The organism is Nocardioides baculatus, from assembly GCF_016735675.1.
Classification (GTDB): domain Bacteria; phylum Actinomycetota; class Actinomycetes; order Propionibacteriales; family Nocardioidaceae; genus Nocardioides; species Nocardioides baculatus.
The window spans coordinates 342,473-398,271 of sequence record NZ_JAERSG010000003.1 but is presented as its reverse complement, the minus strand read 5'-3'; the positions used below and the strand labels follow the sequence as shown (position 1 = coordinate 398,271).

57 protein-coding genes, 4 tRNA genes and 1 pseudogene (2 of these 62 running past the window's edge) are annotated in these 55,799 nt (G+C 71.3%); 39 read left to right on the top strand and 23 right to left on the bottom strand.

Translation table 11 applies throughout. The features are described from left to right. Positions 1-581 carry the 3' end of an AMP-binding protein gene (locus JI751_RS11630; protein WP_201936358.1) on the top strand. The gene continues 1,036 nt to the left of window position 1, outside the view, so the window shows 581 of its 1,617 coding nt (coding positions 1,037-1,617); its start codon lies beyond the left edge, outside the window; its stop codon occupies positions 579-581. Between the two features lie 13 nt (positions 582-594). Here the strand turns inward: JI751_RS11630 and JI751_RS11625 are convergent, their stop codons facing one another. Continuing rightward, on the bottom strand, positions 595-1,074 hold the full coding sequence (locus JI751_RS11625; RefSeq protein ID WP_201936357.1) for a GNAT family N-acetyltransferase: 480 nt from the start codon (positions 1,072-1,074) through the stop codon (positions 595-597). Between the two features lie 43 nt (positions 1,075-1,117). Here JI751_RS11625 and JI751_RS11620 point away from each other — a divergent pair, with 43 nt between their 5' ends. The 12 genes from JI751_RS11620 to JI751_RS11565 all read left to right on the top strand — a co-directional run bounded on the left by JI751_RS11620 (position 1,118) and on the right by JI751_RS11565 (position 9,678). Then, a complete protein-coding gene (locus tag JI751_RS11620; protein WP_201936356.1) occupies positions 1,118-1,639 on the top strand; it encodes a DinB family protein in 522 nt (173 codons plus the stop codon). Then, a complete protein-coding gene (locus JI751_RS11615; protein ID WP_201936355.1) occupies positions 1,636-2,259 on the top strand; it encodes a class I SAM-dependent methyltransferase in 624 nt (207 codons plus the stop codon). The genes JI751_RS11620 and JI751_RS11615 overlap by 4 nt, the downstream gene beginning before the upstream one ends. Next, a complete protein-coding gene (locus tag JI751_RS11610; protein ID WP_201936354.1) occupies positions 2,256-2,450 on the top strand; it encodes a DUF3046 domain-containing protein in 195 nt (64 codons plus the stop codon). Before JI751_RS11615 ends, JI751_RS11610 begins: the two co-directional genes overlap by 4 nt. Beyond that, a complete protein-coding gene (locus tag JI751_RS11605) occupies positions 2,447-3,709 on the top strand; it encodes an MFS transporter (RefSeq protein ID WP_201936353.1) in 1,263 nt (420 codons plus the stop codon). Before JI751_RS11610 ends, JI751_RS11605 begins: the two co-directional genes overlap by 4 nt. Before the next feature lie 203 nt (positions 3,710-3,912). Continuing rightward, positions 3,913-4,965 (top strand): recombinase RecA, encoded by a 1,053-nt coding sequence (gene recA, locus JI751_RS11600; protein WP_090970510.1) that lies wholly within the window; start codon positions 3,913-3,915, stop codon positions 4,963-4,965. Next, positions 4,965-5,687: a regulatory protein RecX gene (locus JI751_RS11595; RefSeq protein ID WP_201936352.1), complete on the top strand. Its 723-nt coding sequence runs from the start codon at positions 4,965-4,967 to the stop codon at positions 5,685-5,687. Before recA ends, JI751_RS11595 begins: the two co-directional genes overlap by 1 nt. Positions 5,688-5,732: 45 nt before the next feature. Continuing rightward, complete coding sequence (locus tag JI751_RS11590) at positions 5,733-6,221, top strand: phosphoribosyltransferase (protein WP_201936351.1); 489 nt, start codon at positions 5,733-5,735, stop codon at positions 6,219-6,221. Next, positions 6,205-6,933, top strand: coding sequence for a GNAT family N-acetyltransferase (locus tag JI751_RS11585; RefSeq protein WP_201936350.1), 729 nt, complete (start codon positions 6,205-6,207; stop codon positions 6,931-6,933). Before JI751_RS11590 ends, JI751_RS11585 begins: the two co-directional genes overlap by 17 nt. Positions 6,934-6,964: 31 nt before the next feature. Then, positions 6,965-7,819, top strand: coding sequence for a PPK2 family polyphosphate kinase (locus JI751_RS11580; protein ID WP_201936349.1), 855 nt, complete (start codon positions 6,965-6,967; stop codon positions 7,817-7,819). Then, positions 7,816-8,607, top strand: coding sequence for a HipA family kinase (locus tag JI751_RS11575; RefSeq protein WP_201936348.1), 792 nt, complete (start codon positions 7,816-7,818; stop codon positions 8,605-8,607). Before JI751_RS11580 ends, JI751_RS11575 begins: the two co-directional genes overlap by 4 nt. Then, positions 8,604-8,981, top strand: coding sequence for a DUF3037 domain-containing protein (locus JI751_RS11570; RefSeq protein WP_201936346.1), 378 nt, complete (start codon positions 8,604-8,606; stop codon positions 8,979-8,981). The genes JI751_RS11575 and JI751_RS11570 overlap by 4 nt, the downstream gene beginning before the upstream one ends. 4 nt (positions 8,982-8,985) lie before the next feature. Then, entirely contained in the window at positions 8,986-9,678 is a 693-nt protein-coding gene (locus JI751_RS11565; RefSeq protein WP_201936345.1) for a DNA alkylation repair protein, read from the top strand. A 14-nt stretch (positions 9,679-9,692) separates the two neighbouring features. Here the strand turns inward: JI751_RS11565 and JI751_RS11560 are convergent, their stop codons facing one another. From JI751_RS11560 to JI751_RS22065, 5 genes are all read right to left on the bottom strand, one after another. Then, a complete protein-coding gene (locus tag JI751_RS11560; protein ID WP_201936343.1) occupies positions 9,693-10,436 on the bottom strand; it encodes a sirohydrochlorin chelatase in 744 nt (247 codons plus the stop codon). A 156-nt stretch (positions 10,437-10,592) separates the two neighbouring features. Further along, positions 10,593-11,336 (bottom strand): phosphoadenylyl-sulfate reductase, encoded by a 744-nt coding sequence (locus JI751_RS11555; RefSeq protein ID WP_201936342.1) that lies wholly within the window; start codon positions 11,334-11,336, stop codon positions 10,593-10,595. After that, positions 11,333-11,488 carry a hypothetical protein gene (locus JI751_RS11550; protein ID WP_201936341.1) on the bottom strand — a complete coding sequence of 52 codons (156 nt, stop codon included), beginning with the start codon at positions 11,486-11,488 and terminating at the stop codon, positions 11,333-11,335. Before JI751_RS11550 ends, JI751_RS11555 begins: the two co-directional genes overlap by 4 nt. Continuing rightward, the gene (locus JI751_RS11545; protein ID WP_201936340.1) at positions 11,488-13,200 is read right to left on the bottom strand and encodes a nitrite/sulfite reductase; all 1,713 of its coding nucleotides are present in this window, start codon (positions 13,198-13,200) and stop codon (positions 11,488-11,490) included. Before JI751_RS11545 ends, JI751_RS11550 begins: the two co-directional genes overlap by 1 nt. A 74-nt stretch (positions 13,201-13,274) precedes the next feature. After that, positions 13,275-13,364, bottom strand: a complete 90-nt coding sequence (locus tag JI751_RS22065; RefSeq protein WP_372440565.1) for a putative leader peptide — start codon at positions 13,362-13,364, stop codon at positions 13,275-13,277. A gap of 186 nt (positions 13,365-13,550) precedes the next feature. Here JI751_RS22065 and JI751_RS11540 point away from each other — a divergent pair. Further along, a pseudogene (locus tag JI751_RS11540) lies at positions 13,551-15,038 on the top strand (glycine hydroxymethyltransferase); the annotation flags it as partial. A 91-nt stretch (positions 15,039-15,129) separates the two neighbouring features. Continuing rightward, complete coding sequence (locus JI751_RS11535) at positions 15,130-15,681, top strand: hypothetical protein (protein WP_201936338.1); 552 nt, start codon at positions 15,130-15,132, stop codon at positions 15,679-15,681. A gap of 3 nt (positions 15,682-15,684) precedes the next feature. Here JI751_RS11535 and JI751_RS11530 read toward each other — a convergent pair whose 3' ends face one another. After that, positions 15,685-16,380, bottom strand: a complete 696-nt coding sequence (locus tag JI751_RS11530; RefSeq protein ID WP_201936336.1) for a response regulator — start codon at positions 16,378-16,380, stop codon at positions 15,685-15,687. After that, positions 16,377-17,984 (bottom strand): sensor histidine kinase, encoded by a 1,608-nt coding sequence (locus tag JI751_RS11525; protein ID WP_201936334.1) that lies wholly within the window; start codon positions 17,982-17,984, stop codon positions 16,377-16,379. Before JI751_RS11525 ends, JI751_RS11530 begins: the two co-directional genes overlap by 4 nt. Positions 17,985-18,137: 153 nt before the next feature. Here JI751_RS11525 and JI751_RS11520 point away from each other — a divergent pair, with 153 nt between their 5' ends. Continuing rightward, positions 18,138-19,502: a cation:dicarboxylate symporter family transporter gene (locus JI751_RS11520; protein ID WP_201936333.1), complete on the top strand. Its 1,365-nt coding sequence runs from the start codon at positions 18,138-18,140 to the stop codon at positions 19,500-19,502. Positions 19,503-19,686: 184 nt separating this feature from the next. Here JI751_RS11520 and glgA read toward each other — a convergent pair whose 3' ends face one another. Then, the gene (gene glgA, locus JI751_RS11515; protein WP_201936331.1) at positions 19,687-20,874 is read right to left on the bottom strand and encodes a glycogen synthase; all 1,188 of its coding nucleotides are present in this window, start codon (positions 20,872-20,874) and stop codon (positions 19,687-19,689) included. Between the two features lie 79 nt (positions 20,875-20,953). Here glgA and glgC point away from each other — a divergent pair, with 79 nt between their 5' ends. Continuing rightward, entirely contained in the window at positions 20,954-22,201 is a 1,248-nt protein-coding gene (gene glgC / locus JI751_RS11510) for a glucose-1-phosphate adenylyltransferase (protein WP_372440568.1), read from the top strand. Here glgC and JI751_RS11505 read toward each other — a convergent pair. Genes JI751_RS11505 through JI751_RS11490 form a run of 4 tightly spaced genes read right to left on the bottom strand, consistent with a single transcriptional unit; the run spans position 22,198 to position 24,514 of the window. Next, positions 22,198-23,379, bottom strand: coding sequence for an RNA polymerase sigma factor (locus JI751_RS11505; protein WP_307814129.1), 1,182 nt, complete (start codon positions 23,377-23,379; stop codon positions 22,198-22,200). The genes glgC and JI751_RS11505 overlap by 4 nt on opposite strands. A gap of 47 nt (positions 23,380-23,426) precedes the next feature. Next, positions 23,427-23,783, bottom strand: coding sequence for a YciI family protein (locus JI751_RS11500; protein WP_201936329.1), 357 nt, complete (start codon positions 23,781-23,783; stop codon positions 23,427-23,429). Further along, a complete protein-coding gene (locus JI751_RS11495) occupies positions 23,780-24,151 on the bottom strand; it encodes a YciI family protein (protein WP_201936328.1) in 372 nt (123 codons plus the stop codon). Before JI751_RS11495 ends, JI751_RS11500 begins: the two co-directional genes overlap by 4 nt. 12 nt (positions 24,152-24,163) lie before the next feature. Further along, complete coding sequence (locus JI751_RS11490; RefSeq protein ID WP_201936327.1) at positions 24,164-24,514, bottom strand: YciI family protein; 351 nt, start codon at positions 24,512-24,514, stop codon at positions 24,164-24,166. Between the two features lie 149 nt (positions 24,515-24,663). Between JI751_RS11490 and pgm the strand changes: the two genes are divergently transcribed. Then, positions 24,664-26,307, top strand: a complete 1,644-nt coding sequence (gene pgm / locus JI751_RS11485; RefSeq protein ID WP_201936325.1) for a phosphoglucomutase (alpha-D-glucose-1,6-bisphosphate-dependent) — start codon at positions 24,664-24,666, stop codon at positions 26,305-26,307. Here pgm and JI751_RS11480 read toward each other — a convergent pair. The 3 genes from JI751_RS11480 to JI751_RS11470 all read right to left on the bottom strand — a co-directional run bounded on the left by JI751_RS11480 (position 26,288) and on the right by JI751_RS11470 (position 28,846). Beyond that, entirely contained in the window at positions 26,288-26,638 is a 351-nt protein-coding gene (locus tag JI751_RS11480; RefSeq protein WP_201936324.1) for a hypothetical protein, read from the bottom strand. The genes pgm and JI751_RS11480 overlap by 20 nt on opposite strands. A gap of 163 nt (positions 26,639-26,801) precedes the next feature. Then, the gene (locus JI751_RS11475) at positions 26,802-27,113 is read right to left on the bottom strand and encodes a hypothetical protein (protein WP_201936323.1); all 312 of its coding nucleotides are present in this window, start codon (positions 27,111-27,113) and stop codon (positions 26,802-26,804) included. 83 nt (positions 27,114-27,196) lie between these two features. After that, positions 27,197-28,846: an acyl-CoA dehydrogenase family protein gene (locus JI751_RS11470; protein WP_372440564.1), complete on the bottom strand. Its 1,650-nt coding sequence runs from the start codon at positions 28,844-28,846 to the stop codon at positions 27,197-27,199. A 61-nt stretch (positions 28,847-28,907) separates the two neighbouring features. On the opposite strand from JI751_RS11470, the gene JI751_RS11465 reads away from it, so the two are divergent. From JI751_RS11465 to JI751_RS11450, 4 genes are all read left to right on the top strand, one after another. Continuing rightward, positions 28,908-29,873, top strand: coding sequence for a YihY/virulence factor BrkB family protein (locus JI751_RS11465; RefSeq protein ID WP_201936321.1), 966 nt, complete (start codon positions 28,908-28,910; stop codon positions 29,871-29,873). Between the two features lie 95 nt (positions 29,874-29,968). Further along, the gene (locus JI751_RS11460; protein ID WP_201937120.1) at positions 29,969-30,964 is read left to right on the top strand and encodes a potassium channel family protein; all 996 of its coding nucleotides are present in this window, start codon (positions 29,969-29,971) and stop codon (positions 30,962-30,964) included. A gap of 15 nt (positions 30,965-30,979) precedes the next feature. Further along, positions 30,980-31,603 (top strand): hypothetical protein, encoded by a 624-nt coding sequence (locus JI751_RS11455; RefSeq protein WP_201936320.1) that lies wholly within the window; start codon positions 30,980-30,982, stop codon positions 31,601-31,603. 161 nt (positions 31,604-31,764) lie between these two features. Further along, positions 31,765-32,820, top strand: coding sequence for an SGNH/GDSL hydrolase family protein (locus JI751_RS11450; protein WP_201936319.1), 1,056 nt, complete (start codon positions 31,765-31,767; stop codon positions 32,818-32,820). A gap of 13 nt (positions 32,821-32,833) precedes the next feature. Here the strand turns inward: JI751_RS11450 and JI751_RS11445 are convergent, their stop codons facing one another. Further along, entirely contained in the window at positions 32,834-33,622 is a 789-nt protein-coding gene (locus tag JI751_RS11445) for an IclR family transcriptional regulator (protein WP_201936317.1), read from the bottom strand. Positions 33,623-33,759: 137 nt separating this feature from the next. On the opposite strand from JI751_RS11445, the gene JI751_RS11440 reads away from it, so the two are divergent. Together JI751_RS11440 and JI751_RS11435 are read left to right on the top strand one after the other, a co-directional pair. Further along, positions 33,760-35,127 carry an MFS transporter gene (locus JI751_RS11440; protein WP_201936316.1) on the top strand — a complete coding sequence of 456 codons (1,368 nt, stop codon included), beginning with the start codon at positions 33,760-33,762 and terminating at the stop codon, positions 35,125-35,127. After that, complete coding sequence (locus tag JI751_RS11435) at positions 35,124-36,743, top strand: arylsulfatase (protein WP_201936315.1); 1,620 nt, start codon at positions 35,124-35,126, stop codon at positions 36,741-36,743. The genes JI751_RS11440 and JI751_RS11435 overlap by 4 nt, the downstream gene beginning before the upstream one ends. A 297-nt stretch (positions 36,744-37,040) precedes the next feature. On the opposite strand, the gene JI751_RS11430 is transcribed toward JI751_RS11435, so the two are convergent. After that, complete coding sequence (locus JI751_RS11430) at positions 37,041-37,766, bottom strand: hypothetical protein (protein ID WP_201936314.1); 726 nt, start codon at positions 37,764-37,766, stop codon at positions 37,041-37,043. 68 nt (positions 37,767-37,834) lie between these two features. Between JI751_RS11430 and JI751_RS11425 the strand changes: the two genes are divergently transcribed. After that, positions 37,835-38,323, top strand: coding sequence for a DUF6924 domain-containing protein (locus JI751_RS11425; protein ID WP_201936313.1), 489 nt, complete (start codon positions 37,835-37,837; stop codon positions 38,321-38,323). A gap of 55 nt (positions 38,324-38,378) precedes the next feature. On the opposite strand, the gene JI751_RS11420 is transcribed toward JI751_RS11425, so the two are convergent. From JI751_RS11420 to JI751_RS11410, 3 genes are all read right to left on the bottom strand, one after another. After that, positions 38,379-38,453 (bottom strand) — tRNA-Val (locus JI751_RS11420). Between the two features lie 20 nt (positions 38,454-38,473). Continuing rightward, positions 38,474-38,544: transfer RNA gene (locus JI751_RS11415), tRNA-Cys, on the bottom strand. Positions 38,545-38,580: 36 nt separating this feature from the next. Beyond that, positions 38,581-38,653, bottom strand: a tRNA-Gly gene (locus JI751_RS11410). A gap of 117 nt (positions 38,654-38,770) precedes the next feature. On the opposite strand from JI751_RS11410, the gene JI751_RS11405 reads away from it, so the two are divergent. From JI751_RS11405 to pyk, 12 genes are all read left to right on the top strand, one after another. After that, positions 38,771-39,589 carry an aminotransferase class IV gene (locus JI751_RS11405; RefSeq protein WP_201936312.1) on the top strand — a complete coding sequence of 273 codons (819 nt, stop codon included), beginning with the start codon at positions 38,771-38,773 and terminating at the stop codon, positions 39,587-39,589. 64 nt (positions 39,590-39,653) lie between these two features. Next, positions 39,654-40,004: a phosphoribosyl-AMP cyclohydrolase gene (hisI, locus tag JI751_RS11400; RefSeq protein ID WP_201936311.1), complete on the top strand. Its 351-nt coding sequence runs from the start codon at positions 39,654-39,656 to the stop codon at positions 40,002-40,004. After that, positions 39,997-40,629 (top strand): Trp biosynthesis-associated membrane protein, encoded by a 633-nt coding sequence (locus tag JI751_RS11395; RefSeq protein WP_201936310.1) that lies wholly within the window; start codon positions 39,997-39,999, stop codon positions 40,627-40,629. Before hisI ends, JI751_RS11395 begins: the two co-directional genes overlap by 8 nt. Positions 40,630-40,671: 42 nt before the next feature. Beyond that, entirely contained in the window at positions 40,672-40,872 is a 201-nt protein-coding gene (locus tag JI751_RS11390; protein ID WP_201936309.1) for an HGxxPAAW family protein, read from the top strand. Between the two features lie 101 nt (positions 40,873-40,973). After that, positions 40,974-41,771 carry an indole-3-glycerol phosphate synthase TrpC gene (trpC, locus tag JI751_RS11385; RefSeq protein ID WP_201936308.1) on the top strand — a complete coding sequence of 266 codons (798 nt, stop codon included), beginning with the start codon at positions 40,974-40,976 and terminating at the stop codon, positions 41,769-41,771. Beyond that, the gene (gene trpB, locus JI751_RS11380) at positions 41,768-43,051 is read left to right on the top strand and encodes a tryptophan synthase subunit beta (RefSeq protein WP_201936307.1); all 1,284 of its coding nucleotides are present in this window, start codon (positions 41,768-41,770) and stop codon (positions 43,049-43,051) included. Before trpC ends, trpB begins: the two co-directional genes overlap by 4 nt. After that, on the top strand, positions 43,048-43,854 hold the full coding sequence (gene trpA / locus JI751_RS11375; RefSeq protein WP_201936306.1) for a tryptophan synthase subunit alpha: 807 nt from the start codon (positions 43,048-43,050) through the stop codon (positions 43,852-43,854). The genes trpB and trpA overlap by 4 nt, the downstream gene beginning before the upstream one ends. Continuing rightward, on the top strand, positions 43,841-44,443 hold the full coding sequence (locus JI751_RS11370; protein ID WP_201936305.1) for an SCO family protein: 603 nt from the start codon (positions 43,841-43,843) through the stop codon (positions 44,441-44,443). The genes trpA and JI751_RS11370 overlap by 14 nt, the downstream gene beginning before the upstream one ends. A gap of 8 nt (positions 44,444-44,451) precedes the next feature. Continuing rightward, complete coding sequence (gene lgt, locus JI751_RS11365; protein ID WP_307814125.1) at positions 44,452-45,441, top strand: prolipoprotein diacylglyceryl transferase; 990 nt, start codon at positions 44,452-44,454, stop codon at positions 45,439-45,441. 146 nt (positions 45,442-45,587) lie between these two features. Next, positions 45,588-50,159 carry a glutamate synthase large subunit gene (gene gltB, locus JI751_RS11360; RefSeq protein ID WP_201936303.1) on the top strand — a complete coding sequence of 1,524 codons (4,572 nt, stop codon included), beginning with the start codon at positions 45,588-45,590 and terminating at the stop codon, positions 50,157-50,159. Next, complete coding sequence (locus JI751_RS11355) at positions 50,152-51,612, top strand: glutamate synthase subunit beta (protein ID WP_201936302.1); 1,461 nt, start codon at positions 50,152-50,154, stop codon at positions 51,610-51,612. The genes gltB and JI751_RS11355 overlap by 8 nt, the downstream gene beginning before the upstream one ends. 73 nt (positions 51,613-51,685) lie before the next feature. Continuing rightward, positions 51,686-53,131 carry a pyruvate kinase gene (pyk, locus tag JI751_RS11350; protein ID WP_201936301.1) on the top strand — a complete coding sequence of 482 codons (1,446 nt, stop codon included), beginning with the start codon at positions 51,686-51,688 and terminating at the stop codon, positions 53,129-53,131. A gap of 3 nt (positions 53,132-53,134) precedes the next feature. Here pyk and JI751_RS11345 read toward each other — a convergent pair whose 3' ends face one another. Both JI751_RS11345 and JI751_RS11340 read right to left on the bottom strand, forming a co-directional pair. After that, positions 53,135-53,914 (bottom strand): transcriptional regulator, encoded by a 780-nt coding sequence (locus JI751_RS11345; protein ID WP_201936300.1) that lies wholly within the window; start codon positions 53,912-53,914, stop codon positions 53,135-53,137. Between the two features lie 35 nt (positions 53,915-53,949). Next, positions 53,950-54,032 (bottom strand) — tRNA-Leu (locus tag JI751_RS11340). A 39-nt stretch (positions 54,033-54,071) separates the two neighbouring features. Between JI751_RS11340 and JI751_RS11335 the strand changes: the two genes are divergently transcribed. Further along, positions 54,072-54,719, top strand: coding sequence for an ANTAR domain-containing response regulator (locus JI751_RS11335; RefSeq protein WP_201936298.1), 648 nt, complete (start codon positions 54,072-54,074; stop codon positions 54,717-54,719). 171 nt (positions 54,720-54,890) lie between these two features. Next, on the top strand, positions 54,891-55,799 hold the 5' portion of the coding sequence (locus JI751_RS11330; RefSeq protein WP_201936296.1) for a branched-chain amino acid ABC transporter substrate-binding protein. The gene runs 255 nt beyond the window's last position; 909 of the gene's 1,164 nt are visible here — the first part of the coding sequence; it begins with the start codon at positions 54,891-54,893; its stop codon lies off the right edge, out of view.

The following is a 55,799-nucleotide window of genomic DNA, read 5'->3' as shown; positions in this document are numbered from 1 at the left end:
CGCTCGAGCGCAAGGTCGGCACGGTCGGCCGGGTCGCGCCGCACCTCGAGATCAAGATCATCGACCCGGTCAGCGGCGACACCCTGCCGCGCGGCGAGGCCGGGGAGTTCTGCACCCGCGGCTACTCGGTGATGCTCGGCTACTGGGACGACGAGGAGAAGACCGCCGAGGCGGTCGACGCCGACGGCTGGATGCACACCGGGGACCTCGGTGTGATGGATGACGAGGGCTACGTCCGGATCACCGGCCGGATCAAGGACATGGTGATCCGCGGCGGCGAGAACATCTACCCGCGCGAGATCGAGGAGTTCCTCTACACGCACCCCGACGTCGAGGACGTGCAGGTCGTCGGCGTCCCGGACGCGAAGTACGGCGAGGAGCTGTGCGCGTGGCTGCGGATGCGTCCGGGCACCGAGCCGCTCGACACGGCTGCCGTGCGGGCGTACGCCGACGGCAGGCTCGCGCACTACAAGATCCCGCGCTACGTGATGGTCGTCGAGGAGTTCCCGATGACGGTCACCGGCAAGGTGCGCAAGGTCGAGATGCGCGAGGTCTCGACGCGCGAGCTCGGGCTGGCCTGACCCTCGACCTGGCTCAGTCCAGCACCCGCGAGTACCACGCCAGGTCGATCCACCGGTCGAACTTGCGGCCCACCTGGCGCATCACGCCCACCTGCTCGAAACCGCACGCCTCGTGCAGGCGTTGGCTCGCCGGGTTGGGGAGGGCGACGCCGGCCACGACCGCGTGCACCCCGTCCGAGCGCAGCAACGCCAGCAGGGCGTCGTACATCCGCCGGCCCGCGCCGAGGCCCTGGTGGCCGGGCGCGACGTAGACCGTCGTCTCCCTCGTGTGGCGATAGGCCGGCTTGGGCCGGTAGGGCGCCGAGGAGACCCAGCCGACCACGATCCCCTCGTCCTCGGCGACGAGGAAGTGGTCGTCGCCGGCGAGCTTGTCCTCCCAGAACTCCATCGGGCGCGGCTCGTGGTCGAACGTCGCGTGGCCTTCGCGCGCCTCGCGCCCGTAGATCTCGGCGACCGCGGGCAGGTCGGCGGGAAGAGCGCGGCGGATGTCCATTCCACGCATTGTCCCCGCAGCCGTGACTGGTTGGATGACCGGCATGGGCATCACTCCGGACACCAAGGACTGGACCTGGGTCCTCGAGCGGTCGTGCGGCGAGTGCGGCTTCGACCCGACGGCGCAGGGGCTCGCCGACCTGCCGCGGCTGGTCCACGACACCGCGATGACCTGGTCGCAGGTGCTCGCGCGCCGTGACGTCGGCGAGCGACCGGCGTCGGACGTGTGGTCGCCGCTGGAGTACGGCTGCCACGTCCGCGACGTGCACGTCCTGTTCGCGCAGCGGCTGCGACTGATGCTCGACGAGGACGGGCCGACCTTCGCCAACTGGGACCAGGACGCCACGGCCGTCGAGAGCGACTACGCCGGGCAGGACGCCGCCACCGTCGCCGTCGAGCTGATCGAGGCCGCGGGCACCGTCGCCGGCATCTACGCCACCGTCACCGACGAGACGTCGGACCGGCCGGGCCTCCGCTCCAACGGCGACCGGTTCACCGTCGAGACCCTCGGGAGCTACCACCTCCACGACGTCGTCCACCACCTCCACGACGTGGGCGCCGTATGAGGGACGACGACACCGTCCGCGCCTACGACCTCGACGCGGCGGCGTACGTCGCCAACGGGCCGGTGCTGCCCGACTCGGTCCGCGCCGACATCGAGGCGTTCGTCGACCTCCTCGGCCCGGGTGCACGGGTGCTGGAGATCGGGTCCGGCGGCGGACGGGACGCGCGGCTGATGGAGTCGCTGGGCCTGCGCGTGCGGCGTACGGACGTCACCCCCGGCTTCGTCGAGCTGCTCCGCTCGCAGGGCGAGGCGTGCGACCTCCTCGACCCGCTCGTGGACGACCTGTCCTCGCCGGAGGGTCCGTGCGACGCGGTGTGGGCCAACGCCTCGCTGCTGCACGTGCGGCGCGACGACCTGCCGACCGTCCTGGCCCGGCTGGCCGAGGTGACGCGTCCCGGCGGGGTGCTGCGCGTCTCGCTCAAGGAGGGCGACGGTGAGGGCTGGTCGACCCACGGCTCGATCCGCAACCCGCGGCACTTCACCTACTGGCAGGCGCCGGCGCTGCACACCACGGTGGTCTCCTCGGGGTGGTCGGAGGTGTCCGTGCGGTCGGGGGTCGCGGGCTCGCGCGGGGAGACCTGGCTCGAGCTGTCGGCGGTCCGTGATGGGGTGTCCCCGTGAGGCACACCGAGTTCTGGGCGCGGCTCGACGACGTCCTCGGCCGCAGCTACTCCCGCACGTGGGCCGAGCTGACCGTCGTGCGCGACCTCGACGGCCGGACGACCCGGGAGGCGCTCGACGCCGGCATGCCTCCCAAGGAGGTCTGGGCGGCGGTGCGCCGCCAGCTCGAGCTCCCGGACAGCGAGCGGTGACCGGCCCCGTCACGCTGGCGGCCGACCTCGACCTCGAGGCGGTGCAGCGCCACACCGTCCGCACGCTGCTGGTGTCCCAGGCCGTCGGAGCGGTGGGCGTCACGATCGGGGTGACCACCTCCTCGTTGCTCGCCCGCGACATCTCCGGCAGCGACACACTGGCCGGGCTCGCACAGACCTGCCAGGTGCTCGGCACCGCGGCAGCGGCCTACGGACTGGCGCGGGTGATGCGACGACGCGGTCGCCGGGTCGGCCTGGTCACCGGCTACCTGGTCGGAGCGTCGGGCGCGGTGCTCGCGGTGGTCGCCGGCGTCCTGGGCTCGATGGTGGTCCTGCTGCTCGGCTCGCTGCTGCTGGGCGCGACCACGGCGGTCAACACCGGCTCGCGCTACGCCGCGACCGACCTCGCGACGGAGGCGCACCGCGCGCGGGCGCTGTCGCTCGTCGTGTGGGCGAGCACGATCGGAGCCGTGGCCGGTCCCAACCTGATCGGCGTCGGTGGCTCTGCGGGACGGGCCATCGGCATCCCGGAGCTGACCGGCGGGTTCGCCATCGGTGCCGTCGTCCTGGTCGTCACCGCCGGCTGGGTGTGGGTGCGGCTGCGTCCCGATCCGTTGCTCGTGGCCCAGGCCGCGGCCGGGGTCACACCGACCACGGGCGTCCAGGCGCGCGGAGGGTCGTGGGCGCGCTTCGTCGACGTGGTGCGCGCGGTGCCGGCCGTCGGGGCCGCCGTGGTGGGCATGGCGTGCGCCCACGCGGCGATGGTGACCGTGATGATCATGACCCCGCTCCACATGGAGCACGGCGGCGCGCACCTCGAGGTCATCGGCTTCGTCATCTCGATCCACGTGCTCGGCATGTTCGCCTTCTCGCCGGTCGTCGGCTGGGCGGCCGACCGGTTCGGTCGCAGCCCCGTCCTCGTCGCGGGCGGGGTGCTGCTGCTGGTGGCGCTCTCGCTGTGCGCCGTCTCGCCCGAAGGCACGTCGTGGGAGATCACGTCCGGTCTCTTCCTGCTCGGCCTCGGCTGGTCGTTCGCCACCGTGGCCGCCTCGACCGTCATCGCCGACCGGACCCCGATCTCGGCGCGTACGGACGTCCAGGGCACCTCCGACATGGCCATGGCGCTCACCGCCGCCGGCGGAGGAGCACTGGCCGGGGTGATCGTGGGCTGGCTGGGCTACTCCGCGCTGTCGGTCGTCGCCGAGCTCCTGGCGTTGTCCGTGGTGGCCGCCGGTGTGCTCGTCCGGGTGCGCGACTGAGCCGCTCCGGCTCGCCGCAACACGCCTGCGACACGCCGCGTCCGAACGCTACATCGAACACCTGTTCGGGCTACTGTGCGTCCACAGGTACGACGCCGGGCGAGGTTGTCCACAGCATCGGACGGTCCTGATCAGGGACTGTCAGTGGCTCGCCCTAGCGTCGCAGACGTACCGACACAACGACGAGAGAACGGGACACAGCAATGGCTGGAGCAGACCGCGAGAAGGCCCTCGACGCCGCCCTCGCACAGGTGGAGAAGCAGTTCGGCAAGGGCTCGGTCATGCGACTGGGCGACGAGACGCGTGCCCCGCTCGAGGTGATCCCCACCGGGTCGATCGCCCTCGACGTGGCCCTCGGCCTGGGCGGCCTGCCGCGCGGCCGGGTCGTCGAGATCTACGGTCCGGAGTCCTCCGGAAAGACGACGGTCGCCCTCCACGCGGTGGCCAGCGCCCAGGCGGCCGGCGGCATCGTCGCCTTCATCGACGCCGAGCACGCGCTCGACCCCGACTACGCGAAGAACCTCGGCGTCGACACCGACGCCCTCCTGGTCTCCCAGCCCGACTCCGGTGAGCAGGCGCTCGAGATCGCCGACATGCTGATCCGCTCCGGCGCGCTGTCGCTGATCGTCATCGACTCCGTCGCGGCGCTCGTGCCCCGTGCCGAGATCGAGGGCGAGATGGGCGACAGCCACGTCGGCCTCCAGGCCCGCCTGATGAGCCAGGCGCTCCGCAAGATGACCGGTGCCCTCAACAACTCCGGCACCACGGCCATCTTCATCAACCAGCTGCGCGAGAAGATCGGCGTGATGTTCGGCTCGCCCGAGACCACCACCGGTGGTCGCGCGCTGAAGTTCTACTCCTCGGTGCGCCTCGACGTGCGCCGCATCGAGACGCTCAAGGACGGCACCGACATGGTCGGCAACCGCACCCGCGTCAAGGTCGTCAAGAACAAGGTGGCCCCGCCGTTCAAGCAGGCGGAGTTCGACATCATGTACGGCAAGGGCATCAGCCGCGAGGGCGGCCTGATCGACGTCGGTGTCGAGGCAGGCATCATCCGCAAGGCCGGCGCCTGGTACACCTACGAGGGCGACCAGCTCGGCCAGGGCAAGGAGAACTCCCGCAACTTCCTCAAGGACAACCCCGACCTCGCCAACGAGATCGAGAAGCTGATCCTGGAGAAGCTCGGCGTCACTCCCGCCGTCGACAAGCCCGCCGACGACCTGAGCGACGAGCCCATCGGGGTCAACGACTTCTGATGTCGGAGTCGCGCCCGGCCCCCGACTGGGCCGGTGACGTCAGCCTCGGCGTGAAGGCGTGGGTGGGGGAGACCCCATCCACGCCCCACGCGGTGGCACCGACCTCGGATGCGCCACGCGAGCGTCGTGGCAAGAAGCGCGGCGGTCGGGGTCGCTCGAAGACCTTCGCCGAGCGGGCCGAGGCCCGGGAGGCGCGGCAGGCCGCCGCGGCGGCCGAGGTCGAGGCCGATCCCGAAGGTGTCGCCCGGACGATCGTGCTCGACTCGCTGACCGGCCAGGCGCGCACCCGCAAGGAGCTCGCCGACAAGCTGGCCAAGCGCGAGGTGCCCGAGGAGGTCGCCGCCGAGCTGCTCGACCGGTTCACCGAGGTCGGGCTGATCGACGACTCGGCCTACGCCCGCCAGTGGGTGGAGAGCCGGCACCGCAGTCGCGGGCTCGCACCCCGCGCGCTGGCGCAGGAGCTGCGCCGCAAGGGCATCGGCGACGAGGAGGCCAAGGAGGCGCTCGAGCAGATCGACGAGGACGACCAGAGGGCCGCCGCCCGTGCGCTGGTCGACAAGAAGATGCGCTCGATGGCGAGCCTCGACCGCCAGGTCGCGACCCGGCGGCTCGCCGGGATGCTGGCCCGCAAGGGCTACGCCGCCGGGCTGGCGTTCTCGGTGGTCCGGGAGGCGCTCGGCGAGCAGGACGAGGAGCTCGACGAGCCGCACCCCGACTTCTGAACCGCCCCCTTCCGGCCCGACACCGACCTCTGGTGGGATGGGCACGTGAGCAGCGAGCGCGAGGTCCTGACCTACGAGATGTTCGGCACCGCCACCCGGGAGCTGGCCCAGGAGGTGGCGGACTCCGGGTTCGCGCCAGACATGATCCTGTCGATCGCACGCGGCGGGCTGGCCCTCGGGATGGGCCTCGGCTACGCCCTCGGCGTGAAGAACCTGTCGGTCATCAACGTGGAGTTCTACACCGGCGTCGACCAGCGCCTCGACGTGCCGATCATGCTGCCGCCCACACCGGCCCGCGTGGACCTGTCCGGGCTCACGGTCCTGATCGCCGACGACGTGGCCGACACCGGACGGACGCTCGAGCTCGTCCACCAGTTCTGCGAGGGTCACGTGCTCGAGGCCCGCACCGTGGTGATCTACGAGAAGCCGCAGTCGGTGATCAAGCCCGACTACGCCTGGCGCCGCACGGAGCAGTGGATCGACTTTCCGTGGTCCGTCCTGCCGCCGGTCGTCCCGGGTGCCCTCGCGCACTGAGGGGGCCGACCCCGTCCCGGTCGTCGTACGCCATGGGGGGCGCGAGCTGACCGGCGCCGCGCGGCCGGGGGAGTCCTGGGCGGCTGCGGCCGCGCGGGTCGCGGAAGCGGTGCCGGGGGATCCCGTCGCCGAGGACCTGTCGGGCGAGGTGAAGCGGTTCGTCGTGGAGCCCGATCAACGGATCGTCCTGCGCTCCATGGCCCGCGGCGACCTACCGATCCTCGGCCGGTGGCTCCGCGAGGACCACGTGCGGCGCTGGTGGGGGAACGACGGGAACCCGGGCGACGAGCAGGTCGTTGCCAGGTACGGACCTCGGGTCGACGGCACCACTCCCACGCGGATGTGGGTCGCCGACGTCAACGGGTACTCCGTCGGGTTCGTGCAGGACTACCGGATCCGTGACTACCCCGACGTCGCGCTGCTCACGCCAGACCCCGATGCGATCGGGCTGGACTACGTGGTCGGGGAGCCGGCGTGGGTCGGCCGCGGTCTCGGGGCGCGCATCCTGTGGACCTGGATGGTGCGTGCGCGGCAGCGCTTCCCGGACGCCTCGGCGTACTTCGCGGCCCCCGACCACGCCAACGCCGCGTCCTTGCGGATCCTCGACAAGGTTGGATTCGCGCGCGGCACCTGGTTCGACGAGCCGCAGCGTGACGGCACGACGGCGACGGTGATCGGCTGCACCCTCGACGTACGCCGCGTGCTGGGCTGATCACTGCGTGTGCGTGGGCCATGATGTGCCCATGACGTCCTCCGCGATCGCCAACGCCCTCCGCCTGCCGCCGGGCCCGGTCGACCTGACCGCCATCGAGACCGACGCGGCCCCGGGCTTCGACGGGAAGAAGACCGACGGCAAGGCAGCGCTCTACGCGATGGGCGGCGAGCTCGCCGACCTCCAGGAACGGCTGTGGGCCGAGCGGACGATCGACAGCGAGCGTCGCGTGCTGCTGGTGCTCCAGGGGATGGACACGAGCGGCAAGGGCGGCGTGCTGCGCCACACGATCGGGCTCGTCGACCCGCAGGGGGTGCGGATCACCAGCTTCAAGGCGCCGACCGACGAGGAGCGGTCGCACGACTTCCTGTGGCGCATCGAGAAGGGCCTCCCGCCGGCCGGCTACATCGGCGTCTTCGACCGCTCGCACTACGAGGACGTCCTGATCGCCAAGGTCCGGGGCTTCGCCGAGCCCGAGGAGATCGAGCGCCGCTACGGCGCGATCAACGAGTTCGAGGCGCGACTGGTCGCCGAGGGCTACTCGATCATCAAGTGCATGCTCCACATCAGCGCCGACGAGCAGAAGGCCCGCCTCGGGGAGCGGCTCGCCAACCCGGACAAGCACTGGAAGTACAACCCCGGTGACCTCGACGAGCGCGCGTTCTGGCCGAAGTACCGCGAGGCGTACGAAGTCGTGCTCGAGCGGACCAGCACGCAGGTGGCGCCGTGGCACGTGATCCCGTCCGACAAGAAGTGGTACCGCAACCTCGCGGTCGCCCAGCTGCTCCTCGACACCCTGCGCGGGCTCGACCTGCAGTGGCCGAAGGCCGACTTCGACGTCGCGGCCGAGACGAGCCGGCTCGCCGAGGAGTCCCCGGTCCAGTGAGCCCCGCCGGACTCCCACGCGTCACCGTCACGCGCTACGTCACCCCGCTGCGCGAGGGCGGCAGCCTGCCCGGCATCGTCGAGGGTGACGACCTCGGGACCTACGTCTGCAAGTTCCGCGGCGCCGGCCAGGGCGCCAAGGTGCTCGTCGCCGAGGTCATCGTCAGTGGCCTGGCCACCCGCCTCGGGCTGCGCACGCCCCGGCTCGTGGAGCTCGACCTCGATCCCGAGCTCGCCCGCTACGAGGCCGACGAGGAGGTCCAGGACCTGCTCAACGCCAGCGTCGGCGCCAACCTCGGCATCGACTTCCTGCCCGGCTCGTTCGGCGTCGACGGCCAGGTGAGCACCCCCGACGACGAGGGCGCCCGCGTCCTGTGGCTCGACGCCTTCACCGCCAACGTCGACCGGTCGTGGCGCAACCCCAACCTCCTGGTCTGGCACGGTGACCTCTGGGTGATCGACCACGGCGCCTCGCTCTACTTCCACCACGGGTGGGCGGGCGGCGTCACCGACCCCGCGCGGTTCGCCGTCCAGCCGTGGGACCCCAGCGGCCACGTCTTCGAGACCTGCGCCGGTCGGGCGCAGGAGCTGGACGACGAGATCTCGGCGTCCCTGGGCCGCGACGTCCTCACCGAGGTCGTCGCCGAGGTGCCCGACGTGTGGCTCGAGGCAGTGCCCGGCGCCGACGGTGCCGATCAGCTGGGGCCGGACGCGCTACGAGCGGCGTACGTCGACTTCCTGGTCGCCCGCCTCGGCACCCGCCAGTGGCTCCCGGACGGTGCCCGATGAGGCAGGCCTACCAGTACGTCGTGCTGCGCTGCGTGCCGCGACCTGACCGCGAGGAGTTCCTCAACGTCGGCGTGGTCCTGCACTGCCAGGCCGCCGACTTCCTCGACGTCGTGTGCCACGTCGATGCCGACCGGCTGCGCGCGCTCCACCCCGGGATCGACGTCGACCAGGTGCGCGAGGCGCTGTCCTTCGTCGAGCTCGTGTGCCGCGGCGACGCGCGCGCCGGCGAGGCGGCGCGCCAGCCCCTCGGCCAGCGGTTCGGCTTCCTCAAGGCGCCGCGCAGCACCGTCCTCCAGCCCGGGCCGGTGCACGGCGGGGTGACGGAGGACCCGGCCCGCCAGCTCGAGCACCTCCGCGAGCGCCTGGTGGGCTGAGCCGGTGACCTACGTCGGCGCCGTCCGCGCCGCCCTCGCCGAGGTCGGCGACCCTGTCCGGGCCGCGCAGCAGCGCGCGTACATGAAGTCCGACCTGCCCTACGCCGGGCTGACCGCTCCCGAGCTGCGGTCGATCCTCGGGCCCCTGCTGGGCGAGCACCGCTTCGCCGACCGCGCCCAGTGGGAGGCCGCGGCGCTGGAGCTCTTCGAGGACGCCACCCACCGGGAGGAGTGGTACGCCGCGGTCGCCCTGCTGCGGCACCGCGGCTACCGGCAATGGCTCGACCCCGACCTGCTCCCGCTGCTCGAGGAGCTGGTCCGCCTCGGCGCCTGGTGGGACGTCGTCGACGAGATCGCGTCACACCTGGTCGGCCAGGTGCTGCTCGACCACCGGGTTGCGGTCACGCCGCTGATGGATGCCTGGTCGGTCGACCCGGACAGCCTGTGGGTGCGCAGGACCGCGATGCTCGCGCAGCTGCGGCACGCGGAGGCCACCGACACCGACCTGCTCGAGCGGGTGCTCGTCGCCAACCTCGACGACACGGCCTACGGCCGCGAGTTCTTCGTCCGCAAGGCCCTCGGCTGGGCGCTGCGCCAGCACTCCCGGACGGATTCCGCGAGGGTCCGCCGCTTCGTCTCGACCCACGCCGACCGGCTGAGCGGCCTGTCCCGCCGCGAGGCCCTCAAGCACCTCTGACGAACGTCAGGTGCTCAGACGGGGACGAGCTCGACCGCTCCGACGGCGTAGCGGGCGAGGATCGCGCGGGCCACCGCCGGGTGGGCGCCCAGCGGGTCGGAGACCGCCACCGCGCCGGCCTCGAGGGCCAGCTCGGCGGCCCGGTCGGGCAGCCGGCCGGGCGCGAGGAAGAACGACGCGACGGCGATGTGCCGCTTGCCCTCCGCGCGGAGGGCGCGGACGGCCTCGCCGGTGGCGGGCGGCGTCGCCGAGGCGAACGCCGCGGTGACCGGGAGGCGGTGGCGGGCGGCCCAGGTGCGGGCGATGCGGGCGACCGACTGGTTGGCGAGCGGGTCCGACGAGCCGGCGGCGGCCAGGACGAGGGCGTCGAGCTCGCGGACGCGGGCGGCCTTCAGCGCGTCGCGGAGGCGGACGTCGAGCACCTCGAGGAAGGCGGCCTCCATCCCGAGGATCCGGCTGGCCTGGATCCGGAGGCCCTCGTGGCGCGCCATCGCGGAGGCGATCACCTCGGGCACGTCGACCTTGGCGTGGTAGGCCTCGGTGAGCAGGAGGGGGACGACGACGATCTCGTCGAAGCCGGCCTTGACCAGGCGGTCGACGACCGTGTCGAACGACGGCTTGGCGAGGTCAAGAAACGCCGTCTCGACGCGGAGGTCGGGGCGCATCGCCTTAACCTCGGCGACGAGCGCCTTGATCGTCTGGGCCGAGCGGGGGTCGCGGCTTCCGTGAGCCAGGGCAACCAGAGCAGGAGCAGCCATCAGGGGTGCCTCCGATTGTGAGTGGTGGTGCGGTGCAACAGGGTGGGTGCGACGGCGTTGTCGCGAGCCATACGGGCGGGGATCTTCTTGGGGGTCGGGGTCCCCGCGGCGTTGTTCGGGGGAGCGAAGCGAAGGAGAAGAACGTCGTGGGGTGGCTCAGGCATGGATGCCGCACTCGGTCTTCGAGGTGCCGGCCCATCGGCCGCTGCGGGGGTCGTCCCCGGGTGCGACGCGGCGGGTGCACGGCCAGCAGCCGATGCTCGGGTAGCCGTCGTGGACGAGCGGGTTGACCAGCACGCCGTTGTCGACGATGTAGGCCTCGACCTGCTCGTCGGTCCAGCGGGCGAGGGGGGAGACCTTGACCTTGCCCTTGCGCGCGTCCCAGCCGACGACCGGCGCGATCACCCGGTTGTGGGTCTCGGCGCGGCGCAGGCCGGTCGCCCAGGCGTCGTACTCGGCGAGCGTGTCGGCGAGCGGCTTCACCTTGCGCAGCGCGCAGCAGAGGTCGGGGTCGGTCTTGTAGAGGTCCTTGCCGTACTGCGCGTCCTGCTCGGCAACGGTCAGCGACGTGCTGACGGTGCGCAGGTTGACCGGCAGCGTCGCCTCGACGGCGTCGCGGGTGCCGATGGTCTCGACGAAGTGGTAGCCGGTGTCGAGGAAGACGACGTCGATGCCCGGCGCGACCTTGGAGGCCAGGTGCGCGAGCACGGCGTCGCCCATCGACGAGGTGATCGCGAACCGGTCGCCGAAGGTGGCGACGGCCCACTCGATGATCACCTCGGCGGGAGCGAGCTCGAGCTCGGCGCCGACGTGGGAGACGAGCTCGCGCAGCTCCTCCGGCGTACGGCCGGCGGTGTGCGTGCCCTTGAAGTCGCGGGCGGCCTGCGTGGAGGCGCTCATGCAGCACCCCCGCCGGGCCGGATCATCCCGGTCATCTTGACGGTGAAGCTGCGCAGGCACGAACGGCACTCCCAGGCACCCGCACCCTCCTGGGGGAACAGGTTCTCGTCCCCGCAGTAGGGGCAGTGGAAGGGCTGCGCGCGCTCGGACATCAGACCGCCACCGGCTCCCCGCGCAGCAGGGCCTCGTCGGCGCGTGCCACCCAGGCGGCGAAGCGCTCGCCGTCGGTTCGGTCGGCGAGGTAGGCCGAGACGACCGCCGAGACGTAGTCGTCGAGGCCGGCGCTGGTGACCTTGTGCGCGCGCAGCTTGCGCCCGAAGGTCGCTCCCAGCGCGAGCCCACCGCCGAGGTGGACCTGGAAGCCCTCGACCTGGTTGCCGTGCTCGTCCATGACGAGCTGGCCCTTGAGGCCGATGTCGGCAACCTGGGTCCGGGCGCAGGCGTTGGGGCAGCCGTTGACGTTGACCGTGATGTCGGTGTCGAGGTCGGGGAAGCGCTTCTCGAGCTCGGTCACCAAGCGGCGGGCGCGCTCCTTGGTGTCGACGATGGCGAGCTTGCAGAACTCGATGCCGGTGCAGGCCATCGTCGAGCGCCGCCAGTTGCTGGGCCGCGCGGTGAGGCCGATCGTCTCGAGGTCGTCGGCGAAGGCGGCGGTGTCCTCGGCCTTCACGCCGATCACCACCAGCTTCTGGTACGCCGTCAGGCGCGCGCCGCGGGCACCGTACGTGTCGACGAGGTCGCCGAGCGCGGTCAGCGTGGTGCCGTCGATGCGGCCGACGACGGGCGCGGCGCCGACGTAGAAACGGCCGTCCTTCTGCTCGTGGATGCCGATGTGGTCGCCCTGTGAGACCGGTGCCTCGGGGGAGGGGTTGTCGACGAGCGCGCGGTGGAGGTACTCGTTCTCGAGGACCTCGCGGAACTTCTCCTTGCCCCAGTCGGCGAGCAGGAACTTGAGCCGCGCCTTGGAGCGGAGCCGGCGGTAGCCGTAGTCGCGGAAGATCCCGGCGACGCCCTCCCAGGCGTCGGCCACCTCGTCGAGCGGGATCCACACGCCGAGCTGGTGGGCCAGCATCGGGTTGGTCGACAGCCCGCCGCCGACCCAGAGGTCGAATCCGGGGCCGTGCTCCGGGTGGACCGTCCCGACGAACGACACGTCGTTGACCTCGGGCGCCACGTCGTGGCTGGGGTGGCCGGTCAGCGCAGTCTTGAACTTGCGCGGCAGGTTGGAGAAGTCGGGGTTGCCGAGCACCCGGCGCTTGATCTCCTCGAGCGCCTCGGTGCCGTCGATGATCTCGTCCTTGGCGATGCCGGCGACGGGGGAGCCGAGGAAGGGGCGCGGGCTGTCGCCGCACGCCTCGAGTGTGGTGAGGCCGACGGCCTCGAGCCGCTCCCAGATCGCCGGGACGCTCTCGATCTCGATCCAGTGGTACTGGATGTTGTTGCGGTCGGTGATGTCCGCGGTGTTGCGGGCGTACGCGGTCGACAGCTCGCCGAGCGCCCGCAGGGCGTCACCGTCGAGGACCTGGCCGTCGGTGCGGACGCGCATCATGAAGAAGCGGTCGTCGAGCTCCTCCTCCTCGAGCTGCGCGGTCTTGCCGCCGTCGAAGCCGGGCGCGCGCTGCGTGTAGAGGCCCATCCAGCGGAATCGGCCCCGCAGGTCCGCCGGGTCGATCGAGTCGAAGCCGCGGCGCGAGTAGGTGTGGAGGATGCGGTCCCGGACGTGCAGCGGGTCGTCGTCCTTCTTGGACTGCTCGTTCTTGTTCAGAGGCTCGGTGTAGCCGAGCGCCCACTGACCCTCCGCGCGCTTGGGGCGCGGGATCTCGGTGTTCTGGGCAGCCGTGGGCTTGAACCGGAGGTCGGGCATGATCAGGAAATTCCTGTTCGCTGAGGAGTGCCGCGCGCGACGTTGAGCGCGGAGGGGGACTACGGGGCGGCGATTCAGCGATGCCAACAGGTCGCGCTGCCCACGCGCATGAGGTCGACGTGACGTCGAACCACCAAGTGCGTGTGGGTGGAAGCGGTGACCATGTCAAGAAGTCTCAGGGAGTGGACGCCCATTCCACAAGGCGAAATCTCGTATCGTGGGACTGGTCTCCACCATGTGAGATGGACATCGGCCGGCAGGCGTGGCCAGAACCCCTGCTGCGGTCCAGGTCACACACCCGCGCTCCGGTCAGCTCCGCCCCGCGCAGGTTCCCCCGGGCGTACGTCCACCTCCCGTACGCCGTCGACAGCGGCCGTTCCCGAGCCTCTAGTCTGGGCGCCATGACGGACTCCCTCATCAGCAGCGCGTACTCCCAGGCACTCGAGGTCATCGCGTCGGTCGAGCCGCGCATCGCCGAGGCCACCCGCAAGGAGCTCGCCGACCAGCGTGGCTCGCTCAAGCTGATCGCCTCGGAGAACTACGCCTCGCCGGCCGTGCTGATGACGATGGGCACCTGGTTCAGCGACAAGTACGCCGAGGGCACCGTCGGTCACCGCTTCTACGCCGGCTGCCAGAACGTCGACACGGTCGAGGCGCTCGCCGCCGAGCACGCCCGTGAGCTGTTCGGTGCCCCCTACGCCTACGTCCAGCCGCACTCCGGCATCGACGCCAACCTGGTGGCGTTCTGGTCGATCCTGGCCAACAAGGTGGAGACCCCCTACCTGCAGAAGATGCAGGCCAAGAACGTCAACGAGCTGACCGAGGCCGACTGGGAGACGCTGCGCCACGATTTCGGCAACCAGCGCCTGCTCGGGATGTCGCTCGACGCCGGCGGCCACCTCACCCACGGCTTCCGCCCCAACATCAGCGGCAAGATGTTCCACCAGCAGCAGTACGGAACCGACCCGGAGACCGGCCTGCTCGACTACGACGCGGTGGCCGCGAAGGCCCGCGAGTTCAAGCCGCTCGTGCTCGTCGCCGGCTACTCCGCCTACCCGCGCCGGGTGAACTTCGCCAAGATGCGCGAGATCGCCGATGAGGTCGGCGCCGTGCTGATGGTCGACATGGCGCACTTCGCCGGCCTGGTCGCGGGCAAGGTGTTCACCGGCGAGGAGAACCCGGTGCCCTACGCCCACATCACCACCACGACCACGCACAAGTCGCTGCGCGGCCCGCGCGGGGGCATGGTGCTGGCGCAGGAGGAGTTCGCGGCCGACGTCGACCGCGGCTGCCCGATGGTCCTCGGCGGTCCCCTCTCGCACGTGATGGCCGCCAAGGCCGTGGCCTTCGCCGAGGCGCGCACGACCGAGTTCCAGGGCTACGCGCAGAAGGTCGCCGACAACGCCAAGTCGCTGGCCGAGGGCTTCCTGACCCGCGGCGCCGACCTCGTCACCGGCGGCACCGACAACCACATCGTCCTGCTCGACGTGTCGTCCTTCGGCCTCACCGGCCGCCAGGCCGAGTCGGCCCTGCTGGACGCGGGCGTCGTGACCAACCGCAACTCGGTCCCGCAGGACTCCAACGGCGCCTGGTACACCTCCGGCGTCCGCCTCGGCACCCCCGCCCTCACCACCCGCGGCTTCGGCCACGACGAGTTCGACAAGGTCGCCGAGCTGATCGTCGACGTGCTGTCGAACACGACGGCGGGCACGACCAAGGCGGGCGACCCGAGCAAGGCGACCTACGTCCTGGGCGAGGGAGTCGCCGACCGCGTCACGAAGCAGTCGGCCGAGATGCTCGACAAGCACCCGCTCTACCCCGGGCTCGTGCTCGGCTGATCGACGTGCCGGCCGGACGATGGTCCTGCGGTCGCCACCCGGACGTGATGTGCTGTCGTGGGCACATGTCCACGACCACGGGGGTAGGGCCATGCGACGACTCGTCGCGTCTTCACTGATCGTTGCGTGCGCCACCCTGGCGACAGGGTGCGGCCTTGTCGACGCGGCCACGAAGGACCGTCCCGGCAAGTCCATCGGCTCCTTGCAGACGTTCGCGGCGCAGGACTGGGAGATCCAGCTCCCGTGCGACCCCCTGGAGACGAAGCAGGACACGCCCGTCGAGGGCCGCATCGAGCCGCTCACGCTCCGCGTGTGGTCGTGCGAGGACGCGGACACCGCCTACCTGGTGAGCACGGCGAAGCTGCCCGCCGACTCGCGGCCCGTCCTCGAGCGGGTGGCCCGCGGCGCCGCACAGGGTGTCGACGGAGAGCTCGTGAAGAGCAAGCCGGTGACCTATGCCGGGATCCCGGCGCGCGACGTCCGTATCGAGACGTCCTACGAGGGCGAGCCGGCGACCGCCTTCGGCCGGGTGATGGTGCGCGAGCAGGTCCTCTACCAGCTGCTGGTCATCGAGGTCGGCGAGCACACGACGAAGGCGCCGGAGCTCTACCGCACGATCATCGACTCGCTCTCCTTCGAGTGACCCTCACGTCCCGTCGTCGGTCGTCCAGACATAGCCGACCTCGGGACGCCCGGCGCCGCCGTAGCGCGGCGCGCGTGTCACCCGACCCTCGTCGGCCAGGTGCTCGAGGTAGCGGCGCGCGGTGACGCGCGAGACACCGACCTCCTCGGCAGCCTCACCCGCGGACAGGCCGTCCGGGCGCGCGCGGAGCGCGACGACGACCGCGCGCAGCGAGTCCAGGCTCATCCCCTTGGGCAGCGTGTCGCCGGTCGGGCGGGCGCGCAGGGCACCGAAGAGCTGGTCCACGTCGTCCTGCACCACGTCGGCGGGGGAGCGCTCGAGCTGCGCGCGGAACTCGGCGTACTGCTCGAGCTTGCCGCGGAACGCGGCGAAGGTGAACGGCTTGAGGAGGTAGAGCACGACCCCCTGCGACACGGCCCGCCGGACCACCTCGGTGTCGCGTGCCGAGGTGACGGCGATGACGTCGACCTGGCGGCCCTCGGCGCGCAGCCGCTGCAGCAGGCCGAGGCCGTGGCCGTCGGGGAGGTGCATGTCGAGCAGGACCAGGTCGACCGCGTCGTCCCGGTCGAGCAGGCGTACGGCCTCCCCGGCCGACCGTGCCACCCCGGCCAGCTCGAAGCCGGGGACGCGTCCGACGTAGGTCGCGTGCGCCTCCGCCGCGACCTCCTCGTCCTCGACGACGAGCACCCGCACGCTCATCGCGGTGCCACCTCCTCCACCGGAGTGCGTACGCCGACCACGAACCGCGCGCCGCCGAGCGGGGAGTCGGTGAGCTCGAGGGTGCCGCCGTGGCGCGAGACGACCTGGGAGACCATCGCCAGCCCGATGCCGCGGCCCTCCTGGGCCTTGCTCGACCAGCCGCGCTCGAGGACGTGGGCGCGGTCCTCGGGCGCGATGCCGGAGCCCGAGTCGTCGACGGCGACCCGCAGGGTGTCGGCGTCGCCGGCCAGGCTCACACGCACGCGCTGCGGCGTCGTGGACCTCGTCTCGGCCACGGCGTCGAAGGCGTTGTCGACGAGGTTGCCCACGAGGGTGACGAGGTCCCGGGGATCCACGGGGAGGTCCGCAGGCAGCGTGCCCGCGACCTCGAGGTCGATGCCGCGTTCGGCAGCCTGGGCGCTCTTGCCCAGGAGCAGCGCGGCGAGCACCGGTTCGTCGACGGCCGAGACGAGCTCGTCGGCGAGCCCCTGCGCCATCTCGAGCTCGGAGGTGGCGAACTCGACGGCCTGCTCCGCACGACCCATCTCCACCAGGGAGACGATGGTGTGCAGGCGGTTGGCCGCCTCGTGGTTCTGCGCGCGGAGCGAATCGGTGAGTCCGCGCACGAGGTCGAGCTCGCCCGTGACGGCCTGGAGCTCGGTGCGGTCGCGGATCGTGACCACCGCACCCACCTCGGCCTGGTCCCAGTAGGCGGGGGAGGAGCTGAGGACGAGGACCTGCTGGCCCAGCACGTAGGTCTGGTCGGCGACGGCCGTGCGCTGCTCGACCGCGCCGACGAGTCCCGGCGGCAGGCCGAGCTCGTCGAGCGAACGCCCCTCGACGTCCTCCGGGAGCGCGAGCAGGCGCCGGGCCTCGTCGTTGACCAGCTGCACGCGCTGGTCGGAGTCGACCAGGAGCAGTCCCTCGCGCACCGCGCCGAGGACGGCTCGGTAGTACTCGTACATGCGGGTGATCTCGCGCTCGCCCATGCCGTGCGTCTGGCGGCGCAGCCGCCGGGAGATCAGCCACGCGCCGAGCAGGCCGGCCAGCAGGGTGGCGCCTGCGGCGAGGCTGATCCGCGGCAGGTCGCCGACGAGCTGGCGGTCGAGCCGGTCCACCTTGATGCCGACCGCCACCAGCGCGACGACCTCGTCGTCGTCGACGACGGGCACGACCGCTCGCACCGACAGCCCGAGGGTGCCCACGTACTCCTGCGTGAACACCTGGCCCCGGGGTGCGCCGCCGAGGTCGCCCACGAAGGGGAGACCGATCTGCGCGGGGTCGGGGTGGGTGTAGCGGGTGCGGTCGGTGTCCATGATCACGACGAAGTCGGTGCCGGTGTCGCGGCGCACCTCTTCGGCGAAGGGCTGCAGCAGGGTCGTCGGGTCGGCGGTGTCCACCTCCTGCCGTACGAACGGAGAGTCGGCCACCGACCGCGCCACTGCGGTCGCCTGTGCGCGTGCGCTCTCGCGGGTGTCGTGGCGGGCGTCCCACGCGGCGAGCGCGACGGCGGTGACCACCAGGACGACGACCACGGCGACCTGCAGCAGCAGGATCTGGCGGGCCACGGGGCTCTCGCCCGGCTCGCTCGCCCGTCGTCGCATGCGGGCATTGTGCCGCACCCCCACGGGTGTTTCGGTCGGTCGACGAGGGGCGTGAACTCAACGAACAGAACGGTGACGGCCGTCACAGCACGTCGCACGATGTGACGGCGGGCACAGGCCCAGCCATCGAGCAGCACCTGAGTCGGAGGAACCATGAGCACAACCAACCCGGAGGCGACGGTCAAGCGGGACCGTACGCACTACCTCTACATCGCCGTCATCATCGCGGTGGTCCTCGGAGCCGTCGTCGGCCTCGTGTTCCCCGACTTCGCGGTGGGTCTCAAGTGGATCGGCACCACGTTCGTCGCGCTGATCAAGATGATGATCCAGCCGGTCATCTTCTGCACGCTCGTCATCGGCGTCGGGTCCGTGCGCAGCGCGGCCAGCGTCGGCAAGGTCGGTGGCCTCGCGCTCGCCTACTTCCTGACGATGTCGACCGTCGCCCTCGCGATCGGCATGGTCGTCGGCAACCTGCTCGACCCGGGCAAGGGCCTCAACCTGTCCGACGAGGTCGCCGGCGTCGGCAAGGAGCAGGCCGCGGAGGGGGCGGGCTCGACCACCGAGTTCATCACCGGCATCGTGCCCGACTCGCTGCTCTCGTCGCTCACCTCCGGCGAGGTGCTCCAGACGCTGCTCGTCGCGCTGCTGGTCGGCTTCGCCCTCCAGGCGATGGGCCGCGCCGGTGAGCCGATCCTCATCGGCATCGGCCACCTGCAGCGCCTCGTCTTCCGGGTGCTCGCGATGATCATGTGGGCCGCCCCGGTCGGCGCCTTCGCCGCCATCGCCGCCGTCGTCGGCGAGACCGGCGTCGACGCGCTCAAGAGCCTCGCGACGATCATGATCGCCTTCTACATCACCTGCGCCGTCTTCGTCTTCGGCATCCTCGGCCTGATCCTCAAGCTGGTGACGGGCGTCAACATCCTCCGGCTCTTCAAGTACCATGGCCGCGAGTTCCTGCTGATCGTCTCGACCTCGTCGTCCGAGTCGGCCCTGCCGCGCCTCATCGCCAAGATGAACCACGCCGGCGTCGAGAAGACCACGGTCGGCGTCGTGGTCCCGACGGGCTACTCGTTCAACCTCGACGGCACCGCGATCTACCTGACGATGGCCTCGATCTTCATCGCCGACGCCCTGGACAAGCCGCTCAGCATCGGCGAGCAGATCTCGCTCCTGCTGTTCATGATCATCGCCTCGAAGGGTGCCGCCGGTGTGACCGGCGCCGGACTCGCGACCCTGGCCGGTGGCCTGTCGTCGCACCGCCCGGAGCTCCTCGACGGCGTCGGCCTGATCGTCGGCATCGACCGTTTCATGTCGGAGGCCCGCGCGGTCACCAACTTCGCCGGCAACTCGGTCGCCACCCTGCTGATCGGTCAGTGGACCGGCACCATCGACCACGCCCAGCTGGAGCGGGTGCTCTCGGGCGAGGACCGGTTCGACGAGGCGACCATGGTCGACGACCACGACACCACGCCGCCGCCCGCCTCCCCGGCCGAGGAGCTCACCTCCGCCGGTCGCTGATCCACGACCCGAACGCCCCGGACCACCTGCGGTCCGGGGCGTTTCGGCGTACGCCGCTCTGGGTGGCGGCAGACGACATCCGGCGCGGCGTGGGTGGCGGCAGACGACATCCGATCCAGCCCTGTGCGTGTTGTGTGCCGCCACCCACCTGGACGAGGTGTCGTGTGCCGCCACCCAGGCGGCGTCAGGTCAGCGAGGCGTAGAGCTCGAGGGTGCGGGCGGCGATGGCGTCCCAGCTGAAGGACTGCTCGGCGCGGCGGCGGCCGGCGACGCCGTAGGCCCGGGCGCGGGCGGGGTCGCTCACGGCGTCGGTCAGTGCCGCGGCGAGGTCGGCGACGTACGTCTCGGGGTCGAGGGGCGTGCCGGTGCCGTCGGTGGCCTGCTCGATCGGGACGAGCCAGCCGGTCTCGTCGGGGACGACGACCTCGGGGATGCCGCCGGTGGCGGTGGCGACGACGGCGGTCTCGCAGGCCATCGCCTCGAGGTTCACGATGCCGAGCGGCTCGTAGATCGAGGGGCAGGCGAACACGGTGGCCGCGGTCAGCAGGGCGACGACGTCCGGCCGGGGGAGCATCTCGGCGATCCAGACGACGCCCGATCGCGTGGCGGCGAGCTCCGAGACGAGCTCGGTCACCTCGGCCATGATCTCCGGGGTGTCGGGCGCGCCGGCGCACAGCACCAGCTGGACCTCCGGCGGGAGCGCCGCCGCGGCCCGGAGGAAGAGCGGCAGGCCCTTCTGGCGGGTGATCCGGCCGACGAAGATCACGCTCGGCCGGTCGGGGTCGACACCGAGCTCGCGGACGCGGTCGGGGTTGTCGATGGGGGACCACTCCGTGGTGTCGATGCCGTTGTGCACGACGTGCACACGCGCCGGGTCGACCGCGGGATAGCTGCGCAGCACGTCGTCGCGCATCGCCGCGCTGACGGCGACGATCCCCGCGGCACTTTCGTAGGCCGTCTTCTCCGCCCAGCTCGACAGCGCGTAGCCGCCGCCCAGCTGCTCGGCCTTCCACGGCCGCATCGGCTCGAGGGAGTGGGCGCTGACCACGTGCGGGATGCCGTGCATCAGTGACGCGAGGTGGCCGGCCATGTTGGCGTACCAGGTGTGCGAGTGCACGAGGTCGGCACCGGCGCAGTCGTCGACCATCGCCAGGTCGACGCCGAGCGTGCGGATCGCCGCATTGGCGTCCGCGAGCGACGCGGGCTCGGCGTACGCCGTCGTGCCGGGCTCCGAGCGCGGCGCGCCGAAGCAGCGCACGCGGGCGTCGACGTCGGGCAGCACCCGCAGCGCCCGGACGAGCTCGGCGACGTGGACGCCGGCGCCGCCGTAGACCTCCGGTGGGTACTCCTTGCTGAGGACGTCGATGCGCATGCTCCGACCGTAGTGGCAAAACGCGCGACCGAGGGAGGTCGACCGCGCCCCGCCGGACGGCTAGTTTCGTCGCATGGCCATCACGCCCCCGCGCAAGAAGGTCCTCGCAGTCGTCCTGGCCGGCGGTGAGGGCAAGCGTCTGATGCCGTTGACCGCCGATCGGGCCAAACCGGCGGTCCCGTTCGGCGGGATCTACCGCCTCATCGACTTCGCGCTGTCCAACGTCGTGAACTCCGGCTACCTCAAGGTCGTCGTGCTCACGCAGTACAAGTCCCACAGCCTCGACCGCCACGTCACGACGACGTGGCGGATGTCCAACCTGCTGGGCAACTACGTCACCCCGGTGCCCGCGCAGCAGCGCGTCGGCAAGCGGTGGTACCTCGGCAGCGCCGACGCGATCTACCAGTCCCTCAACCTGCTCACCGACGAGCAGCCCGACATCGTCGTCGTGGTCGGCGCCGACCACGTCTACCGGATGGACTTCTCGCAGATGGTCGCCGACCACGTGGAGTCGGGCGCCGGCTGCACGGTCGCGGCGATCCGCCAGCCGATCAGCCTCGCCGACCAGTTCGGCGTGATCGACGTCGACCCGGGCGACCCGCAGAAGATCCGTGCGTTCCTCGAGAAGCCGACCGACCCGGTCGGCCTGCCGGACTCGCCCGACGAGGTGCTGGCGAGCATGGGCAACTACGTCTTCACCGCCGACGCGCTGCGCGACGCCGTGACCCGCGACGCCGAGCTGGAGACCTCCAAGCACGACATGGGTGGCGACATCGTGCCGTGGTTCGTCGACAAGTCGGAGTCGTCGGTCTACGACTACAAGGACAACGAGGTGCCCGGCTCGACCGACCGCGACCGTGGCTACTGGCGTGATGTCGGGACCATGCGCTCCTACTACGAGGCGCACAAGGACCTCGTCTCGCCGCTGCCGGTCTTCAACCTCTACAACAGCGCCTGGCCGATCTACACCAGCTACGGCCCGCACCCGCCGGCCAAGCTGGTCGAGGGCGCCAGCGGAGCCGGGGTCTCGACCTTCAACTCGATCCTGTCGCCCGGGGTCGTCATCACCGGCGGGACCGTCAACAGCTCGGTGCTGTCACCGGCGGTGTGGGTCAAGGACGGAGCGGAGGTCTCCGACTCGGTGCTGATGGACGGCGTACGCATCGGCGAGGGCGCCATCGTGCGCAACGCGATCCTCGACAAGGGCGTCGTCGTGCCGCCGGGCGTCCAGATCGGTGTCGACCACGAGGCCGACCGCGCCCGCGGGTTCGTCGTCGACGACGGCCTCACGGTCCTGGCCAAGCAGCAGGCGGTCCCCGAGGGCTAGAGGGAGGCGCGCTGCCGCTCGAGGAACTCCCGCTCGACGTCGTTGTCACACGCCGCGATCGCCTGGTCGTACGCCGCCCGCGCGGCGTCGGTGTCACCCGAGCGAGCCAGCAGCTCGGCGCGCACCGCGGCGGGCCGGTGGCTCGACGGGATCTCCAGTCCCTCGAGCGCCGCGAGCCCTGCGGCGGCACCGCGGTCCTCCGCGACGGCGACCGCGCGAGCCAGCCGGGCGGACGGCGAGGGCGACACGTGGAGCAGGAGGTCGTAGAGCCCCACGACGCGGTCCCACCGGGTGTCGTCGGCGGTGGGCGCGGTGGCGTGCTCGGCCGCGATCCGCGCCTGGAGGGCGTACGACGCCGTGAGCGGGGTGACCGGGCCGGCGAGCACCGGACCCGTCAGGAGCCGGAGCGCCTCGGCGACGTCGTCGTGGTGCCACCGCCGCCGGTCCTGGTCGGCGAGCAGGACGAGACGGCCGTCGCTCACGCGGGCGTCGCGACGCGAGTGCTGGAGCAGCATGAGGGCGAGGAGCGCGACCAGCGCTGGCTCGTCGGGCCGGAGCCCGAGCACCACCCGGGCGAGCCGGATCGCCTCGCCCGACAGGTCGGCACGCAGCAGGTCGGGGCCCGAACCGGGCGCGTAGCCGGCGGTGAAGGCCAGGTAGGTCGTCTGCGCCACGATGTCGAGCCGCTCGGGCAGCACGGCGGCGTCGGGCACGGCGAACGGGATCCCGGCGCCGACGATCCTCTTCTTCGCCCGGGCGATCCGGGCGGCCATCGTCGGCTCGGGCACCAGGAAGAGCCGGGCGATGTCGGCCGTCGGCACGCCGAGGACCAGCCGCAGGCTGAGCGCGCCGGCCGACTCGGGCGCGAGCGCCGGGTGGGCGCACATGAGCACCAGCCGGAGCACGTCGTCCTCGACGAGGCTGCCGCTGTCGGCCATCGTGCGCGCTCCTTCCTGCTGGCGCTCGGCGTCGGTGAGCAGCATCGGGAGCTTGCGCTGGGCGACGCCCTCCGTGCGCAGCCGGTCGAGCACCCGCCGCTTGGCGGCGGTCATCAACCACCCGGCGGGATTGTCGGGGGTGCCGTCGACCGGCCAGGTGCGGCTGGCCGCCTCGACGGCGTCGCCAAGGGCGTCCTCGACGAGGTCGAGCCGACGGAACTGCGACAGGAGCAGGGCCACCAGACGACCCCACTCCTGTCGCACGACCTCCTCGAGGGCTGGATCTCTCAGAGCGTCACGTCCACGGTCGGGTGGATCTGGATGTCGTAGGGCGGCAGGATCCGCAGCAGCTCCACGACGACGTCGAGGTCGGGCGCCTCGAGCAGGTAGAACCCGCCCATGCCCTCGATCACCTCGGCGTAGGGACCGTCGGTGAGCGCGACCCTGCCCGCCGTCGTACGCATCACGGTCGCGTCGCGGGAGTCGCTCAGCGCCTCACCGGCGAGCAGCTCGACGCCCTCCCGCGCGCGGCAGGCCGCGTCGAACTCGCCGAACTTCGCCATCGCGTCGCCCTGCTCGCCCTCCGTCTGCTCGGACCACGGCTTCTCCGCACCGTCCCCGATGAGCAGCACCAGGTACTTCATGACGCCACCTCCTCGTGGTCGACACAGGCTCGGACCTCGACCGCATCACCCGTGCCCGCCAGGATCATGCAGCACTCCATCAGGTCGTCGAGGTCGGCGCTCGTGACGACGTAGTAGCCGCCCACCTGCTCGGCCGTCTCGGCCCACGGGCCGTCGGTGACCGTCGCGGAGTGCGGGGCGATCGTGCGTGCCCAGGAAGCACGGTGCAGCTCGGCCCCACCCGTGATCGTGTGTCCACCCTCGGCCAGGCGCGCGGTGAACCGGTCGTGCGCGGCCATCGCGGCCGCCCGCTCCTCGTCCGTGGTGTCGGTCCACCAGCGCTCGTTGTCGCCGATCAGGAGGACGACGTACTCCGTCGTGTCGGTCATGTCAGTCGTCCCTCACTCCGCCATCCGGCGGATCTCGAGGAGCTCGCCCCGGGACGACCACCGCTCGCACGCCGCGCGAAGGTCTGCCTCGTCGTCCGAGCGGACCAGGTAGAAGCCCACGACCTGCTCGGCCGACTCGGTGAACGGGCCGTCGGTGACCAGGGTCCCGCCCGCGCCGTCGGGACGCATCGAGGTGGCGGCTGCCGACGGCTCCAGGGGGCCGGCGACGAGCAGCTCGTGGCCACCCGCCTTCAGGTCCTCGTGGAACTGCTGGTGGGAGCGCATGCCCTTCTCGTGCTCCTCGGGCGGCAGGTCCGCCCACTCGGCCTCGGGTGCGGGCAGCAGGATCATGTAGCGGCTCATCGGTGTGGCTCTCCTCCAGGAGGTGTGTCGGACCGCAGGACTGCGACCTCATCACTCTGACGGACCGACCCTGCCCGATTCGACAACGCGCGACACCTTTCTCGCCCGCCACCGTCGACGCCGGTTGCGCGACCCACCAAGATGGGCGCATGGCCACCCACGAGAGAGCCGGACAGCCCGCCCGCACCGAGGACCTGGTGGACGTCGCCCACCTCGTCACGGCCTACTTCGACCTCGAGCCCGATCCCGACGACGTGTCGCAGCAGGTCGCGTTCGGCACCAGCGGGCACCGCGGCACCTCGCTCACCACGTCCTTCAACGAGGTTCACATCGCTGCCACCACCCAGGCGATCTGCGACTACCGCAAGGAGCAGGGCTACGACGGGCCGCTCTTCATCGGCCGCGACACCCACGCCCTGTCCGAGCCCGCGTGGGCCACGGCGCTCGAGGTGCTCGTCGCCAACGACGTGGCCGTGCTGGTCGACGACCGCGACGGCTTCACCCCGACCCCTGCGGTGAGCCACGCGATCATCCGCGCCAACCAGGGGCGTACGACCGGGGCCGGGCTCGCCGACGGCATCGTGGTCACGCCGTCGCACAACCCGCCGCAGGACGGCGGCTTCAAGTACAACCCGCCGCACGGCGGCCCTGCCGACTCCGACGCGACCAGCGTGATCGCCGCGCGGGCCAACGAGCTGATCCGCGGCAACATCGAGGGCGTCAAGCGGGTGACCTTCGCCAAGGCGCGCGCAGCCGTCGGGTCCTACGACTTCATGGGGACCTACGTCGACGACCTCCCGCAGGTGCTCGACCTCGACGCGATCCGCGACGCGGGCTTCCGCATCGGCGCCGACCCGCTGGGTGGCGCGAGCGTCGCCTACTGGGGCGAGATCGCCGACCGGCACCGGCTCGACCTGTCGGTCGTGAACCCGTTGGTCGACCCGACGTGGCGCTTCATGACGCTCGACTGGGACGGCAAGATCCGGATGGACTGCTCCTCGCCCCACGCGATGGCCTCGCTGGTCGGCCGCAAGGACGAGTACGCGGTCGCGACCGGCAACGACGCCGACGCCGACCGGCACGGCATCGTGACCCCCGACGCCGGCCTGATGAACCCCAACCACTTCCTCTCCGTCGCCATCGGCTACCTCTTCGGTGGTGCCCGGCCCGGCTGGCCGGAGACCGCGCGGATCGGCAAGACGCTCGTCTCCAGCTCGATGATCGACCGGGTGGCCGCGGCGATCGGCAAGCCGCTCGTGGAGGTGCCGGTCGGCTTCAAGTGGTTCGTGCCCGGCCTGATGGACGGCTCGTTCGGCTTCGGCGGCGAGGAGTCCGCCGGCGCGTCCTTCCTGCGGCGCGACGGCTCGTCGTGGACGACGGACAAGGACGGCATCCTGCTGGCGCTCCTCGCGAGCGAGATCCTGGGTGTCACCGGGAAGACGCCCAGCGAGCACTACGCCGAGCTGGTCGCGCAGCACGGCGACCCGGCCTACGCCCGGATCGACGCCCCGGCCACCCGCGAGGAGAAGGCCAAGCTCGGCGCGCTCTCGCCCGACGACGTCAGCGCGACGTCGCTGGCGGGGGAGGAGATCACCGGCAAGCTCACCGAGGCGCCCGGCAACGGCGCGAAGATCGGTGGCCTCAAGGTCACCACCGAGTCCGCGTGGTTCGCCGCCCGTCCGAGCGGCACCGAGGACGTCTACAAGATCTACGCGGAGTCGTTCCGCGGGCCCGAGCACCTCGCCCAGGTGCAGGACGAGGCGCGGGAGGTCGTCAGTACGGCTTTGCAGTGAGGAAGTAGTGCTCGCCGCGGGTCTGGCCCGGAACGTTCACCGGGCCGGCCTCGATCGGCCCGGAGCTGCCGGCCCCGTGCGAGCGGGCTCCGGCGCCCACCGGGTCGTCCTCCATCGCCGCGCGGGAGAACGTCACGGCGGCGACCTGGTCGAGCCGGACGAGGGACTGGTTCCCGGCACCGTCGTCGAGGACGGCGCCCAGCCCGTCGCACCCGAGGACGCGGCCTTCGATCCAGTAGCCCTCGACGAGGATCTTCACGGGCGTGCCCGTGTCCTCTGCGCGTCGCAGCAACGTGCCGACGCTGAGCATCGTGCTGGAGATCTTCGTCATGCCGTACCCCCACAGGTATCAGTCGTGCAGCCCCCACAGCCGCAGTGGGACGAACGTATGCCGCGTCTGCAGCGCCGGATTGCCGATGACCCGAGCGTGGGCGAGGACTTCGGGGAAACTTGATGATCGGCGCGTTCTCACGCGGGGGCTGGTCTGGACCGGGTCAGGAGGACGTGACCGGACCCGCCTCGATGGGCTCGCGGACGCGTCGGCCGTGAGACCGCACCTCCTGCTCCTCCGAGCCTGCCTCGGCATCGATCTCGGCGCGCGAGAAGCCCACAGCGGTGATGCTGTCGAGGCGCACGAGCACCTGCCCGTCCGGCCCCTCCTCGAGGACCACGCCGTGCTGGTCGGCCGCGACGATCCGGCCGTCGAGCCAGCACCCGTCGACGAGCACCCGGACGGACGCGCCCGAGTCCTGGGCGTGCCGCAGCAGGGTGCCGACGGTGAAGAGCGTGCTGGACCTGCTGGACAACGTCCGACCTCCTCAAGGAACTGTCAACGGTAGTACGTCGACGAGGTCTGCGGGCCCTTTGGGTCAGGAAAGTCCTGACGCCTTCACCCCCAGGGAGTGGCCCGGTCCACGATCTCCCGCAGCGAGCCGCTCGTCAGCATCCCGAACGTGCCGCCGTACGACGTCCCGAACCGACTGCTGCAGAAGGCGTCCGCGACCTCGGCCGGGGCGAAGCGGACGAGCAGCGAGCCCTGGAGGCAGGCGGCCATCCGACCCGCGAGCAGCCGCGCACCCGACTCGAGGGCGCCGGAGTCGCCCATTCCCTCACCCAGGAGAGCCAGGGTGTCGTCGACGGCCCGGTCGAGGCGGCTGTCCGCCCCGCGCGCGGCGCCGACCTCGGTGATCCACGCCTGGAGGACCTCCGGCTCGCGGCCCAGGGCGCGCAGCACGTCGAGGGCGTTGACGTTGCCCGAGCCCTCCCAGATCGAGTTCAGCGGCGACTCGCGGAACAGCAGCGGCAGCCCCGAGTCCTCGACGTAGCCGTTGCCACCGAGGCACTCGAGCGCCTCGGCGACCATCGCCGGCGTGCGCTTGCAGACCCAGAACTTGGCGAGGGGGAGCGCGATGCGGCGCAGGGCGACCTCGTGGGGGTCCCCGGGCCGGTCGACCGCCGAGGCGAGCCGCATCGCCAGCGCGGTGGCGGCCTCCGACTCGACGGCCAGGTCGGCGACGACGTTCTGCATCAGCGGCTTGTCGACGAGCGGCCCGCCGAAGGCCGAGCGGTGCGCCACGTGCCACGAGGCCTCCGCCAGCGCGTGCCGCATCAACGACGCCGAGCCGAGCACGCAGTCGAGGCGGGTCGCCGCGACCATGTCGATGATGGTCCGCACGCCGCGGCCCTCGTCGCCGAGTCGCTGGGCCAGCGTGCCGTCGAGCTCGAGCTCGCTGGAGGCGTTGGACCGGTTGCCGAGCTTGTCCTTGAGCCGCACCACGTCGATCCGGTTGCGGGTGCCGTCGGCGAGCACGCGCGGGACGACGAAGCAGGTCATCCCGCCCTCGGCCTGGGCGAGCACGAGGAAGACGTCGTTCATCGGCGCCGAGGTGAACCACTTGTGGCCGTGCAGCGTGTACCACCCGTCCTCCGCGGTCGGCAGCGCGCGGGTCTGGTTGGCCCGCACGTCGGAGCCGCCCTGCTTCTCGGTCATCCCCATCCCCGCGAGCGCGCCGAGCTTCTCGGTCCGCGGTCGCACGCCCGGGTCGTAGGACCGCGCCGCCAGGAGGGGGGTCCACTCCTTGGCGATCGCGTCGTCGGCCCGCAGCGCCGGCACGGCGGCGTACGTCATCGAGATCGGGCAGCCGTGGCCGGGCTCGGTCTGCGACCACGCGAAGAAGCCGGCCGCGCGCCGCAGGTGGGCGTGCGCGTCCCCGCCGTCCTGCTGCTCCCACGGTGCCGCCTGCAGGCCGTGGCCGACCGCGCGCTCCATCAGCCAGTGCCACGACGGGTGGAACTCGACCTCGTCGATCCGGTTGCCGAACCTGTCGTACGTCGTCAGCTCGGGGTGGTGGCGGTTGGCGAGCCGGCCGTGCTCGCGGGCCTCCGCGGTGCCGGCCTCGGCGCCGAGCGGGGCGAGCTCCTCGACGAGGTCGGCCGACCCGTAGCGGGTGACCGCCTCGGTCAGGGCGGCGTCGGAGGTGACGACGTTGTGCCCGATCAGCGGGGGTGTCTGGTTCGTGGCCGCGCGGAGGTCGCTCATGCGCATAACGTAGAGCGTGGTGAAGCGGCTCGCGGGCGGGTGCTCGACTAGCGTTGGCGGCATGGTCGAGGCGCGCGAGCAGAACCCTGCCCCGCGCCGGATCGAGGTCCTCGCCCGCAGTGGTCGTGAGCACCTCTGGCGGGTGATCGTGACGACGGTCGGCTCGTGCCTGCGCAACCGGGTCACCGGGCTGGCGGCCGAGGCGGCGTTCTTCGCGGTGCTGTCGGTGCCGCCGCTGGTGTTCGCGCTCGCCGGTGCCGTCGGCTACGTCAGCGACAGCTTCAGCGCGACCCAGGTCGACGACATCCGCAACGCGGTGCTGGAGGTGTCGCGCCAGGCGCTCACCGAGAGGGCCGTCAACAGCATCATCCGCCCCACCATCGACACCGTCCTGGACGGCGGTCGCTACGACGTGATCTCGATCGGGTTCATCCTCGCGCTGTGGTCGGGATCGCGCGCGCTCAACGTCTTCGTCGACACCATCACGATCATGCACGGCCTCGGCGGGCACCGCGGGATCGTGGCGACACGGGCGCTGTCGTTCGTGCTCTACGTGCTGGCGATGATCACGGGCGCGATCAGCATCCCGCTGGTGGTGGCCGGCCCGACGCTGGTCGACCGGGTGCTGCCCGAACGGCTCGACTTCGTCAACAGCCTCTACTGGCCGCTCGTCCTCGCGCTGTGCATCTGCTTCCTCGCCACGCTCTACCACGTGTCCGTCCCGGTGCGGACGAAGTGGACGTTCAACCTGCCCGGTGCGACGTTCTCGCTGTTCTGCTGGGTCGCCGGGTCCTACGTCCTGCGGTGGGTGCTCACGGTCACCGCGGCCGAGTCGCGGTCGATCTACGGCCCGCTGGCCGCCCCCATCGCCGTGCTGCTCTGGCTCTACCTCCTCGCCCTCGCCGTGCTGATCGGCGCGGCCGTCAACGCGGCCTTCGACACCGTCTTCCCGCAGAAGACGACGACGCGCGCGCGGCTCGAGATGGTGCAGCGCCTGCGCGAGCGCATGGGCGTGCGAGACTCCTGACCGTGTCGACGTCGAGCCACCAGCCCAGCGTCGGCCGGGTGTCCCTCCCCGAGCGCAACCGCTCGCCGTGGTGGGAGCTGGCCCGGCGGCTGCTGATGGCGCTCGGCATCCTCGTGGGCACGGTGCTGCTGGTCTACCTCGACCGCGAGGGCTACGTCGACGGCAACGACCCGAACAACGAGATCAGCCTCCTCGACGCCTTCTACTACACGACCGTCACGCTCAGCACGACCGGCTACGGCGACATCGCCCCGTTCACCCCCCAGGCCCGGCTGGTCAACGCACTGGTGATCACACCGGCGCGCATCGCCTTCCTGGTCCTGCTGATCGGCACCACGCTCGAGGTCCTCGCCTCCCAGGGGCGCGAGATGATCCGGGTCTCCCGATGGAGGAAGAAGATGGACCAGCACGTCGTCGTCGTCGGCTACGGCACCAAGGGCCGCAGCGCGATCGAGACCCTCGTCAACAACGGCTACGAGCGCGAGGCGATCACGGTGGTGGACCCGAGCCCCGTCGCCGTCGCCGACGGCAACCGCGACGGGATGGTCGTGATCGCCGGCGACGCCACCCGTCGCGGCGTGCTGCGCCAGGCCGAGGTGGAGAAGGCCACCCACGTCATCATCACCACCGACCGTGACGACTCCAACGTCCTCGTCACGCTGACCGTCCGCCAGCTCAACCCCGACGCCTGGATCGTCGCCGCCGTGCGCGAGCACGAGAACGTCCCGCTGATGCGGCAGTCCGGCGCCAACTCGGTCATCACCTCCTCCGACGCCGTCGGGCGGCTGCTCGGCCTCTCGTCGATGTCGCCGACCCTCGGCTCGGTGATGGAGGACCTGATGACGTACGGCGAGGGGCTGGAGGTCGCCGAGCGCGACCTGCTCGTCAACGAGGTCGGCAAGCAGCCGCAGCGCCTGCCCGACCAGGTGATCGCCGTCGTCCGCGACGAGAAGGTCTACCGCTACTTCGACCCGGTGGTCTCGCTGCTCGCCCGCGGCGACCGCCTCATCGTCGTACGCCCGGCCAAGGAGCTGCCGTGGGCGCCGCGCCCCGGCACGCACGGCGAAGAGCTCGCCGACGAGGACGACTGACGTGGTGGTGGTCCGGTGATCGCCTCGCACGCCCACCGGTTCGTCTTCGTCAAGACGCGCAAGACCGCCGGCACCAGCCTCGAGATCGCGCTGTCACGCCACTGCGGACCCGACGACATCGTCACCAGGATCAGCCCGGCCGACGAGGAGCTGCGCGCCGCCGCCGGGGGAGTGCCTCCGCAGAACGACGACACCGACCCCAGCTCGTACGCCCACATGGGTGCGCGCCGGGTCATCCAGGTGATCGGCCAGCAGACCTGGGACGACTACTTCACCTTCGCCGTCGAGCGGAACCCGTTCGACGTGGTGGCGTCGTCGTGGCGCTACAGCGCGCGCAAGCCGAGCTTCTCCAAGACGTTCGCCGAGTTCGTCCGCACCCCGCGGCGACTCGACCGGCTGGCGCTCAACGAGCGGCTCTACCGGATGGGCGGCCGCGTGATCTGCGACGAGGTCTACCGCTACGAGGAGCTGCCGGCCGCTGTCGCCGACATCTCGTCCCGCCTGGGGTTGGACCTCGACCTTCCGCACGCCAAGCAGGGGAGCGGCCCGCACTACCGCGAGCTCTACGGCCCGGGCGACGCCGAGATCGTGGCCGAGCGGTTCGAGCGCACGATCCGCGAGTTCGGCTACGAGTTCTGAGACCGACTCCTCGGCGTCGCCTCACCCCGAAGGAGCACCGGCGCCGCGTCGCACGTGGCAGGATCGTCGGCGTCATCAGATTCGGGGGAATCGTGTTCGGGCTCATGCTCGCTGCAGCGCTGGTTGCTGGACTCACGTCCACTGCGACCGCGGCTGCGCCCATGCCGCACGTCGGAGTGAGCACGACCACGCGGGTCATGGTGGTCGGCGACTCGGTCACCCACGGCCTCTCCGGGGACTACACGTGGCGCTACTTCTCGTGGCAAGGCCTCCAGCGGACGGGTGCCCGCGTGGACCTCGTCGGTCCACACCGCGGCACGTACTCCGACGAGGGCTGGTTCGCCGGCGACTATGCCGACCCGGGCTTCGACCAGGACCACGCCTCGAGGTACGGGCTCTCGATGTGGGAGACGCTCTTCTTCCCCGGCGGTGAGCGAACTCCGTCGGTCGCGGAGCTGATGACGTACGAGCCCGACGTGATCGTCGAAGCGCTCGGGGTCAACGACCTCATGGTGCTGAACCAGACGCCCGATGACCTGGCCCGCTATGTCGCGGAGTTCATCACCAAGGCCCGGGCCGTGAACCCAGGCGTGGATGTCGTCGTCGTGCCACTGCCGCAGGTCTGGATCGGGGCCGCGCCGACCTACAACGCGTACCTACCGGCACTCGCCGACGACATGTCCACCGTCGAGTCGCGCATCGTGGTGGCACCGTTGGCGGAGTTCACACGGGGGGTGGAGACGTTCGACGACGCCCACCCGACCGTCATCGGCATGCGCAAGATCGCAGCCGCCGTCTCGGCGGGCCTGGAGGAGCTCGGGATCGGCCGGGCGATCCTGATGCCGGAGCCCGGTGTGTCGGAACAGCCCGGCCCATCGACGCTTCCTGTTCCGACGCCGACGCCGACGCCGACGCCGCCGGCCCCAGCGGCGACCGCGCCGACCGTGACGACTGCACCGACCCCTCCTCCGTTCGCCGCCGCCCCGGTCCCGCCTCGCCACGTGCGCGCCGTGCTTGCGGAGCGGCGCACCACGGTGACCTGGCGTCGGGTTCGGCGGGCGACGAGCTACAGCGTGCGGTGCGGCCAGGTCCGCCGGACGGCCACGGGTAGTCGTGCGGTGCTCCGAGCCGCGACCAGGCAGTGCGCCGTTCGCGCACGGAACGCAGGTGGCGCGAGCAGCTGGGTGCGCGTGGGCGTCGATCGCGGGCAGCCGTAGCGTCGAGCCGCCCTCAGCGGTGCCCGAGACTCCCGGAGATCTGCGCCGCCGCCCCGACAAGGCTGGGGAGCACCTCGTCCATCCGCTCGACGGGGAGCCGCTCCGACGGCGCGGTGATCGACAGCACGGCGGCCAGCTCGTCGAGGGCGCCGCGCACCGGGACGGACAAGGTGTGCACCCCCGCGATCGTCTCCTCGAGCGCCCGCGCGTGCCCCGTCCGGCGTACGTCGTGCAGCTGGCGCCGCAGCTCGGCGGCCGTCGGCGGGTTGGCGGGCTCGATGTCGGTGAGCTCGCGGACCTCGAGGACGCGGGAGATGTCGTCGTCGGACCGCTCGGCGAGGAGCACCCGTGCAGGGGCGCCGAACCACAGGGGGAGTGGGCGGCCGACGTCGAAGCGGGCGCTGAGGCGGCGCTGCGCCTCCACCTGCTCGACGTGGATCATCCGGTCCGCGCGCCCCACCGACAGTCCCACGGTCTCGGACACCTCGGCGGCGAGCTCGGTCATCGGGCCGATCGCAGCGGCGTGCAGGCTCAGCCCGCGCTGGTAGGCCGCACCGAGGGCGAGTGTCCGCGGGCCGAGGCGGTAGCGGCGCGTCGCCGGGTCCTGCACCGCGAGGTCGACCGACTCCAGCTCGACCAGGATGCGCTGGACCGCCGACTTGGACAGGCCGGTCCGGTCGGCGATCGCCCGCACGCTCGGTGCCGCGGTGTCGTCGGCCAGCGAGTCGAGCACCGCGACGGCACGCCGCAGCAGGCCGCGCTCGTCCGGCGAGGGATCGCTCGGGCCGGGTGACAGGGGCATGCGCGCACTCCTCGGTCGGTGACAGGGGATGTCGGGCACTCCTTGACAGGCTCGCCCGCCGTCCGAAGACTGATCAGTCGTGTCCCACAACGGGGATCACTGTCCCGCAAATTGGGACACATGGCAAGGGAGATCACATGACACAGCCGGGTCAGACGGCCGTCGCCGCACCCGAGTCCGCGCAGGACCAGGCCGAGATCCGGCGGGTGGCGAGCGCGAGCCTGCTCGGATCCGTCGTCGAGTGGTACGACTTCTTCCTCTACGGGACGATGGCCGCGCTGGTCTTCAACGGTCAGTTCTTCCCGACCGTCGACCCCCTGGTCGGCACGATGCTCTCCTTCGCCACCTTCGCGGCCGGATTCGTCACGCGCCCGCTCGGCGGCTTCGTCTTCGGCCACTTCGGCGACCGGATCGGTCGCAAGCGGATGCTGGTCCTGACGATGCTCATCATGGGCATCTCCACCTTCGCGATGGGCCTGCTGCCCAACTACGCAGCCATCGGCGTCGCGGCTCCGATGCTGCTCCTGTTCCTCCGGATGCTCCAGGGCATCGGCCTCGGCGGAGAGTGGGGCGGCGCGGTGCTGCTGTGCGTCGAGCACGCCCCCGACGACAAGCGCGGCTGGTTCTCCTCGTGGCCGCAGCTCGGCGTGCCGATCGGCCTGCTCACCTCGACCCTGGCGGTCACCGCGGTGACCCAGCTGCCGGAGGACGACTTCCAGTCGTGGGGCTGGCGCGTGCCGTTCCTCATCTCGATCGTGCTGGTCGCGGTCGGTCTGGTGATCCGCCTCAAGATCGACGAGCCGCCGGCATTCAAGGAGATCGAGGAGGCCGACGAGAAGGCCGCCCTGCCGCTCGTCGAGGTCTTCCGCAAGCACCCCAAGGTCACCCTGCTCGCGATGGGCGCGCGCGTCAGCGAGAGCGTCACCTTCAACATCTACAACGCGTTCCTCGTCACCTACACCGTCACCGTGCTCGGGCTGAAGCCGTCGGTGGTGCTCGACGCGCTGCTGGTCGCCTCGGTCGTCGGCTTCGCCGCGATCCTCGTGTCGGGCCGCCTCTCCGACCGCTACGGCCGTCGACCGGTCTTCGCCACCGGCGCTGGTCTCGCCCTGGTGAGCGCCGTCCCGATCTTCGCCCTGGTCAACACCGAGAACGCCGTGCTGATCACGCTCGGCGTCGTGATCGGCTGGGGCCTCGCGGCCTGCATCATGTTCGGCCCCGAGGGCGCGATGTTCGCCGAGGTCTTCCCGACCCGCGTGCGCTACTCCGGCATGAGCGCGGTCTACCAGATCGGCGTCATCCCGACCGGCGCCGTCGCGCCCCTCATCGGCACCTCGCTCGTCAGCGCGTGGAGCGGATCGGTCTGGCCGGTCGCGATCTACGTGATGCTGATGGCGCTGATCTCGCTGGTCTCGGTGTACTTCCTGCCCGAGACCCACCGGCGCGACCTGCGCGACGCATCGTCGTACGACACCACGCGCGAGACCGTGGGCGCCGGTCGATGAGCGCTCGCGACGGACGACCCGACGTCCTGCTGATCCTGGCCGACGACATGGGCTTCTCCGACATCGCCAGCTACGGCGGCGAGGTGCGGACGCCGTCCCTCGACCGGCTGGCGGAGGGCGGCGTGCGGATGACGCAGTTCTACAACACGGCGCGCTGCAGTCCGTCGCGTGCGTCGCTGCTCACCGGGCTCCACCCGCACCAGGTGGGGATCGGCATCCTCAACTTCGACGACGCGCCCGACGGCTACCCGGGCAACCTCAGCGAGGAGTGCGCGACGGTCGCCGAGGTGTGTCGCGACGCCGGCTACGCGACCTACCTCTCCGGCAAGTGGCACCTCGCCGTCGACATGGACACGCCCAACCCGGCGTGGCCCACGCGGCGCGGCTTCGACCGGTTCTTCGGCACGCTCGAGGGGGCGGGCTCGTTCTACCGCCCGCGCACGCTCGTGCGGCAGGAGACCAACATCGAGCACGAGACCGAGGAGCCGGGCTGGTTCTACACCGACGCCATCTCCGACACCGCGGTCGAGTTCCTCGCCGAGCACGACGAGCAGCGCGGCGACGACCCGTTCTTCCTCTTCCTCGCCTACACCGCGCCCCACTGGCCGCTGCACGCACACGCCGACGACATCGCGACCTACGCGGGCCGCTTCGACGCCGGGTGGGACCAGCTCCGCGAGGAGCGGCTCGAGCGGCTGGTCAAGGCGGGCATCATCGACGCCTCGTGGTCGCTGACCCCGCGCGACGAGCGCGTCCCGGCCTGGGAGGACGTCGTCGACCGGGAGTGGGAGGCGTCGCGGATGGCGACCTACGCCGCCCAGGTCGACCGGATGGACCAGGGCATCGGGCGCGTCCTCGACCAGCTCGAGTCGACCGGGCGGCTCGACAACACGCTCGTCGTCTTCCTGTCCGACAACGGCGGGTGTGCGGAGGAGATGCCGCCGGGCGACGGGGCGCGCGAGTTCGTCACCGCGTTCGTGCCGCTGCAGGAGACGACCCGCGAGGGCGAGCCGGTCGTGCCCGGCAACGACCCGGCGCTCACGCCGGGGCCGGAGTCGACCTACATGTCCTACGGACGCTCGTGGGCCAACCTCTCCAACACCCCGTTCCGGGAGTACAAGCACTGGGTGCACGAGGGCGGGATCTCGACGCCCTTCATCGCCCACTGGCCCGTCGGCCTGCCGACCGACGGGTCACTGTGCACCGTGCCCAGCCAGCTGGTCGACGTGCTGCCGACGATCGCCGAGGCCGCAGGCGCCCGCTACCCGTCCCAGCGCAATGGCGCGGCCATCCCGGACGCCGAAGGGGTCAGCCTGCTGGCAGCCCTGCGCGGTGACGGGCCCGCCGACGAGCGCGACCTGTTCTGGGAGCACGAGGGCAACTGCGCCGTACGCCGCGGCCGGTGGAAGCTCGTCAAGAAGCACCGGGGCGACTGGGAGCTCTACGACATCGAGGCCGATCGCACCGAGCTCGACGACCGGGCGGGGGAGCACCCCGACCTCGTCGCCACGCTCGCCGAGGCGTGGCAGGCGTGGGCCGACCGCTGCGGGGTCATCCCGCGCGAGAAGGTGCTCGAGATCTACGCCGCCCGCGGCCACGGGCTGCCGGAGGAGTAGGCGTGGACGCCTGCTGCTCCCCGTCGCGTGGCGCCGCGCCCGCGACCCTCGACATCGCGGCGCCGGGCGACCTCCACGGGGGTGACGTCGCCCGGCACCGCGAGGCGCTGCCAGCGGGAGCTTCGCGATGGGGGACGAGGGCCGGCCGCCCGTCCCGAGGACGGTGAGGGACCGATTCAGGGCTCGCACCTGTGCCACGACTGCTGGTGCAACCGCTGCCGCGTCTCGGCCCGCACCGGCACGGCCCCCGACTCGGCGACGAGCCACGTCGGGTTCCGGACCGTCGCCGCCTGAGCGCTACGAAGGCGGAGCCGCCACCGGTCGCAGGGTGACGAACGCATCCCGCCCGCGCGTGCGCAGCAGACGGATCGTCCCCGGATCGAGGTCGACGGTCACCGATCCGCCGGCCGGGACGTCGACGGTGGCGTCGTCGCGCACGAGGTCTGCCTCCTGCGGCTGCCCCTCCGGGGGCGTGCCGAGCACCATCAGGACCACCCGGGTGCGTACGTCCACCGGGTTGGGGTTGTCGAGGCGGACCTGCGTCGCGGCGGCGTCGTACTCCAGCTCGGAGCCGCGGCGGTCCAACGGGACCAGGTCCACGGGCTCCGCGGCGACCTCGGTGTCGGGCAGCGGCGCGACCAACCCGCCCTCGAGCGTCACGTCACGGACGTCCTCCTCACCCTCGCCCTCGAGCTGGACGAAGTCGACCGCGACGCCGGGCATGACCACGGCGCCACCGAGCGGCGTCCGGAACGCCGTCCGCACCCGGACCCCCGGGAGCTCCTCGCCGTCCGCGTCCCGGGCGACGAGGTCCGCGTCGAGGATCAGCAGCGGCTGGTCGGTGTCGTTGGTGAGCTCCAGGCTCAGGTCGATGTAGCCGCTCTGCCCGATCCGCGTGAACGTCGTGTCGATGCTCGACGCGTCCGTCATCGTCGCGTCCTTCTCGCCCGGGGGTTCGGACAGCAGCCCGCACCCCGCCAACGAGAGCACGAGCGCGGCAGCGGCGAGCGTCAGCTTCCTCACGCCGTCATCCTTCCCCGGCCCGCGCGGTGCGACGGGCATTCGGGGGCGTGTCAAGGCAGACTTGCGGCATGGACATCTCGGACCTGATCGACGCCATGGAGGACGAGCTCACCCCACTGGTGCGGATCGACTTCACCGACGACGCGGCCTGGGCGGCCGTCGTCCGCGCGGTGAGGACGCCCGTGACCTATCCCGGGGAGGAACCCATCGAGCCCGATGTGGTGGTCGTGGACGACCGGGCCTACGACGGCGTGACGCCGACGGCGCTGGGGGAGCAGGCGGTGCAGGAGGGCGGGGGGCTCGGCTACGCCCTGCTCGCCGACGCCCGGTCGATGGCCGAGGCTGCGGGTGGTGGTGAGGTCACCGTGGCCTACGTCGACCTCAGCGTCGAGGACGAGGAGGACGCCGAGCTGCTCGACTCGTTCCCCGGCAACACGTTCCGGTGCGTGACCGGTGAGATCGCGTCGATCGAGGTGAACCTGAACCTCGCCAACCTGGACTTCTCCGACTTCGCCTCCGCGGTCCAGGGCGACGGCGTCTACCGCGGCGCCGAGTGAGCTGCGGCGTCGGGGAACGCAGAAGGCCCCGCATCGCTGCGGGGCCTTCATGTGCTGGTGGGCGATACTGGGTTTGAACCAGTGACCTCTTCCGTGTCAAGGAAGCGCGCTACCGCTGCGCCAATCGCCCAGGTCTTGAGTTGTGCTGCGAGGTGGGTACGGGATTTGAACCCGTGTACACGGATTTGCAGTCCGTTGCCTCGCCTCTCGGCCAACCCACCGTGTGGAGACTCCGTCAAACCGGGGGAGACCTTCCGAGCGGACAACGAGACTCGAACTCGCGACCTCAACCTTGGCAAGGTTGCGCTCTACCAACTGAGCTATGTCCGCCTGCATTTTCGGCCCGGTGAAGCGGCCTCAAGTGCGAGTGGAACAGTAGTACATGGCTTCCGCGGGTCCAAAATCGGCCCCCGTAACGCGTGTCCCACAGGCCCCTAGAGTGAGCGCATGCGCGCATGGCTCAACGGTGACCTGCTGGCCGATCCGACCCAGGGGTCCGTCGCGGTCACCGACCACGGGTTCACCGTCGGCGACGGGGTCTTCGAGGCGGTCAAGACGCTGGCCGGGACGCCGTTCGCGCTGACCCGCCACCTCGACCGGCTCGAGCGCAGCGCCGCGGGTCTTGGACTGCCGGCGCCCGACCTCGACGACGTACGCCGCGGGGTGGAGGCGGTCACCGGCGACGCCCCTATCGGTCGGCTGCGGATCACCTACAGCGCCGGGCCGCACCCGATGGGCTCGGGGCGCGGGGGCGGGCCGCCGACCCTCGTCGTGGCGTGGAGCGCGATCGACGTCGCGCCTGCCGAGACGACGGTCGTCACCGTCCCCTGGACCCGCAACGAGCACGGGGCGACCGCCGGCCTCAAGACCACGTCGTACGCCGACAACGTCATCGCGCTCGCCCACGCCGTCGAGCGCGGTGGGAGCGAGGCGATCTTCGCCAACACCGCCGGCCACCTCTGCGAGGGCACCGGCACCAACGTCTTCTACGTCGTCGACGGCGAGCTGCGGACGCCGACGCTGGCGTCGGGGTGCCTGGCCGGCGTCACCCGTGCGCTGGTCATCGAGTGGTGCGGGGCGCACGAGGTCGACGAGCCGCTGGCGGACGTGCTCGACCGCGCCAGCGAGGCGTTCCTCGTGTCGACGACGCGTGACGTCCAGGCGATCTCGCGCTGGGACGACCGCGACCTCCCGTCCCCGGGGCCGGTCACGGCGCGGTGTGCGGGCACGTGGCGTGCCCGCGAGGCTGAGAGCATGGAGCCGTGAACTTCACCCCACGACGTTCTTCTCCTCCGCTTCGCTCCCCCGAACAACGCCGCGGGGACCTCGAATGACTCGGTTGGATCCTCAGGTAAAGGACCGCCTGCGCCACACGGCCGAGGGACTCGTCCCCGTCGTGGTGCAGCAGCAGGGATCCGGCGAGGTGCTGATGCTCGCGTGGGTGGACGACGAGGCCCTGGCCCGGACCATCGACACCGGGCGGGCGACCTACTGGTCGCGCTCGCGCCGGGAGTACTGGGTCAAGGGGGAGACGTCCGGGCACGAGCAGCACGTCAAGGAGATCCGCCTCGACTGCGACGGCGACACCCTGCTCTTCGTGGTCGACCAGGTCGGCGCCGCGTGCCACACCGGCGACCGCACCTGCTTCGACGCCGACCTGGTGCACCGCGTCGATGGCTGAGGCCACGCAGCCGGACCCGCAGCCGGACCGACGACGTCGTACGTTCGGGCCGGTCGTCCTCGTCGGTCTCGCCTCCGCGGGCCTCGCCGCGGTCGCCGGGGCCAAGCCGTGGGCGAGCGGCACCTCGGGCTCGATCGACAGCTCGAGCAGCGCCACCGCGGCCCTCGGCTCCTCGTCGCTCGAGACCGCGGCCGAGTCGCCACTCGCAGCGGCGCTCGCGCTGGTCGTGCTGGCCTGCTGGGGAGTCCTGCTGGTCACCCGCGGAGTCTTCCGCCGCGCGATCGCCGTGCTCGCGCTGGTCGCGGCGGTCGGCCTCGCGGTGGTGACGGTCGAGGGCCTGTGGAGCGTGCCGCGCAAGCTCACCGACGCCCTGTTCGAGCTCTCGGGCTCGGACACGGCGCAGGCCGGCCTCACCGGCTGGTACGTCGCCGCCGCCGTCGGAGCGGTCGCGTGCGTCGCGACGACCGCCGCCGCCGTCCGGCTCGTTCGCTCGTGGCCCGAGATGGGCACGAGGTACGACGCCCCCGCGGGCGCCACGTCCGGCGACGCCGCGCGCGAGGACCTGCCGACGGAGAACATCGACATCTGGAAGGCCCTCGACGAGGGACGCGACCCGACCGCCTAGACTTCCGCGCAGCACCCGAAGGATCGACGAAGGAGCCCCACGATGGCTGCAGGCCACGGCAACACCCCCGCTGCTTGGACCGCCGTCGGCGTCGCGATGCTCGGCTTCGTGGTGGGCAGCATCGCGCTGCTGCGGACCCCGGCCCAGATGACCCTGCTGTGGATCGGCATCATCATCGCCGTCGTCGCGTTCCCGCTGTTCCTCGTGCTCTCCAAGCTCGGCTTCAACACCTCCGAGCACTGAGCGAGCACTGATCCCGCGCTGATCCTGCGCTGATTCCGCGCCGAGTCCGCCCGCTGGGCACCGGCCGCGGGCGCACTGGCGTCGGGTGAGAGGCTGAACCCATGCCTGCGACCGGTTCCGTGCTCGACGACATCGTCGCCGGAGTGCGAGAGGACCTCGCGCGCCGTGAGGCCGCGCTCCCGCTCAACGAGCTGCTGGCGCACCTCGCCGAGGCCCCCGCGCCGCGCGACCCGATGCCGCACTTCCGGGCGCGCGGCTCGAGCGTCATCGCCGAGGTCAAGCGACGCAGCCCCAGCAAGGGCGACCTGGCCGACATCCCGGACCCCGCGGCCCTCGCGACGGCCTACGCCCGCGGTGGCGCTGCCGCGATCTCGGTCCTCACCGAGGAGCGCCGGTTCGGCGGCAGCCTCGACGACCTGCGCACCGTCCGCGCCGCCGTCGACACACCGCTGCTGCGCAAGGACTTCATCGTCGAGACCTACCAGCTCGTCGAGGCCCGCGCGGCCGGCGCCGACCTCGCGCTGCTGATCGTCGCCGCGCTCGACGACGACACGCTGCGCCGCCTGCACGACGAAGCCTCCGAGCTCGGGCTCACCGTGCTCGTCGAGGTGCACGACGAGGCCGAGGCGGAGCGGGCGCAGGCGCTCGACGCCGAGCTGATCGGCGTCAACAGCCGCAACCTCAAGACCCTCGAGGTCGACCCCGACGTGTTCGGTCGCCTCGCCCCGCAGATCCACGCCGACGTGGTCAAGGTCGCCGAGAGCGGCATCACCGGCGTCGCCGACGTCGAGCGGTTCGTCGGCGAGGGTGCCGGCGTGGTCCTCGTCGGCGAGGCACTGGTCAAGGACGGCGACCCCGAGGCCGCCGTACGCGCGATGACAGGAGTGACAGCACCGTGAGCCAGCAGGTCCAGCACAAGAGCCGGTACGACGCGGACGACCGCGGCTACTTCGGCGGCACGTGGGGCGGGCGCTTCATGCCCGAGGCCCTCGTCGCCGCCCTCGACGAGCTGACCGACGCCTGGCACGAGGCGATGGCCGACACGGCGTTCGTCGACGAGTTCGAGCGGGTGCTCCGCGACTACGCCGGCACGCCGAGCCGGCTCTACCACGCCGAGCGGCTCTCGAAGAAGGTCGGCGCCCGCGTGCTGCTCAAGCGCGAGGACCTCAACCACACCGGTGCCCACAAGATCCGCAACGTGATGGGCCAGGCGCTGCTCACCAAGCGGATGGGCAAGACACGCGTGATCGCGGAGACCGGTGCCGGCCAGCACGGCGTCGCCAGCGCCACCGCCGCGGCCTACTTCGACCTCGACTGCACCGTCTACATGGGGGCCGTCGACACCAGGCGCCAGGCGCTCAACGTCGCCCGCATGCAGCTGCTCGGCGCCAAGGTCATCCCCGTCGAGTCCGGCAGCGCGACGCTCAAGGACGCGATCAACGAGGCGCTGCGCGACTGGGTCGCCAGCGTCGACCACACGGCCTACCTCTTCGGGACCGCGGCCGGGCCGCACCCGTTCCCCAGCATGGTGCGCGACTTCTGCCGCGGCATCGGTGACGAGGCCCGCGCGCAGTGCCTCGAGCAGTACGGCGTCCTGCCGGACGCGGTCGCCGCGTGCGTCGGCGGCGGCTCCAACGCCATCGGGATCTTCACCGCGTTCCTCGAGGACGAGGGCGTGGAGATCCACGGCTTCGAGCCCGGCGGCGACGGCGTCGAGACCGGTCGCCACGCAGCGACGATCCACGCAGGCGAGGCGGGCGTCCTGCACGGCGCCCGCACCTACGTCCTGCAGGACGAGGACGGCCAGACGGTCGAGTCCCACTCGATCTCCGCCGGCCTCGACTACCCGGGCGTCGGTCCGCAGCACTCGCTGCTAGCGGCGACCGGGCGGGCGACGTACACCCCCGTCACCGACGCCGAGGCGATGGACGCGATGGCCCTCCTCAGCCGCACCGAGGGGATCATCCCGGCCATCGAGTCGGCGCACGCGATCCACGGGGCCATCGAGCTCGCCAAGCGGCTGGGACAGGAGAAGGGCCCCGACGCGACGATCATCGTCAACCTGAGCGGGCGGGGCGACAAGGACATGGGCACGGCCATCGAGTGGTTCGGGCTGGGCCACGCCGAGGAGGGCCCCGAGGCCGACCTCGACCAGACCGAGACGGTGACGCAGCAGTGACCTCGACGAGCACCGCCTTCGAGAAGGCGCGAGCAGAGGGCCGGGCAGCCCTCATCGGCTACCTCCCGGCCGGCTATCCCACGGTCGACGGCTCGATCAGGGCCATGCAGGTCATGGTCGAGGCCGGCTGCGACGCCATCGAGATCGGCCTGCCCTACAGCGACCCGGTGATGGACGGACCGACGATCCAGGCCGCCGCGCAGGCCGCGCTCGACGGCGGCGTCCGCACGGCCGACGTGCTGCGGGTGGTCGAGGCGGTCGCCGCCACCGGCGTGCCGACGCTCGTGATGACCTACTGGAACCCCATCGAGCGCTACGGCGTGGAGCGCTGGGCCACCGACCTCGCGGCCGCCGGGGGAGCGGGCATGATCACGCCCGACATCACCCCCGACCACGGCGCGGAGTGGATCGCCGCCGCCGACGCCCACGACCTCGACAAGGTCTTCCTGGTCGCGCCGAGCTCGACCGACGACCGCATCACGATGACCGCCCAGGAGAGTCGCGGGTTCGTCTACGCCGCCGCGGTCATGGGTGTCACCGGCGCCCGCGAGGCGACGTCCGACCTCGCCGGTCCGCTCGTGCAGCGGGTCCGCGCGAGCGGCGACGTCCCGGTCGCGGTCGGCATCGGCGTCAGCAACGGCGACCAGGCCGCCGAGGTCGCGGCCTTCGCCGACGGCGTCATCGTCGGGTCCGCGTTCGTCCGCGCGCTGCTCGACCACCCGGACGACGAGGCTGCCGGCCTCGAGGCCCTGCGGGCGCTGACTGCCGACCTCGCCGAGGGCGTACGCCGTGCGGCGAGGTAGGGCGCTGGTCCTCGGGGCGCTGCTGGGACTGCTGGCCGGGTGCGGAGGCGGCGCCTCCGATCCCACGGAGCTCACCGCGACGGTGCTCGACCCGCCGTTCGAGGTCTCCTCGACGCCCCTCGTCGACACCGACGGAGCGGCCTTCAGCCTGACGGAGGACACCGACAAGGACCTGACGCTGGTCTTCTTCGGCTACACCCACTGTCCCGACATCTGCGGGCAGGTGATGGCGACGCTCGCCGGAACGCTCGCGCGTCTCGACGACGAGCAGAAGGACCGGCTCGACGTCGTCTTCGTGACGACCGACCCCGCGCGCGACGACGAGGCGACGGTCGAGAAGTACGTCGACGCCTTCGACCCGAGCATCATCGGCCTGACCGGCGACCTCGACGACATCATCGAGATCGGTCGCAGCATGGCCGTCGGCGTCGACCAGGGCGAGAAGCTCCCCAGCGGCGGCTACGAGGTCACCCACGGCACGCAGGTCATCGCGATCGACGCCGCCGACGAGGCGCCCGCCTACTGGAAGGCCGACGTGTCGCAGGCCCAGCTGGCCCACGACGTCACGTCCTTGCTCGATGAAGGATGATGCTTCCCGTGCCTGACCTGTCCCCGCTGGTGACCCTGATGTCGATCCCGAGCCCGTCGCAGGGCGTGTGGCACCTCGGCCCCGTACCGATCCGCGCCTACGCGCTGTGCATCATCGCCGGCATCGTCTTCGCGATCTGGCTCGGGGAGCGTCGGTGGGTCGCGCGCGGCGGCCGGGCCGGTGAGGTCAGCGACCTGGCCATCTGGGCGGTTCCGTTCGGCCTGGTCGGCGGACGGCTCTACCACGTGATCACCGACTGGCACCTCTACTTCGGCGACGGCCAGAACCCCGTCACCGCCCTGTACGTCTGGCGCGGTGGCCTCGGCATCTGGGGAGCCATCGCCCTCGGGATCGTGGGTGTCTGGATCGGGGCCAGGGTGCAGGGCATCAAGCTGCTGCCCCTGCTCGACGCGCTGGCACCGGGGGTCCTCGTCGCACAGGCGCTCGGGCGGTGGGGCAACTGGTTCAACCAGGAGCTCTACGGCCGTCCGACCGACCTGCCGTGGGGCCTGGAGATCGACCCGCAGATCGGCGACGGCGTCCGCAACCAGTTCGGCCCCGACGTCCTCTTCCACCCGACGTTCCTCTACGAGTGCCTGTGGAACCTGGCCGCGTTCGCCGTGCTCATCTGGCTCGACCGTCGCTACCGGCTGGGCCACGGCCGCGTCGCCGCCCTCTACGTGATGCTCTACACCGCCGGTCGCGGCTGGATCGAGTACCTCCGCATCGACGACGTCCAGATGAACGACGTGCTCGGCCTGCGGCTCAACGTGTGGACCTCGATCGTGCTCTTCGTGCTGGCTGCCGCGTTCTACGCCTGGTCCGCCCGCCGCCACCCGGGCCGCGAGGAGGTCGTCCGGACCAGGCCCGTGGACGACGAGGACACGGACGAGGCGAAGGCCGAGGAGAGGGCCGAGGAGAAGGCCCGGGACGAGAAGCCGGCAGCCTCGGACGACGAGCGTGCCGACCAGCAGGAGACGGCCGGTCCCACGGCCTGAAACGGCGCTCCCCGGCGGCTTTCACCGGTGATAGGTTCCGTGGTGCTCGGGCCAACGTCGTCCCCAGCGGATCCGCCCACCCCTCGCCAGTCGTGACCCCAGCCTGATCCGGGTTCGCGCTGGCGGAGACGACGACGGGAGAACCAGTGTCCCCGACACACGAGTTCCCGCCTGGCTTCCCTGCTCCGCAGGGGCTCTACGACCCGCGCCACGAGAAGGACGCCTGCGGCGTCGCGATGGTCGCCACGCTCACCGGTGAGGCGAGCCACGACATCGTCGCGAAGGCGCTCACCGCGCTCCGCAACCTCGACCACCGTGGTGCTGCCGGCGCCGAGGTCAACTCCGGCGACGGCGCCGGCATCCTGCTCCAGGTGCCCGACGCGTTCCTGCGCGAGGTGGTCGACTTCGACCTCCCCGGCGCACGGGCGTACGCCGTCGGCACCGCGTTCCTGCCGGGAGACGCCGACCAGGTCGCCGCCACCCGTCGGCGGATCGAGGAGATCGCCGAGGAGGAGGGCCTCGCCGTCCTGGGCTGGCGCGACGTGCCGGTCGACGACTCCACGCTCGGGGCGACCGCGCGCAGCGTGATGCCGACCTTCGCCCAGCTCTTCGTGGCCGGTCGGGCCTCGCGGGTGAGCGGGATGGCGCTGGAGCGGATGGCGTTCTGCCTGCGCAAGCGCGCCGAGTCGGACACGGACGTCTACTTCCCGTCGCTGTCGTCGCGCACGCTGGCCTACAAGGGGATGCTCACCACCGACCAGCTCGACCAGGTCTTCCCCGACCTCACCGACGAGCGCGTGGCCTCCGCGATGGCGGTCGTGCACTCGCGCTTCTCCACCAACACCTTCCCGAGCTGGCCGCTGGCCCACCCGTTCCGGTTCATCGCCCACAACGGCGAGATCAACACCGTGATGGGCAACCGCAACTGGATGCGGGCCCGCGAGGCGCTCCTCGAGAGCGACCTGATCCCCGGCGATCTCGAGCGGCTGTTCCCGATCTGCACGCCGGGCGCCTCCGACTCGGCGTCGTTCGACGAGGTGCTCGAGCTGCTCCACCTGGGCGGGCGCTCGCTGCCCCACGCCGTGCTGATGATGATCCCGGAGGCGTGGGAGAACCACCGCGAGATGGACGCGCAGCGCCGGGCGTTCTACGAGTTCCACTCCGCGCTGATGGAGCCGTGGGACGGACCCGCATGCGTCGTCTTCACCGACGGCACCCAGATCGGTGCGGTGCTCGACCGCAACGGCCTGCGCCCCTCGCGCTACTGGGTCACCGACGACGGCCTCGTCGTGCTCGCCTCGGAGGTCGGCGTGCTCGACCTCGACCCGGCGACGGTGGTCCGCAAGGGCCGCCTCCAGCCCGGCCGGATGTTCCTCGTCGACACCGAGGAGCACCGGATCATCGAGGACGAGGAGATCAAGGGCCAGCTCGCCGCCGAGCACCCCTACGACGAGTGGCTGCACGCCGGCCTGATCCACCTCGACGACATCGACGAGCTCGAGCACATCGTGCACACGCACGCCTCGGTGACCCGCCGCCAGCAGATCTTCGGCTACACCGAGGAGGAGCTGCGGGTGCTGCTGAGCCCGATGGCCAACACGGGCGGTGAGGCGCTCGGCTCGATGGGCACCGACACGCCCATCGCCGCGCTGAGCGACAAGCCACGGCTGCTCTTCGACTACTTCTCCCAGCTGTTCGCGCAGGTGACCAACCCGCCGCTCGACGCGATCCGCGAGGAGCTCGTCACCTCGCTCAGCGGGTCGATCGGCCCCGAGGCCAACCTGCTCGAGCCGACGCCGGCGTCGTGCCGCCAGATCGTGTTGCCGTTCCCGGTCTTCTCCAACGACGACCTGGCCAAGATCCGCCACATCAACCGCAACGGCGACATGCCGGGCTTCCAGGTCCACATCGCCCGCGGGCTCTACGACGTCGCCGGCGGGGGAGAGGCCCTGGCCGCGCGCCTCGACGAGCTCTGCGGCGAGGTGTCGGCCGCGATCGCCGACGGCGCACGGATCATCGTGCTGTCCGACCGCCACGCGACCGCCGACCTGGCGCCGATCCCGTCGCTGCTGCTCACCGGAGCCGTGCACCACCACCTCGTCCGTGAGAAGACCCGCACCCAGGTCGGCCTGCTCGTCGAGGCCGGCGACGTCCGCGAGGTGCACCACGTCGCGCTGCTCGTCGGCTACGGCGCGGCCGCAGTCAACCCCTACCTCGCGATGGAGTCCGTCGAGGACCTCGCCCGCGAGGCCTACTACGTGAAGGTCGACCCGGAGAAGGCGGTCGCCAACCTCATCAAGGCGCTCGGCAAGGGCGTGCTCAAGGTGATGTCGAAGATGGGCGTCTCGACCGTCGCGTCCTACACGGGCGCCAAGATCTTCGAGTCCGTCGGACTGTCGCAGGCGGTCGTCGACCGCTACTTCACCGGTACGACGTCCAAGCTCGGCGGCATCGAGCTCGGGACGATCGCCGAGGAGGTCGCGCGCCGGCACGCCATGGCGTACCCCCGCGGCGGCATCTCGCCGGCGCACCGCGAGCTCTCGATCGGCGGCGAGTACCAGTGGCGCCGGGAGGGCGAGCCGCACCTCTTCGACCCGGAGACGGTCTTCCGCCTCCAGCACTCGACCCGCACGGGCAGCTACGACGTCTTCAAGCAGTACACCGACCGGGTCAACCAGCAGTCGCAGCGACTGATGACGCTGCGCGGGCTGTTCACCTTCAAGGACCCCAGTGCGGCAGGGCGCGAGCCGATCGACATCGACGAGGTCGAGCCGGTCTCGGAGATCGTCAAGCGCTTCTCGACCGGCGCCATGTCCTACGGCTCCATCAGCAAGGAGGCGCACGAGACCCTCGCGATCGCGATGAACCGGCTGGGCGGCAAGTCCAACACCGGTGAGGGCGGCGAGGACCCCGACCGGTTGTACGACGCCGAGCGGCGCTCGTCGATCAAGCAGGTCGCCTCGGGTCGGTTCGGCGTGACGTCGGAGTACCTCACCAACGCCGACGACATCCAGATCAAGATGGCGCAGGGCGCGAAGCCCGGTGAGGGCGGCCAGCTGCCCGGCCACAAGGTCTACCCGTGGGTGGCCAAGACCCGGCACTCGACGCCGGGCGTCGGCCTGATCAGCCCGCCCCCGCACCACGACATCTACTCCATCGAGGACCTGGCGCAGCTGATCCACGACCTCAAGAACGCCAACCCCTCGGCGCGCGTGCACGTCAAGCTCGTCTCCGAGGTCGGCATCGGCACGGTCGCCGCAGGTGTCTCCAAGGCGCACGCCGACGTCGTGCTCGTCTCGGGCCACGACGGCGGCACCGGTGCCTCGCCGCTGACGTCGCTCAAGCATGCCGGCGGTCCGTGGGAGCTCGGCCTGGCCGAGACCCAGCAGACGCTGCTGCTCAACGGGCTGCGGGACCGGATCGTCGTGCAGGCGGACGGCCAGCTCAAGACCGGGCGCGACGTGATGGTCGCCGCGCTGCTCGGGGCCGAGGAGTTCGGCTTCGCGACGGCGCCGCTCGTCGTCAGCGGTTGCATCATGATGCGGGTCTGCCACCTCGACACCTGCCCCGTCGGCGTCGCCACGCAGAACCCTGTCCTCCGCGAGCGCTACAGCGGCCAGGCCGACCACGTCGTGAACTTCTTCGAGTTCATCGGCCAGGAGGTCCGCGAGCTGCTGGCCCAGCTGGGCTTCCGCAGCCTCGACGAGGCGATCGGTCAGGTCGGCACGCTCGACGTCGCCGACGCGATCGACCACTGGAAGGCCTCCGGCCTCGACCTCGCGCCGATCCTCCACCAGGCATCGCGCCACGGTGAGTTCGGCCAGTTCGCCGACCAGGACCTGCGCAACACGAAGTCGCAGGACCACGGACTCGACAAGGCGCTCGACAACGAGCTGATCGCGATCGCCGCACCTGCCCTCGAGTCGGGCGAGCCCGTCCGCGCGCAGGTGACGATCCGCAACGTCAACCGCACGGTCGGCACGATGCTCGGCCACGAGGTCACCAAGCGCTACCGCGGCGAGGGGCTGCCCGAGGGCACCATCGACATCACCCTCACCGGCTCTGCCGGCCAGTCGTTCGGCGCCTTCGTGCCGCGCGGCATCACGCTGCGGCTCGAGGGTGACGCCAACGACTACGTCGGCAAGGGCCTGTCCGGCGGTCGACTGATCGTGCGGCCCGACCGTGCGGCGACGTTCGACGCCTCGGAGCAGATCATCGCCGGCAACACGATCGGCTACGGCGCCACGTCGGGGCAGATCTTCCTGAGCGGTCGTGCGGGGGAGCGGTTCTGCGTCCGCAACTCCGGTGCGAGCGCGGTCGTCGAGGGTGTGGGCGACCACGGCTGCGAGTACATGACCGGCGGCGTCGTCGTCGTGCTCGGTCCGACGGGGCGCAACTTCGCGGCCGGCATGTCCGGTGGCTACGCGTTCGTGCTCGACCTGGACGAGGGCCGGGTCAACCCCGAGCTCGTCGAGCTCGCCCCGGTCACCGGCAAGGCCGCCGACGAGCTCAAGGCGCTCGTCGAGCAGCACGCCGAGGAGACCGGCTCCGAGGTCGCGGCGACCCTGCTCGCCGACTGGGACAACTCTCTTGCTCGCTTCACCGAGGTGATGCCGAGCGACTTCAAGCGTGTGCTCGAGGCTCGTGAGGAGGCCCTCGAGGAGGGCCTCGACGAGGACGAGGCCAACGCCCGCATCATGGAGGTGCTGCATGGCTGACCCGAAGGGCTTCCTCAAGAACGGACGCGAGGTCGCCTCGCGCCGCGACGTCGCCGAGCGCGTCCACGACTGGGACGAGGTCTACCCCGACGGCATCGGCCGCGCGCTGCTGCCGATCATCAACACCCAGGCCGGTCGCTGCATGGACTGCGGCATCCCGTTCTGCCACCAGGGCTGCCCGCTGGGCAACATCATCCCGGAGTGGAACGACCTGGTCTGGCGTGACGACTGGGACGGCGCGATGGACCGGCTCCACGCGACCAACAACTTCCCGGAGTTCACCGGGCGGCTGTGCCCCGCGCCGTGCGAGACCGCCTGCGTCCTCGGCATCAACCAGGAGCCGGTGACCATCAAGAACGTCGAGGTCTCGATCATCGACCGCGCCTGGGGCTCGGGCTACGTCCGGCCGCAGCCGCCGGAGTGGCTCTCGGGCAAGACCGTCGCCGTGATCGGCTCCGGTCCCGCCGGCCTGGCGGCCGCCCAGCAGCTCACCCGGGCCGGGCACACCGTTGCGGTCTACGAGCGCGCCGACAAGATCGGCGGGTTGCTGCGCTACGGCATCCCCGAGTTCAAGATGGAGAAGAAGCACCTCGACCGGCGTCTCGACCAGATGCGTCGCGAGGGCACCGTCTTCCGCGCGGGCGTCGACGTGGGCGCCGACAAGCTCACCGGTCCGCAGCTGCTCGCCCGCTACGACGCGGTCGTGCTGGCGATGGGGGCGACGCACGCCCGCGACCTACCGGCCACCGGCCGCGAGCTCGGCGGGATCCACCAGGCGATGGAGTTCCTGCCGCAGGGCAACCGGGCCTCGCTCGGCGAGGAGGTGCCGGACCAGATCGTCGCGACCGACAAGGACGTGGTGATCATCGGCGGCGGCGACACCGGCGCCGACTGCCTCGGCACGTCGATCCGCCAGGGCGCCCGGTCGATCACGCAGCTGGAGATCATGCCCCGCCCCGGCGAGGACCGGCCTGCCGGCCAGCCGTGGCCGACGTACCCCATGACGTTCAAGGTCTCCTCGGCCCACGAGGAGGGCGGTGACCGGGTGTACGCCGTGTCGACGCAGGAGTTCGTGGGCGATGCCGACGGCAACGTCGCGGCGCTGCGGCTGGTCGAGGTCGACGCGAAGTTTCAGCCCGTCGAGGGCACCGAGCGCGAGATCCCGGCCCAGCTGGTGCTGCTCGCGATGGGCTTCGTCGGACCCGAGCAGGCCGGCCTGATCGAGCAGCTCGGGGTCGAGCTCGACGAGCGTGGCAACGTCAAGCGCGACGAGTCCTACGCGGCCTCGGTGCCAGGCGTCTACGTGGCGGGCGACGTCGGTCGCGGCCAGTCGCTGATCGTGTGGGCGATCGCCGAGGGGCGCAGCGCCGCCGCGGCGGTCGACGCCTACCTCACCGGCTCGACCACGCTGCCTGCCCCGATCAAGCCGCACGAGCGCCCGCTCGTCGTCTGAGCGGCATCGCAGGGCGTCCACCAGTCGGCGCGGTCTTGCTTGGAACGATCCAAGACCCGCTAGGCTGAGGGACGTGCGTAGAGCCAAGATCGTCTGCACCCTCGGCCCCGCGGTGAACACCCCGGAGGGGATCCGAGCCCTCGTCGAGGCGGGCATGGATGTCGCCCGCCTCAACATGAGCCACGGCGCGTACGCCGACCACGAGGCGGTCTACCGCCTGGTGCGTCAGGCGTCCGACGACACCGGGCACGCGATCGGCATCTTCGCCGACCTGCAGGGCCCGAAGATCCGGCTGGAGACCTTCGGCGACGGGCCCGTGAAGCTCAAGAAGGGTGCCACCTTCACCATCACCACCCGCGACGTGGTGGGCGACGTCGACCAGTGCGGCACGACCTACAAGGGGCTGCCCGGCGACGTGAAGCAGGGCGACCCGCTGCTGATCGACGACGGCAAGGTGCGCCTCAAGGTGACGTCGGTCGACGACACCGACGTCGTCACCGAGGTCGTCGTGGCGGGCAAGGTCTCCAACAACAAGGGGATCAACCTGCCCGGCGTCGCGGTCTCCGTGCCGGCGCTGTCGGACAAGGACACCGAGGACCTCCGCTGGGCGCTGCGCCTGGGCGTCGACTTCATCGCGCTGAGCTTCGTGCGCAACGCCAAGGACGCCGCCGACGTACGCGCCGTGATGGAGGAGGAGGGCATCTTCGTCCCCGTCATCGCCAAGATCGAGAAGCCTCAGGCGATCGAGAACATCGACGAGATCGTCGACGCCTTCGACGGCGTCATGGTCGCGCGCGGCGACCTCGGCGTGGAGTGCCCGCTCGAGGACGTGCCGATCCACCAGAAGCTGATCATCGACAAGGCCCGTCGCAACGCCAAGCCCGTCATCGTCGCCACCCAGATGCTCGAGTCGATGATCAGTGCTCCGGCGCCGACCCGGGCCGAGGCGAGCGACGTCGCCAACGCCGTGCTCGACGGGGCCGACGCCGTGATGCTCTCGGGCGAGACGAGCGTGGGGGAGTACCCCATCGTCGCCGTCGAGACGATGGCCCGGATCGTGCAGTCGACAGAGGAGCACGGCCTGAGCCACATGGCCGAGGTCGAGTGGCAGCCGCACACCCGTGGCGGCATCATCGCCAAGGCGGCTGCCGAGGTCGCCGAGCGGGTCGAGGCGAAGTACGTCGTCGCCTTCACCGTCAGCGGCGACTCCGCCAAGCGGCTCTCCCGCTATCGCGGCCCGATCCCGGTCCTCGCCTTCACCCCCGTCCCCCGTACGCGCTCCCAGCTCGCGCTGACGTGGGGCGTGGAGACCTTCCTGGGCGCCGACGTCGAGCACACCGACGAGATGGTGCGCCAGGTCGACGAGGCCCTGCTCGCCATCGGCCGGGTCCAGGAGGGCGACCTCGTGGTGATCATCGCCGGCAGCCCGCCCGGCATCCCCGGCTCGACCAACGCGCTCCGCATCCACCGGATGGGCGACGCCATCAACGGCGCCGCACCGGCCTACCGCCGCAGCTGACCCTCACTCCTTCGGGCCGATCAGGTTGTCGAGACGAGCAACCGCGTCACGCCTGGACACCGATATCGTCCACGGCCCGGATCGGCGCCACCGGACTTCAGCCCGGTCCAACGCCGCGCAACACAGTCCGAGGATGTCCTCCGACCGGTTGCTGAACTGCCAGCGTGGATACGCGTAACGCCGCTTCTCTCCAGCCACCTCGCGCGTCGCCCAGTTGCTTACGCGCGCACCGTCGGAGTGGAACAACCCGCGGAGGAAGGCGCCGGGAAACGCCTCGACGATCTCGGTCTGCCAGCTCTCGAGGACGATGGGTCGAAGGTGCTTGCGGCCGGGACCGTGCTGCGGGAAGAGGCAGGGCCAGTGCTTCCACGAGACGGTGGTGACGATCGCACCAGGAACCTCGCGAGTGTGAGGACGGCCAGTGGGTTTCACTGTGCTCATGAGGACTATCAACCGAGCATTCAGCGCGACATATTGCGCGTCGTTGCAGACGTGCAGGTTGAACACCCCGCGACGCCCTGCCGAGATGTAGCCATCGCCGAGGTACCAGCCGAGGAGCTCGGCATAGTGCTCCTGGGCCAGCGGCGCGCCGTCACAGCGCGGGCACGGTGGCGCTAGGTGGCCCTGGCCCCGGGTCAGACCTCGTCGCTGGTAGAGGCGACGCCATCGACGGATGGTCTTGACCGCGACACCGTGCAGCCGAGCGTTGTCGCGATCACGCATGCCCGCGTCGGAAGCAGCAAGAGCACTGTCGACGACGGACTGCGGGCGAACGTGCGGCATGACCATGATGCAAGCGCGCGGGACTGACATTCGGGTGCCGGGTGTGGGATTCGAACCCACACGCCCTTTCGGACAATGGTGTTTGAGACCATCGCGTCTGCCATTCCGCCAACCCGGCCCGGGAGCGACGAAACCGTACCCGACTAGCCTTGTCGCCGTGACGCAGCCTGCTGAGACCCCCGCCCCCGACGCCGTACGCCGTGTGGTGATCGCCGAGGACGAGGCCCTGATCCGGATGGACCTCGCCGAGATGCTGGGGGAGGAGGGGTACGACGTCGTGGGCCAGGCCGGCGACGGCCAGAAGGCGATCGAGCTGGCGCGCGAGCTCCGGCCGGACCTCGTGATCCTCGACGTGAAGATGCCGGTGCTCGACGGCATCGCTGCCGCCGAGACGATCGCGGCCGAGCGCATCGCGCCGGTGGTGATCCTGACGGCGTTCTCCCAGCGCGACCTCGTCTCCCGCGCACGTGATGCCGGCGCGATGGCGTACCTCGTCAAGCCGTTCCAGCGAGGCGACCTGGTGCCGGCCATCGAGATGGCGGTGAGCCGCTACTCCGAGATCACGGTCCTCGAGCAGGAGGTCAGCGACCTCCAGGAGTCGCTCGCGACGCGCAAGTCCGTCGACCGTGCCAAGGGCGTGCTCCAGGAGAAGCTCGGGCTCAGCGAGACCGACGCCTTCCGGTGGATCCAGAAGACCGCGATGGACCTCCGGCTCTCGATGAGGCAGGTCGCCGACGGGGTCGTCGAGCACGGCGTCCCGGGGCTCGGCGGTGCCGCCGGCGACGGCGACGCAAGCCCGTCCTGATAGCACGGCTCGTTGCGCAAATGTTTCCGGTGTAGACCGGTTGGTCACGAAACGGCAACGGCACACCTTTACCGGCCGTCAATCGTGTCCCGCGCCACATCCCGGGTGTTAGGTTCCCGCCACGAGGCTGCCGAGGTGGACAGCCCTTATTCCAGAAACGTGGAGGGATCCATGATCCGCTCAACCAAGACGTGGCAGGCAGTCGCGTTGACGGCGGTCGCCACACTGGCGCTCGGCGCCTGCGGCACCACCGACACCGGCAGCAGCTCCGGCGACGGCGGCGACAGCGGTGGCGACTGCAACTTCAAGATCGCCGCGATGGGCGCCCTGTCGGGCCCCAACGCCAGCATCGTCGTCCCGTCCGTCGACGGCGCCCAGCTCGCCCTCGACCAGTGGGACGGCGGCGACTGCACCGTCGAGCTCGAGCGCTTCGACACCGAGGGTGACCCGGCCAAGGCCACCCCGGTCGCGACCCAGATCGCCGGCGACGAGTCGTTCATCGGTGTCATCGGTGGCGCGTTCTCCGGTGAGACCCGCGCGACCAAGACCATCTACCAGGATGGCGGCATCCCGATGATCAGCCAGTCGGCCACGGCGACCGACCTGACGCAGGACGACCCGGTCGAGGTGTTCCACCGCCTCGTGCCGTACGACGACTACCAGGGCGCGGCGATCGCCAAGTACCTCCTCGACGAGGTCGGCGCCTCCAAGGTCTTCGTGATCGACAACTCCGAGGCCTACGGCGAGCCGCTGGCCGACCGTGTCGAGGAGACCCTCGGCGACGCGATGATCCAGCGCGACAAGACCGAGGTCGGCCAGACCGACTTCGCGCCGACGATCGCCAAGATGGAGTCGGCCGAGCCCGACGCCATCATGTACGGCGGCTACATCGCCGAGGCGGCCCCGCTGCTCAAGCAGATCCGCGACGCGGGCATCACCGCCCCGTTCATCGGTGGTGACGGCCTCTACGGTGCCGACTTCGGCAACGCCGTGGGCGACGCCGGCGAGGACGCCGTCGTGATGTGCCCCTGCGCCCCGATCGAGGGCGACAGCACCTTCGCTGCCGACTTCGAGGAGGCC

Bases quoted from the DNA above. Each gene is read 5' to 3' on its own strand.
- JI751_RS11550 (WP_201936341.1), bottom strand. From the start codon at position 11,488: ATGTCCGAGCGCGCGCAGCCCTTCCACTGCCCCTACTGCGGGGACGAG.
- JI751_RS11545 (WP_201936340.1), bottom strand. From the start codon at position 13,200: ATGCCCGACCTCCGGTTCAAGCCCACGGCTGCCCAGAACACCGAGATC.
- JI751_RS11345 (WP_201936300.1), bottom strand. From the start codon at position 53,914: ATGCCGCACGTTCGCCCGCAGTCCGTCGTCGACAGTGCTCTTGCTGCT.
- JI751_RS11465 (WP_201936321.1), top strand. From the start codon at position 28,908: ATGGTCGAGGCGCGCGAGCAGAACCCTGCCCCGCGCCGGATCGAGGTC.
- JI751_RS11435 (WP_201936315.1), top strand. From the start codon at position 35,124: ATGAGCGCTCGCGACGGACGACCCGACGTCCTGCTGATCCTGGCCGAC.
- JI751_RS11390 (WP_201936309.1), top strand. From the start codon at position 40,672: ATGGCTGCAGGCCACGGCAACACCCCCGCTGCTTGGACCGCCGTCGGC.
- JI751_RS11355 (WP_201936302.1), top strand. From the start codon at position 50,152: ATGGCTGACCCGAAGGGCTTCCTCAAGAACGGACGCGAGGTCGCCTCG.
- recA (WP_090970510.1), top strand. From the start codon at position 3,913: ATGGCTGGAGCAGACCGCGAGAAGGCCCTCGACGCCGCCCTCGCACAG.
- JI751_RS11615 (WP_201936355.1), top strand. From the start codon at position 1,636: ATGAGGGACGACGACACCGTCCGCGCCTACGACCTCGACGCGGCGGCG.
- JI751_RS11620 (WP_201936356.1), top strand. From the start codon at position 1,118: ATGGGCATCACTCCGGACACCAAGGACTGGACCTGGGTCCTCGAGCGG.
- JI751_RS11560 (WP_201936343.1), bottom strand. From the start codon at position 10,436: ATGGCTGCTCCTGCTCTGGTTGCCCTGGCTCACGGAAGCCGCGACCCC.
- JI751_RS11440 (WP_201936316.1), top strand. From the start codon at position 33,760: ATGACACAGCCGGGTCAGACGGCCGTCGCCGCACCCGAGTCCGCGCAG.
- JI751_RS11520 (WP_201936333.1), top strand. From the start codon at position 18,138: ATGAGCACAACCAACCCGGAGGCGACGGTCAAGCGGGACCGTACGCAC.
- JI751_RS11490 (WP_201936327.1), bottom strand. From the start codon at position 24,514: ATGAGCCGCTACATGATCCTGCTGCCCGCACCCGAGGCCGAGTGGGCG.
- JI751_RS11450 (WP_201936319.1), top strand. From the start codon at position 31,765: ATGCCGCACGTCGGAGTGAGCACGACCACGCGGGTCATGGTGGTCGGC.
- pgm (WP_201936325.1), top strand. From the start codon at position 24,664: ATGGCCACCCACGAGAGAGCCGGACAGCCCGCCCGCACCGAGGACCTG.
- JI751_RS11425 (WP_201936313.1), top strand. From the start codon at position 37,835: ATGGACATCTCGGACCTGATCGACGCCATGGAGGACGAGCTCACCCCA.
- trpC (WP_201936308.1), top strand. From the start codon at position 40,974: ATGCCTGCGACCGGTTCCGTGCTCGACGACATCGTCGCCGGAGTGCGA.
- JI751_RS11595 (WP_201936352.1), top strand. From the start codon at position 4,965: ATGTCGGAGTCGCGCCCGGCCCCCGACTGGGCCGGTGACGTCAGCCTC.
- JI751_RS11625 (WP_201936357.1), bottom strand. From the start codon at position 1,074: ATGGACATCCGCCGCGCTCTTCCCGCCGACCTGCCCGCGGTCGCCGAG.
- JI751_RS11395 (WP_201936310.1), top strand. From the start codon at position 39,997: ATGGCTGAGGCCACGCAGCCGGACCCGCAGCCGGACCGACGACGTCGT.
- JI751_RS11460 (WP_201937120.1), top strand. From the start codon at position 29,969: ATGGCGCTCGGCATCCTCGTGGGCACGGTGCTGCTGGTCTACCTCGAC.
- JI751_RS11580 (WP_201936349.1), top strand. From the start codon at position 6,965: ATGACGTCCTCCGCGATCGCCAACGCCCTCCGCCTGCCGCCGGGCCCG.
- JI751_RS11405 (WP_201936312.1), top strand. From the start codon at position 38,771: ATGCGCGCATGGCTCAACGGTGACCTGCTGGCCGATCCGACCCAGGGG.
- JI751_RS22065 (WP_372440565.1), bottom strand. From the start codon at position 13,364: ATGGTCACCGCTTCCACCCACACGCACTTGGTGGTTCGACGTCACGTC.
- JI751_RS11480 (WP_201936324.1), bottom strand. From the start codon at position 26,638: ATGACGAAGATCTCCAGCACGATGCTCAGCGTCGGCACGTTGCTGCGA.
- JI751_RS11530 (WP_201936336.1), bottom strand. From the start codon at position 16,380: ATGAGCGTGCGGGTGCTCGTCGTCGAGGACGAGGAGGTCGCGGCGGAG.
- hisI (WP_201936311.1), top strand. From the start codon at position 39,654: ATGACTCGGTTGGATCCTCAGGTAAAGGACCGCCTGCGCCACACGGCC.
- JI751_RS11445 (WP_201936317.1), bottom strand. From the start codon at position 33,622: ATGCCCCTGTCACCCGGCCCGAGCGATCCCTCGCCGGACGAGCGCGGC.
- JI751_RS11525 (WP_201936334.1), bottom strand. From the start codon at position 17,984: ATGCGACGACGGGCGAGCGAGCCGGGCGAGAGCCCCGTGGCCCGCCAG.
- JI751_RS11555 (WP_201936342.1), bottom strand. From the start codon at position 11,336: ATGAGCGCCTCCACGCAGGCCGCCCGCGACTTCAAGGGCACGCACACC.
- JI751_RS11495 (WP_201936328.1), bottom strand. From the start codon at position 24,151: ATGACCGACACGACGGAGTACGTCGTCCTCCTGATCGGCGACAACGAG.
- JI751_RS11470 (WP_372440564.1), bottom strand. From the start codon at position 28,846: ATGAGCGACCTCCGCGCGGCCACGAACCAGACACCCCCGCTGATCGGG.
- JI751_RS11535 (WP_201936338.1), top strand. From the start codon at position 15,130: ATGCGACGACTCGTCGCGTCTTCACTGATCGTTGCGTGCGCCACCCTG.
- JI751_RS11570 (WP_201936346.1), top strand. From the start codon at position 8,604: ATGAGGCAGGCCTACCAGTACGTCGTGCTGCGCTGCGTGCCGCGACCT.
- JI751_RS11500 (WP_201936329.1), bottom strand. From the start codon at position 23,783: ATGAAGTACCTGGTGCTGCTCATCGGGGACGGTGCGGAGAAGCCGTGG.
- glgA (WP_201936331.1), bottom strand. From the start codon at position 20,874: ATGCGCATCGACGTCCTCAGCAAGGAGTACCCACCGGAGGTCTACGGC.